Source organism: Halobacillus sp. AWM4_238 (assembly GCF_056158265.1).
The window spans coordinates 409715-467385 of sequence record NZ_JBSWSY010000002.1 but is presented as its reverse complement, the minus strand read 5'-3'; the positions used below and the strand labels follow the sequence as shown (position 1 = coordinate 467385).

The following is a 57671-nucleotide window of genomic DNA, read 5'->3' as shown; positions in this document are numbered from 1 at the left end:
CTTCGATCCCTTTTTTCTGTAATTTCTTTCTGAAGGTCGTGGCACCTAAAGCACTACTTCCTGCACCTGCATCACAAGCAAAGGATACTTTATCGATCTTTTCATCCTTTTTATTGCTGGTACCTACTTGCTTTCCTTGTTGTTTCATCGCTTTGGATTTTTCGATGGAATCAGACAGCTCATCTTCTTCCTCATCCTCGTTATTCTTCTCCATTTTTAAGATCAGCGATGTGATTAAGAAGGTCACAGCTGCTGCAGCCAAGACTCCGGCGATAATGCCAAGGAAGCTTCCTTTAGGCGTAAGCCCTAGATAAGCGAAGATCGAACCGGGACTTGGACCTGCGACAAGGCCTGCATCAAATAGACTGAACACAGCAATTCCAGACATTCCACCGGCAATCATCCCAATAATTGTAAGGGGTTTCATTAGTACGTAAGGGAAATACAGTTCATGAATACCACCGAAGAAATGGATAATGATTGCCCCTGGTGCTGTTCTTCGAGCTGTCTTTTTACCGAAGAAAGTAAACGCAAGCAGCAATCCAAGGCCTGGTCCAGGGTTGGACGCGACCGTAAAGTAAATGGACTTCCCTGTTTCAGCAGCCGCCTGCATACCAAGAGGGTAATAAATGCCCTGGTCGATGACGTTGTTTAAGAACAACACTTTTGCCGGTTCATTGATCAGTGAAAGTAAAGGAAGCAAACCAGTAGCCACCAAAGCCTCAATGGCAGAGGTTACGCCGTTATTCGCCGATTCAATCACTGGACCGATAAAGAGGAAAGATACGATCATTAATAAGAATCCTAAAATACCAAGGGAGAAGTTGTTCACAATCATTTCAAAACCGGCAGGAATTTTATTTTCAACCGCCCGGTCAAATTTCTTAATGATCAAGCCGCCAAGAGGACCGATCACCATCGCACCTAAAAACATCGGGATATCGGATCCGACAATTAAACCAATCGCCCCGATCGCCCCCATGACAGCTCCTCGTTGACCACCGACCATACGGCCGCCTGTCACAGCGAGAAGCAAAGGAAGCAAGTATTTAATGGCCGGACCGACGATTTCCGCTAGCTGCTCATTGGGGATCCATCCTGTTGGGATGAACAAAGCGGTCAACAGACCCCAGGCGATAAATGCGCCGATATTGGGCAGCACCATATTCGTCAAAAAGCCGCCAAAAGCTTGAACCCTGGCCCTTGTCGAAGGACGATTCATGTCTACTACATTGTTCTCAGACGTTGCCTTTGCTGGACTTGCCATTTAGATCATTCCTTTCGTATCGTTTTCATAAGAAATAGCAAGATTTCGTTACCTGTAATCCTTAAAAGACTACGTTTATTCAACCGTTTTCAATAAGTCCAGGATTTCCTGCTCACTGTTTGATTGTTCCAGCTTTTCTCTCACCTCATCTTCAATCAGCAGCGAAGATAAATCAGAGATCAAATCTAAGTGACCAGACGTATCTTCAGCAGCTAGAGTGAATAGAAGATTGACCTTTTTGTTTTCTGGAAATGGTACAGCTTCTTCTAATTTCAGAAGTGCTATTCCTGTTTTATTTACACCGCCTTCATTTTTAGCGTGAGGCATCGCGATTCCTGGAACAATGACGATATACGGTCCATTTTTGTGGACGTTTTGAATCATATCGTTCACGTATTGAGGAGTAATCGATCCATCGTCCAGTAAAGGAGCGGCAGATTTTTCGATGGCGTCCTCCCAATTATTCACAGAATTTAAGAAGTGGATATTTCCTTTCAGTTGTTCGCTTAGCATCATGCAGCACCCTTTCTATTCAGCGTTTAACGCTTGTTCATTTTTTAATTGATGATAATGTTTGAGGATCTTCGATAGGATCTTGGTTTCTTTCAGCCCTGTAAAATGAGTGATGGCCGCTTCGATTCCTTGATCCTTGATATAGTTTTGCAGAGTTACGGATTCCTCATCCCCGGAGTGGTCAAATGAAAGCGCAGCAGCGATTGAACACGTCAGATTATCGATGTGCATGTCCAATTCAAACAGAACTTTTGCAGGCTTGATTAATCGTTCTTCCGGTCCAAGCTTACGGATCGGTGACCTCCCCACTCGTGTAATATCATCTTTAATCTGAGGGTTTTTAAAACGAGCGATCGTTTTTTCAATAAACGCATCCATGTCTCGGGCGTCCATTTGATGAATATGAGTGAAATAACGGGCGGACTCCTCCAAGGTTTCTCTTAAGAACTCTTCAAGACTTGCATCCTGTAAAGCACGTTGAATGGTTGGATAGCCTTTTAAGTGAGCCATATAGGCGGTGGTGGCGTGCCCCATATTCACCATGTACAACTTTCGTTCAATCTGAGGTTTTAAAGATTCTACATAAGTGGCGTTTTGAATGGGAGGTAGATCACGATTCACGATCTCAGAGCGGTTGATGATCCATTCGTAATAGGGTTCTACGATGGCCACTTCCCCTTCACTCCTCCATTCGGAAAGAGAAAGACGATCGATGGCCGAGTTCGGAAATCCGACGTAAGACATCCATTCCTCCACTTCCTCTGCGGAAGATACTTTTTTCACTTCCTCTTCCAATAGGGAAGAAGCATAGATCGCATTTTCATTGGCCATGACATCGATGCTCGGTTTGTTAAGCTCTTTTCTCATTAAAAGCCCCTTCTTTAGAACAGGAGCCATCTTTGATAAATTGCCGACACCTACCGAAGTTGTAATGAAATCAGCGTCAACGATTTCGTCCATGACTTCTTTCTCCCTGCTTACGTGTAAGGCTCTCACAGGAGAAATGGTTTCTTGTGTATGATCATGATCCAATAGCTCCAACACATACTGCTCTCGTTCGTTTATGCCTTCAACCCGTTGCGGGTCTGCATCCACAAAGCAGATTTCATATCCTGTCTGGTTGAGTAAATATCCAATGAGACCTCTACCGATATTCCCCGCACCAAAATGCAGCGCTTTCATTGATGAACCTCCTTTAGATCAAGTTCTTTTATTGACTCTAGGCGACTCGAAACCATAAAAACTAGTATAATCGTACGATGAGAAACCGTCTACAGAAAAATAAGAAAATTGTATCCTTTTGTAGAATGTTCCCCCATCCCCACAACTTGATTGGGTACTCACTATTCCTTCACAGCCCCTTTGACATTCCTTTTCCGATCAAAGGGGCTTCAGGGAGAAGTTCTGGAATCTACTATTCTAAGTTCGCGTGGTATTCCCACAACGATTGCAGTTCGATGTTTTCTTTTTTCACAATCATCAAAGCAATGGTATCGCCCAGCAATAGAAGACTCTGTTCAAATAGACTCTTCATCGGCTGCTCCGATTGTACTTCTTCCGCTGTTTCAGGATTGGAGCTGATCGGGAGACGGACGAACACATCTGCGTATTGGCTCATCGGGCTGTTTGGATTGGCACCGATATGGGCGACCGTTGCATTCAGTTCTTTCGCTTTTTTTGCAATGATCAGAGGAAAAGCCGTTCCACCGCTTCCTGAACCAACGATCAGCAGGTCCTTATCCGTCAAGGCCGGTTCTGTGATCTGTCCAACCACGTACGTCTGTACTCCCAGGTGTGCTAACCTCTTGGCGATGGATTTTAAGGATAGTAGTACACGCCCTACACCGACGAAGAATACTTTTTCTGCTTTGTTGATTTGTTCGATCAAACGTTCAATCTCCTGGCTGTCTACGTTGTTCAATGTCGATGAGATCTCGTTTGTAATGAGCCCTGCTGCTTCCTTATAGTTAACCATTAATCCCAACCTCCTCCTGCAATCCTTCTTGAATCAGGGATTCCATCAATTTCTTGTTATCTTTCAAATCATTGCCTTTGTCAAACAAGCTCGTGCTTCCAGCTACCAGGATGTCCGCACCCGCTCGGACGAGTATCGGTATCGTATTTAAAGACACGCGGCCGTCCACTTCAATGTTCGTATCCAAATCTCTGGATCGGATCAGCTTTGCCAAGTCTTCTACTTTTTTCGCTGCATACGATACTTGCTGCTCTCCTTTATCTGTTGCAAATCCTGGATTGATCAACATCAGCAGGACCGTATCGCATTGAGGCAACACATAATCCAGTACGGATAATGGAGTGGCCGGATTCAATGCAATGCCAACTTTGGTGTCATGCTTTCTGATTAAGTTGATGTAACGGTCAATGTGCAAGCTGGTTTCCACATGGAAGGTGATTTGTTCAACCCCGATTCGCAGCATTTCTTGTATAAAAAATTCGTTAGTATTGGCCATAATATGAACATCGAATTTCATATCTGTGATTTTTCTTAATTGTTCAATCGTATTGATTCCCAAGGGCATGCTTGGACTGAATGATCCATCGATAATATCAATGTGTAACGTGTCCAAACCCGCTTCTTCTATTTCTCTGACACTTTTTTCAAGATTGCAGAGATCCGCACACATAATGGACGGTGCAATGGTAATATCTTTTTGCATGTTTGTGCCTCCTTATTTGTGTTTATGCGCCTTTGTCAAAATATTAAGGCATAAACAAGAAAATGTAAAGCGTTTTCTTGCATGTTTTTGCTTTTATTTGCACCTTAATGCTTGTTTGGAATTTGTTTGGCAAATAATCCATGATATACTGGAAGAAATACTAGAAGGAGTCTTTTGTGTATGCTTAAACAAGAACGACAACAAACGATTATCGATATTGTTAATGAAGAGCATAAAGTCATTGCGAGCGACTTGAGCAAGCGCCTGTCTGTGTCAGAAGATACGATCAGAAGAGATTTGAAAGAGTTGGACAGTCAAGGTGTCATCAAAAGGGTACATAGCGGGGCATTAAGAAAGGGACCGCCCGTACAAGATTTTTCAACGAGACAGGAAATATTCAATGAAACGAAAGCGAATCTGGCTAACAAAGCTCTCCCTTATATTGAGGATGACATGGTCCTGTTGATTGATGGAGGAACAACGAACTTACAATTGGTCCATCAGCTCCCATTATCTTTAAAAGGCACAGTCATCACCAACAGCCCGCCAATAGCCATGGCCCTCTCCAACCATAGGGATATCGAGGTCATCATGATCGGCGGAACCTTATTTAAACAGTCCATGGTGAATTTAGGAATCGACACCTATGAAGCATTAAATTCGATGCGGGCCGATCTCTATATTATGGGGATTTACAACATAGATCCTGAAATCGGCATCAGTATCCCCCGTTCGTCAGAAGCACTCATCAAACGGAAAATGGCTTCTATTTCCACCGAAGTGTTGAGCATGGTGACCAACGATAAATTAGATACGGTCTCCAATCATATCGTCTGCCCAACGGACCAATTAACCTATCTGATCACCGAAAATGTACATGCAGATATCAAACGTTTGTATGAAAAACAAGGCATTACAATTATTGATTAAGGTCTGATCCCTTTTTCCATGTAAATGAAGCAAAAAAAAAAGCCAGCCTGATTGGGCTGGCTTTTCGATCACAAATCTTTGATAATATGATCACAGATAGTAGAAAAAAAGATAGAGCTTAAAAAATCTCCCTATACATCGCGAATGATTCCGTGACTCGATCCAATTAACACTTCTTTTCCTTTCTGATTCCGATACACCGACTTCATTTCCACCTTTTTGTACCCTTCTGCCTGTTCTACATGATGAAGGACCACTTCACAGGTAATCGTATCTCCCGTAAAGACTGGACGAAGGAATTCACTGACCATGTCTCTTGCTATGTAATGAAGGTCACCACCGATCTTCGTCCCAATCGTCGCCGTCAACAGCCCCTGTACCATCAGGCGCCCATCTTCATCCGGCTCCACATGATGTCTTCCCTGATCCCCTGAGATCCTGCCGAATTCCAAAACTTCTTCATTAGTGAATGTTCGTTTCCAAGAGAACACATCTCCCGTTTCCATAAACCTTACCCCTTTCAAAAGTTTAGTCTGCTTGCCAATCAACGAATGATGGATCGAAGGTATCTACATCCTCCAAGATGGGAAAGTTTCACCTTGAGAAGAGCCACTTTTCAAAGTGACACCTTTGGCCATCGTCTGAGAGCCACTGAAAATGGTTGGCGAGGTAGAGATGGATCGCGCTTTCCCATTCGTTATTCGTTTCGAGAACGAGTTTTGCATATCCAAGACTCCGCGCAGACGCTTCCAGTTCCACCAGCATTTTTCCGCCGATCCCTTTTCTTCTGCACGTCTCTTTCACGGACATTCGTTCAATTCTACCCACATGGTCTTCTTCTTTGGTGATGGCCCCCGTTGCGACAAGCTCTCCATCAATGAAAGCGACCAGGAACACATTTCCTTTTTTATTATAGGTGCCCATCAGGTCATTCAGATCGGGATTGAGGGAATGATCGATGAAACCAAAACGCTCCAAAAATCCCGACAGTATAAGCTCTCTAGCCTCTTCTTCTACTCCTTTAGATAAGGGCAAAATCTTCAAAGCTACCATTCCATCGTCCCCATCTTATTTCAATTTTCTCCTCAGACCTTCCCTTCAAAACGTCTCCAGTTCCTTCAAGTAGATGGCGAGACGGTTCTCGATTTGGTCTTTTGTCCCAAATCGGATGATCTGTTCCTTCGTCAATGTTTGTTCCTTCAACAATTCAAAGTGCGTATGAGCCATGGTGATGAGTTTTAAGAACACTTCAATATGTAGATCCATGCCCTTCTGCTTGGACTCTTGGGTGTATCCTTCAATAAATCCTGCCGCATGGGCTTTCAAGAGGGGTACATGATGATGATAGTTTCCTTTTCCATATCTCCGGGTGTTGTGAACCGTATGGAAAAAGCTCTGATAATTGAACACATGATTGGCGGCAAGCGATGTTCCTGTATAAAGGAGGGGCACAGGGTCGATCATTTTCACGCCTTCCTTTGTGAAAATCAAATTTTCAGGGGAAGTATCCTGGTTGGTAAGGATCCTCTTTTCCCGTTCAACGGAACGATGAGGAATAAGTTCTTTTCCGGTGGCAGAAACCTTTTCTTTGTTGAATTCCTGCCCGCTCAAAAGCAGGTCCTGAAGTTCCTGTTCATATTCGTCTCTTTCTTCCTGGATACACGCATGCAGATCCATATCAAGTCCGCCTTTTAATATCCCGTCTTCTCCAACCTCCAAATATCCAATGCCTTCGTAGGACGGTTCGACCTCTTCAAGAGCTAGAAAGAATCCCCCCAATGCCCTTCCGTATTGCTTCGATTGATCCACCGTCTGTCCTGCAAGCCCTCGCGTTCTTCCCATATAAGACTCCATCGTATAGGTAAGACTTTCATCTACAACATAGCGGAAATGTGCAGGGCACATCCCTTTTTGTGCAGTATTTGCCGTCTCGTAAAACGCTTGGGTCGAGCCGTATTCAGCCAACAACTGTTGATCGTTGAAAGGGACTTCTTCATCATAAGCCACTTTTTTCGGTATGCGCAGAACAAGCTGCTCATCCTCAATCAAATAAGCAAAGTGCCAGGAGCCTTCACCTAATCGGTGGATCTGCTCGTCTCCTGACAATGGTCTCATCCCTTCGTTTTTCAGGGCACGATTGATTTGTTCAAGTTCTGTGACCGATTGTTTCGTCAAAAATTCCACGTCTCCATCTCCTCATTCATGACTAACTTTTAGATTTCCTTAGAGAAGTTCACCTGAGTTTCATTTTGTTCAACGAGGAAATCCACCTTAAGAATTGCTGTGCTGTCCATTCAACAAACACACTCTCCCCGAATCCTTTTCTTTCTAGCACTCTTCTTTATGCAAATAGATTCAGAAGAGGATAGCTACCTTCCATAGTTTAACATATATTTCAGAACTGTCTGAATAAAAGGATGAAGTACTCTATTCTTAGACATGTATACTCTAACCCATCTTAATTTCACATTTAATAGGATAAAAAAAGGCTATCTCAAATACAGAGATAGCCCGAGCCCTTTATATACCGAATAAATAATATAATACTTCACCATTCGGCAATGGTACGAGAAAGACGAAACGAAAAAGACAATAAAACCCTCCACAGATAAGAATTGAACTAGTGCTTGCCTTCATCCATTTAGTTCTTCTTGTTCCTTTTTCTTGGAGTACAAAAACCAATAAGGTTACTATGAGTAGACTTGTGAATAAAAAGCCAACAAGCCAAAGTCCGACAGCATACATCACCATCCCAGCAATCATCGTAGCCACTTTTTTTCGATCGATGTTTTCAAAAGGTCGGTCTTTAACGTCTGTCCAAAAACTTTTTATAAAATACCCGACGCAAAGAATCAAAGTGATAAAACTGATGGTTTTCGGAAAAACTCCGCTCATTTCCCCTAATTGATTCGCTTCATAGTAAGCGTACCCAAAAACAAAGATGAGAATAAACGATATGATGGTTTCCCTATTAAATCGCTTCATTTTTTCTCTCCTTCGTCTCTGTAGGATTTTCGATGTCTTTTCCTTTACGCAAATAAGTGTATAGTGGGGATAATAAAGATAGCACGCACATTACAATTAAGACTGCTGATATCGGCCGACTAAAGAACATCCCCCAAACATTACCCTCGGCACTACCTATTGTGATTGATTGTGCCAATCCCTCTTCAGCAATTGGACCTAGGATCAATCCAAGAACGATTGGAGCTGGATTAAATCCGAACTTCTTCAAAAAGTAAGCCAAAATCCCGAATCCCAGCATGAAAAACACGTCCATAAGATTGTTACGAATGGCATATGCCCCTATAATCGTTAAAAACAATATGCTCGGCGCTAAATAGAAGTTAGGTAAATTCAATACCTTTCCTATATACTTTGCACCAAAAATGCCAGAGAACAACATGACGACATTGGCGACAATAAAGGCAATCAAGAACGTATAGATTAGTGCACCGTGCTCCAAGAAAAGGTTGGGTCCTGGACGTATCCCCTGAATCATTAACGCACCGAGCATGATCGCCGCTGGAGGAGCTCCAGGTATCCCTAGTGCTAGTAACGGTACTAGAGATCCACCGACCTCTGAATTATTGGAAGACTCTGAAGCTACAACACCGTCAACATTACCTTTTCCGAACTCCTTTTTATTGTTGGAAAATCTGACAGCAGAGTCATAGGATAAAAGCGCCGCTACATTCCCTCCAGCTCCTGGAATGATTCCGGTAAAAAATCCGATGATGGAAGACCTCAACAAAAGAATCGGGCGCTTAAGTATGTAGCCGAAGATTGACCCTACACTTGAATCTTTCTTATTACTAGGACTGTGTTTTTTCTTCTGCATTTTCTTCTCAATCATTCCTATCACTTCAGGCAAACAGAAAAAAGCAATGAGGATAACGATCAATTCTAAACCTGCTTGCAGGGGGGCAAATCCAAATGTGTATCGTGATTCCCCTCCGACTGGTGCTAGCCCCACTGTACTAAGCATCAGACCTATTCCGCCCCCTATCAATCCCTTCAGTAAGGATCCACTGGATAAAGTAGCAATCATGGTCAATCCTAGGATAGCGATCCAAAAATATTCAGGTGGACCAAACCGTAAGGCCAAGCTGGCCAATGGACCTGTTAGGAATAATAGGGCTAACCCTCCAAGGACACCTCCAATTCCCGAACTAATCGCTGCAGTCTTTAAAGCTTTTTCAGCCATTCCTTTTTTCGTTAGCGGATATCCGTCAAAAGTGGTAGCGATTGCAGAGGGAGTTCCCGGTGTATTAATTAATATAGCTGATATACAACCACCATAGATTCCACCAATATACAAACCTCCCAATGTTATCAAAGCCGTTTCGGCTGACATGGTGAAGGTAAATGGGAGAAGTAACGCTAAAGCCATGGTCGTAGTTAAACCAGGAAGGGCACCTATGATGATGCCCCCTACGACTCCTGCGACCATAAACAGGATATTCATTGGATTAAGCAGTGCATTCATTATATCTGGAAGGAATTCAAACATGGACAGTCCCACCTCCCTTAAAATTATTCACTATACTTCTCTAAAATAGGCTTCATTTCATCGATCTTCTTATTAATATATTCTTGAGATTCTTCAGCTCCCAAGGCTTTCGGGATAAAACCTTCCTTTATCATCTCTTTCTTAACCTTTTCGTCTGTAGCAATTTCTAGAAAAGCCTTTTCCAAAGTTTCTATGATTTTTTCATCAGTTTCAGGCGGTACGGCAACACCTCTGTCAATAGATGCTGTCATATCATATCCTTCATCCTTAAACGTAGGTACATCTGGCATCTGTTCGAACTTATCTTCAGATCCAATAGCAAGGACTTTCATATCATCTTGGTATTTTACTAAATCGCTTGAATTTACCAATACAGCATCTGTGTTTCCACCCAAAAAGGCTTGAATGGAAGGTGCAGCTCCACTGAAAGTTACATATTCTGCTTCAAACCCTGCCAAGTCCTGCAATTGCATAAGTGTAATGTGATGCCCCGAATAGGTTCCAGATCCAGCTATAGTCATACTGCCTGGACTAGCTTTTGCTTTTTCGACAAAGTCGCTCAAGTTATTAATATCACTATCTTTCTTAACTGCCAGAGCAATTGGTGTTGCCTGGAAAATAGCAACAGGATTAATTTCCTCTGTTTCATAACCTGCATTGTCTCTCGCTAAAGGTTGTAAAATTATATGTGGAACATTGATGCCAGACATAAAATATCCGTCCGGACGTTTTCCTACCAGTTCCGTCCAGCCATTCGCCCCTCCGCCACCATCTTTATAAGTGATGACAACTTTCGTATCAAGAATTTCCTCTAACATGGGTTGCTGTCTCCTCGCCTCAATATCCGATTGTCCCCCAGGGTTGAATGGTATGCTGTAGGTAATTTGCTTGGATGGATATCTCTCTGATGCAGAACCTGATCCACTACAACCTGTAATTAAAATTAAGATCGCTAACATTACTACACTAATAATAGTTTTCCCTTTCATTGTCTCTCCCCCTCCTCATATTGATAACAATAGAACAAGGTTATACCACAAAACACCCCGTTATGTAATCGCTTTCATAAAAGGATCAAGTTTGGTTCAGTGGCTCAACCTCTTAGAATAGTTTCATTAAACCATTATTTGTCTGATGATTCAATATTATCTGACAACATTGTGTTATATCAATTTCTTATGGGATGCATAAAGAAAATATATAAATGTAATACGTGTTTGTGTAATCCCCGCTATTAATGGAAGGAAAAATTCTTGAGACGCCTGATTATTTGCAATATTTAAAAGTGTCTAAAAACTGGTTGATTTTTCTAAACCGAGATGGTTTAATTGGAGTTAGAATTGGTTGGGTCACCTAACCACCTACAATGAAATCCACCTATTACTTATACTTAAGGAGTTGAAGAGATGGGGAAAAGTTACAATTCTGGAGTAGCCACAAGTGAAAAAGAATCCACAAGTCAACATGTTCAAACTCACAAATTTTTAATCCACCACAAAGGAGATCACGTTGGTGTTGCGACCAACGAGATTCAAGAAGGTGAAAAAGTAATCGGTGTTTATATGGATGATGGGTCTACGATTGAAGTCGCTTCAAAAGGAAACATTCCTTTAGGTCACAAAATCGCACTTCAAGAGCTCCCTACTGGGGAGTCTGTTATTAAATATGGGGTTCCCATCGGAATTGCAACGACTGAGTGGACGGTCGGAGATTATGTTCATACACACAATATGAAAACGGCGAGGTGGTAAAAGATGACTCAACAATTATTTGGTTACAAGAGAGAAAATGGTAAGGTAGGAATCCGCAATCATGTCGTTCTTCTGCCTGTGGATGATATTTCAAATGCAGCATGTGAAGCAGTCGCAAATAATGTAAAAGGTACATTAGCTCTCCCTCATGCTTACGGTAGGCTGCAATATGGGGAGGATTTAGATTTACATTTCCGTACCATGATCGGTATTGGCTCTAACCCTAATGTGGCAGCGGTTGTAGTCATAGGAATTGAAGAAAACTGGTCTAAGAAAATTGCAGAGGGAATTGCAGAAACCGGAAAGCCTGTTTCTTTCTTCTCCATTGAAGGTAATGGTGATCTTGAAACAGTTAAAAATGCATCTTGGAAAGCGAAAGAATATGTGCAATGGGCATCTGAACTTCAAAGAGTTCCTGTGGAATTGAGTGACCTGACTGTCAGCATTAAGTGTGGCGAATCAGATACAACCACAGGCATGGGATCATGCCCAACAGTCTCCCAGGCTGTCGATCGTCTCGTCGATGCTGGAGCCACTGTATTCTTCGGTGAGACCTCTGAGTTAACTGGTGGAGAGCACCTAATTGCAGATCGTATGGCTACACCTGAATTGAAAGATAAGTTCATGGCCATCTACAATGACTATGTAGGTGAAATTGAATCCAAAGGTGTAGATTTGCTGGGATCACAACCTACTCAAGGAAACATTGCTGGAGGACTTTCTACTATTGAAGAGAAAGCTCTGGGGAACATTGCAAAAACAGGAACGAAAGAAGTGATCGGTGTTCTAGAACCAGCTGAAGTACCTGAGAACGGCTCAGGCCTCTACTTCATGGACACGTCATCAGCAGCTGCCGAGTGCATAACATTGATGGCCGCAGCAGGTGCAGTCGTTCATTTCTTCCCAACGGGGCAAGGAAACATTATTGGTAACCCGATCGAACCCGTCATTAAAGTAACAGCAAATCCATATACAGCTGGGACAATGAGTGAACATATAGACGTTGATGTAAAAGGCCTATTAACAAGGGAATTATCTCTGACAGATGCCGGTGATAACCTAATGGACTATTTATACCGCACTGTAAATGGACGTTTAACAAGTGCTGAGGCGCTGGGACACCGTGAATTTGTTATGACAAAGCTTTATCGAAGTGCATAATAAGAAGAGCAGCTTCTGATATCAGAGGCTGCTCTTTTTTTGTTTCTCTCTCCATTTAATACATAATATGGCGACTTTTTTAATTTCCCAAGTGAACTATGTATCAACATGATTATTAATAGAGGTATTTGTCAATTAAATATTCTCTTCTTCTCCATAATGAGTAAAATCATTACGAAGATCCTCAACTTCAAGATAATAAACGTTGTCAATTCTATTTTCATTATATTTATATATGTAATGACTAAAAAGAGGATGAAACCCTCTTTCGCGGTTTCATCCTTCTAATCTATATTTTGATCAGGTAGTAAACTGTAACTCCTTAGGAAATGGAACTTTTACTTCTTCACCGAGTTTATTGAGTTCATTAAGCACATCACCTGATATGGGGATACCCTTTCTTAGACGTTTTTTATATTCTTTCCTTCTCCTCTCTCCAGGATAACGTATTTCATCTATACCTGGAGATTTTGGTACCGCTTTCATTTCTTGTAATAGTTCATTAATTGATTTATGAAATGTTTCTACAGGCATAAATTTCTCTACATCCAGGAGGATAAAGAAATGTCCTACTTTCGCTGGCTCATCAACAGATTTATCATAGATGCTATTCACGTTCGGACCAAAAGCAGCACCTGAAAGAACTCCTGTCAACACCTCCACAGCAAGAGCTAAGGCCGACCCTTTTGCACCTCCCAAAGGCAATACCGCACCTCTCAGAGCCTCTGCAGGGTTTGTCGTGGCTTCCCCATTTTCGTTCACTGCCCATCCTTCAGGAATATCCTCACCATTTTTATTTGCTAGAATGATTTTCCCTCTCGCTACTATACTCGTAGATAAATCAATAACTACAGGAGTATCGTTCCCTGTTGGAAACCCGAAAGCAATTGGGTTCGTACCGAAAAACGCTGATTTTCCTCCCCATGGAGCAATTCCAGGAGGGGAATTTGTAAACGCCAAAGCTGAAAGACCTTCAGCACTCGCTTTTTGACAATAGTAGGAAGCTGTACCAAAGTGATTACTATTTTTTATACCAACAGCTGCTAAGCCGGATTCTTTAGCCATTTGAATCCCTTTGACAACTCCTTCATTACTGACTACATGACCGAGTCCGTTATCACCGTCCACTAATAAAACGGATGAACTGGTTTTTTCAAAAGTAATCGATGGATCTACATTGATGCGTCCGTCCTGAAGGCGCTTCGAATAAACAACGAGCCTACTGATTCCATGACTGTCGACCCCTTCCAAATTGGCACGGACAAGTGCTTCAGCTACTGTTCGTCCGTGCTCACTATTGACCCCAAGTTTTTCTAACACATTCAATGCATATTCTTTAAGAGCTTCAGAAGGAAATAAATACATCTTACCTCTCCTCTTCGGTTAATTTGCTCGTAATCGATTGTTCTACACTCTCTAAATGATTTTGCATACGCTCTTGTGCCAGTTGTACATTCTTTTGCTTCATCGCCTGAACAATATCTCGATGTTCTTCTACAGATTTCCGTGCGCGGCCAGTAATCTTATTAGATTTCATACGCGTTTCACGTAAAAGGTCTATCAAGTTGTGCATCACTCTAATCAATACTGTATTTTTAGAAAACGTTGCTAATTGAAGATGGAATTCATGATCCAGTGCTGCTAGTTGCTCAAATTCAGATTCTGCATTTACCATATGCTCAGCTTTTTTTACTACTTGATCAATTTGATCCAGTTGTTCATCGCTAGCATGGTCAATGGCCCATTCAACGGCACTCCGTTCTAGAATCTTCCTTATAGCAAACAAGTCCTTCACTTGATCTTCGGTCACAAAAAAGAAAGAAGTCATCTTCCTAATCTGGTTTTCTTCCGAAGCGACGAAGATTCCTGTTCCATGTTTGATTGTTATATATCCGTACGCTTCCAAAATCTTATAAGCCTCTCTAACTGTATTACGACTAACTTGAAGCAATGAGGCCATTTCACGTTCTCCAGGAATTTTATCTCCAGCTTGATATTCTTTATCTACAATTCTTTGTTTTATATGATCAGCTACTTGTTCTGAAACACCTTTTCTCTTTGCTTCAAATGCGCTCATGATGTAACACTCCTGTAAGATTTATGTTAGACAACACAGAGGGAAGGACTCCCTTTTAGGATTTTTGTCACTTCTTTCGCTACCAAAATGGATGTCCTGATCTGTGATTCATTGGTGATACCAGCAATATGAGGGGTTAGTACCGCATTGGGATAAGCCATAAGACGGTTTCCGGGATCCACGGGCTCTTTCTCCAGAACGTCTAAAAATGTCCCAGCAATCTGCTTCTCTTCAAGGGCAGTTGCCAAGGATTCCTCATCTACAATTCCACCACGTGATGTATTGATTAAGTAGGCGCTCTTCTTCATAAGTCTTAGAGCATCTTTACCAATGAGATATCTTGTAGAATCGTTTAAGGGCACATGGATGGAAACGAAATCTGATAACCTCAACAATTCTTCAATTGTTGGTTTAACAGTAACCCCGGTTTCAGCCACCACATGATCGTATTCTGTTATAAAAGGATCATAACCCACTACGTTCATACCAAAGGCTTGGGCACGTTTAGCTACCCGATGAGAAATCTCCCCAAGACCGATAAGGCCTAAAGTTTTCCCGTTTATCTCAAGCCCAGTATGGGTTCTTCGATCCCAGTTTCCTTTTTGTACGTCTTCACTAGCCTCGGTAAGTGATCGGTTTGAGTTGAGAATGGCACTTATCACATACTCTGCAACAGAAGTTGCGTTGGCATTCTTTGCGAAAACAACTTTGGCACCACTACTTTTAGCTGCAGGAATATCGATGTTATCAAGCCCTACACCCAATCGACCAATCACTTGAAGATTTTTACCAGCTGATAGAAGCTCTTCATCAACCTGTGTTTGATTTCTTACAATAAGTGCATCAAAATCAACAATAGTAGAAATTAGACGCTTGCGATCCGCCCATAAATTTTCTTGATATTCTACTTCAAAACCTTGAAGCTTAAGTTCCTCAATACCTTCATTCCATATAACCTCACTGATTAATACTTTCATGACTTTCCCCCTTCGTTTTAATGGTTTAGTGACCCAACCAATTAAATTTATTTAACCATCTTTTTACTGAATATTCAATAGTTTCAAAAAATAAAAACGTGTGGATATAGGTTAAATGATTAAATTAAACAATTATCAAATCCCTGTATAGCAGCCATAAGGAATCTGTATAATTGCTCACCTAAATCTATGATAAGTTTTATGTAAGCGTTTTATCAAAGTGATTCTATAGGAGGGTGTGTATATCATGGAACAGAGAAAACTAGATCAAATCCATCAAGCGACACCATCTACATGGTCAGAACCTGATTCTGAATCTAAAATTAAACCGTTCATCGGAGGTATTTTTTTTACTTTCTTCATAGCCTTATTGGGTTTGGGATTATCTGAAATAAGAGGATTTTCCTTAGTGGGACCCTTGGCTTGTTCGATTATCATAGCCATCACCTGCAGACAGATTTGGGAATATCCTGAAAATATTCGTATTGGTATTGAATTTTCTGCAAAGAAATTGTTACGCTTAGCTATTATTTTGTATGGTTTGAAGCTAAACATAGCAGTCATTTTGAGCGAAGGGATGCCTCTCCTACTACGAGACGTCATCACAATCATATTCGCCATCGGTTTGACACTTCTGATCGCCAAATGGCTGAAAGCGGATATGAGTGTGGCCATGCTCCTTGGAGTTGGAACCGGAGTTTGTGGGGCAGCAGCAATTGCAGCCGTGTCTCCCATTATTAAATCCAAAGAAGAAGACACAGCCATTGGAGTAGGAATTATTGCCCTGGCAGGTACCGTTTTCGCCATATTTTACACTTTAATTCGTCCCATTTTACCTGTGAGTATGGTCGATTATGGTATATGGTCAGGAATCAGCCTTCATGAAATTGCCCATGTTGCCCTAGCTGCCGCCCCTGCTGGGGAAGACGCGTTAGCAATCGCACTGTTAGCAAAGTTAGGTAGGGTTTTCTTACTTGTTCCTCTTTGTTTTATATTAATGTACTGGATGAAGAGAAAGAAATCGCAGTCCAATGAACCTACAAACATTCCTTTCCCTTGGTTCCTCGTAGGTTTTGTTATCATGAGTTTGGTCGGGAGTTACGTAGTAGGAGAATATATTTATATCAGCAATCAAGTCATGAATGGGATTAGTCATGCTACAACCTTTATCTTAACGATGGCAATGGTTGGACTTGGATTGAATGTAAGTTTTAAAGCTATTCGCAGTAAGGCAATGAAGCCTCTGGTTGCCATGCTGATCACTTCGATTCTTCTATCAATCATTACTTATATCACATTATGAATATTATAGAAGGTTTTTAACTGTGAAAAGAAGAAATAGTACGTAAGCAATCTGGTAAAGGATGGTAGTCCATGAACTTTTCACATTTAAGAATTTTCTATACAGCTGCTTTAAAGAAGAATTTTTCTGAAACAGCAAAAAGTCTGCATATGTCTCAGCCCAGCGTCAGCTTGCATATCCGGCAACTGGAAGAGTCTCTGGAGACAGAACTTTTCAAACGCACTACAAAACAGGTATATCTGACACCTGCTGGAGAGCTTTTACTCAAATCTGCAGAAAAGATCCTCAATCAGGTAAACGAAACGGAACGAAGCATCCAGCAATTATCAAGTACTGTGCATGGGAACTTAATTATTGGGGCTAGTTTAACAATAGGAGAACACATTTTGCCCTACATGTTCGGTGAATTTCAAGATAAATATCCAGAAATCAATTTAACTTTGAAAATTTACAATTCCCAACAAATTATTGAAAAACTTAACGATGGGGAATTACATCTCGGATTTATAGAGTCTATGATTTCATACCCTGAGTACATACAACACGCTTTCCTCGATGATGAACTTATTATTATTACGTCACCTGATTCCCATAAGGACATTTCATATATTACGATTGAAGATCTGTTTTCCCAACCATTCATATCAAGAGAGCGAGGTTCAGGCACACGCCAAGTCATGGAAGAATCTCTTCGCAAAAACCACCTGAACCCCTCTAGATTAAAAGTGGTAATGGAACTCGAAACGACAGAATCAATTAAGTCTGCTGTAGAGTCAGGGATGGGAGTATCCATTATTTCTAAAGCCACTGTCGAAAAAGAATTGAAATTAGGAACGCTTCGGCAACTTCATTTGCCTGAATTGAATTTAAAACGCTCTCTCTACTCCATCTATAAACAACACCAGTTTACTCTTGCAGCTGAGGCTTTTTTAGACCACGTTATTGCCTATACTCATGAGAATGTAGAGAGTTAAAACAAACCGCTTCCTATTTTTTGAGATGACCTATTAATCACAGAATTAGTATGAACCTGGTAGTGCATCCTTTTCTATCTTAGATTAAGGCAAGTCGTACTAGGTACCTTTTTGACTCATCCCACCACAAACGTTATACTAGAAAAACTCTTGAGGCTTCGGTACTCATTTGAAATAAGTGATCAGGAGTGAGCAAATGTCTGAATTTAAAGTGGGGCAGTCCATCCAGGAGAGATGCACAAGCTGTTACCATAATGTAGTTAAAGTGATTAAAGTCGTTCCAAAAGAATTTGAAATCAAAACGGCTTATGTGGTCTGGACACAATGTCCAGAATGTGGAACCAACGATCATCAATTAAAGCAGGAAAATTAAAGACAGGCTGTTCTTTCTACAGCTCAGTCAGCATCATACAGCAAGCAAAAAGGACTTCCCACATGCGGGAAGTCCTTTTAATTTTTTGGTAGAAAAACCCTTATCAACCAAAGTAAGCGATGTCAAAAAAACATTCTTGGACGAATATAAGATAGGCTATTGTTCCTTATGAAGATTCTTGATAGGATTATCCTTATTCCATCAGAGAAGAACAATAACATCTCAAGAAAGGAACCATTCTATGAATCAGAAAACCTCATTCTCTACGTATGCTGTCATCGGAACGATGCTCTTCGGACTTTTCTTCGGTGCCGGCAATTTAATCTTCCCTATTCAACTCGGTCAAATGGCAGGAACATCGTTTTGGCCCGCTTTGATCGGATTTCTCGTTACCGCCATAGCGCTGCCTTTAATGGGAATCCTTGCAATCGTGCTTTCCGGCAGTCAGGGCTTGAACGATCTGGCGGGCCGTGTCCACCCTTTGTTCGGCCTCACATTTGCCATTTTGCTTTATCTGACGATCGGGCCGTTCTTTGCGATTCCAAGAACAGCGACCGTCCCGTTCGTGGTCGGCTTTGAACCGTTCATCCAGCCGGATCAGAGCAGCTTGTGGCTGGCTGTCTTCAGTTTCGTGTTCTTCGCGCTTGTCTATTATTTTTCACTGAACTCAGCGAAGATCATGGATATCATCGGGAAATATTTGACGCCGTCGTTCTTGCTGTTCTTATCTATCCTCATCCTTACGGCGATCATAAAACCGATGGGAGGTTTCGGAGAGCCAGTCGGCGATTATGCTTCCACTCCATTTATGAAAGGATTCACCGAAGGGTATAACACGATGGATGCCCTTGGCGGACTGGCGCTCGGGATTGTCGTCATCTATGCGATCAAAAATATGGGCATCACAGATACGAAATCGATCGCCAAAACGACATGGAAATCCGGCCTTTTTGCCATGGTGCTGATGATGCTCATTTATGGACTCATCGCTTACATGGGGGCTTCGAGCGTGTCTGTCGTTGGAAACCTTGAAAATGGCGGGCTCACTTTTGCTGCTGTTGCCGATCATTATTTCGGTCCGTACGGGGCAGTCCTACTTGCCATCATCATCGTTCTCGCCTGCTTGAAAACAAGCATCGGACTAATCATCGCCTGTAGTGAATTTTTCCACAGGATATATCCGAAGATCAGCTACAAAGCCTATGTGCTGCTTCTCTCGTTGATGTCATTCGTGATTGCAAACTTCGGTCTGACGAACATCATTCAATATGCAATTCCTGTGTTGATGTTCTTATATCCAATGGCTATTGTCCTGATCTTGCTGGGTCTTAGCTCCAAACTGTTTCACCACAAACGCACCGTTTATGCCGGAGCGATGACGCTGACCTTCTTCGTCAGTACCATCGATGGGTATAACGCGCTTCTTGGAACAATTCCAATGGTGGAGAATGCTTGGATGACCTCGATCAGCAGCTTTTACCATTCCTATCTTCCTTTATACAGCATTGGACTCGGCTGGATTCTCCCTGCTGCAATCGGTGCTGTCATCGGGTACTTGATGAAAGAAGGAAAGCGGAAGGAATCAACTGTTCTCACTCGTGAAGCTGAACATCTATCCCATTCCTAACACAAAAGACCAAGCCCGAGGGCTTGGTCTTTTTTATTTATGGACCTACTTTTTCTTGCGGCGATACAAATCAAGCGTTTTATATCCTTGTGATAATACCTCAACCATCTGACTCTTCCGCTTGTCTCTTGTTGCTTGCTGTTTCGCAGAAAAGATGTGACGTGCCCAATCCCTTTTATACCCCGGCGTCAAGTTAAGGAAAAACTCCTGTTCACTTGGATGATCATTCAGTAACTCCTCAACATCCTTCACTTGGTCTTCATAGTCCGCGACACACTGACTCGCCGGAGCTGTTTTCGGTGCTTTTTTCTTCTCCCGCTTCATGCCGACGACCGTGAACACATCGTCCATGCTGACCATTCGGGAAAACTTGATGTCACTGCCTTCGACGTACCCATCCTCCCCGATTTTCAATGTTGGGAACATATCATCTCTGTGTATGTACGTGTCATAGCGCTTGTTTCCTTTTTTCGGATAGGCAAAGAAAACATACCCCTTCTCCGCAAGCACCTCACCTTTGTTCAGAAGCATTTGCACATGTTCGTTCATGCTATCCAAATCTTCCACAAAAATAAAAATGGCATCGTGATTTTCTCCCAGTGTCACCGGCTGATCATCAAATAAATGATAATCCTCCGGTTGATGAAGGACAACCATATTCTTATACTTGTTCAACTTCAACTTTTCTTTGATCGTGCTCATTAGAAATTCCTCCCCTTATAAATATGATAGTAAAATAGTTTAATGCAATTCCTTATTCTCATTGTAAGCGTTTTGTCTTGGCATTCATAAAACGAAGTTCATTTCCATCGGGATCTACTAGACTCAACATGCGGATCCCTTCCACCATTTCAAATGGAGGATTCACTTCAAGCTTTTCTTTTGGCAAAGTCTCATAGAAACGATCCACATCATCAACGAGGAAGTGAACCAAACCACCTGGCTGGCAATCTCCTTCATGCCCGGTTAAATAGAGCACATAATCTTCCTTTGAAATCTGCATGAACACAGGATAACCAGGCTCAAAACGGTGCTCCCAATCCATTCGAAACCCAAGAGCCTCCATATAAAAGTCCCGGCTCTTTTGCTCATTTGAGATTTTCAACGTCGGGATGACCTTCTGCATTCGCCTTCTCCCCCTTTTAAAAAAGACTCTATCTTTCTATTATAAAGAATTTCCCTTGAAAAAATAGACAGCTACTGCCGAAAAGCAAATCTATTGTTAGGTAAATCCAAAGCAAGAGTGAATGACAGCTATCTGATCAGGCGATTTGCTGCGTTACTCGAATGAGGGATAAGGAGTCCTGGTACCATGACTTCTAGTTTCTTGCGCGCAGTTTTGTCTTCCTGCGCGCGTTCCTCTCTTCTTGCGCGCGATTCCCCTCTCCCTGCGCGCGAGAACATTTTTTCTAGAGAAAGAACTAGAAACACATCCAACCACTTAGTACAGCCTCTACACATCATCCCCTCCTCACATGAATACGATAGGTACAAGGACAGATGTTTCACTTCGCAAAGGAGGAACCGTATGATTCAGGTATCCGGGATGCCATTTCGCCCCAGTGAATCGTGGGAGGCCGGTCCGCTTGAAACGAAAATCATGGAAGCTTTACAAAAAACACCGAACCATTACTCGTATGCTTCGGAAAAAGAGCTATCATTTGAAGTCAATAGCAGGAAGAACATCATCATCAGCGCAAAAGAAATGGACGAAGGAGAATCGGCCTTCGCCACTTTCCGTACGTCCCGGTGCAATCCTGATTACTGGCAGCTGACGACAGCCGGCGGGTTTTTGTTGAAACGTCAGGCATTTCCGGGTGATGCCATCCGTGATATTTTCAAAAATAGTGACAAGTATAAATTCGAATGTGCGACCGCTTGTGTCATCAATTTTTACCACGGCCTCCTGAAAACGATGGGGGCTTCTTCCTTTAATGCGCTCTTTCCAAACCTTTACTTATACAGCTGGCACACCGACGATGACCTTGGCCTGCATTCGAATTTTGTCAATCATTATGTTCCAGGGGATGTCGTGTATTTCAACAACCCAGATGTTGAACCGACCACGCCCTGGTTCCGGGGGGTCAATGCGATCGCCATGGGTGATGATGAGTTTTTCGGCCATGGATTCAGCATCCGGACAGAAGAAAAGATGATCGAAGGATTGAATAGTAAACGAAAGGCTGACAGCCAGCAGTCCTCCTATTTAACGAGCTTGGTTACACGTCCAACTTTCCAACCATTAGCCAGATTCTCATCCGGTAGAAAGATCCATAAAACGACGCCATTCATCGTTCACCACAACAAGACGTCCGTATCATTCAGGCATTACCTGTATGAGCTGAGCTACAAGCCGAAGTATTAAAAAAATCCCTGTTTTGTGTACTCGTGACATGCACCCATTTTAAAGGTTGACGGGCTCAACTTTTTGTTAGGCGAGTACAATATAGTGACAAATAAACAAAACGAAAGGGATGTTTTCACATGGAAAATGCAAATGCTCCGTACACGATGGGTGCGAACGTAAACGCGCCATATATGGGTGCAAATATGCCTCACAAGCCGATGGCTCCGATGTACTATTGCCCACCTCGTAAAAACAATTTTGTTTTGATCGTAGTGTTGTTCATTCTATTGATCATTGTCGGCTGCAGCATTAAGTGGTAAACCACCTCGAATCCCACCTATTTTTTTAATTTCAATGGTTTGGGATAGGGACCCAGCTCCGTTCTTTAGCAATCTGTGAACCTAAAAAAAGGACGATGGTTTAATAGAAACCATCGTCCTTTTCTTATTTCATATACTTATATTCCATCAAACTGTTCAAAATATAAATCTCCTGCAGCAATTCTTCTCCTACGTTCGTCTCCAGTACCTTCTTCCGCTCCAGCTCTTTATCTACCAACCGCTTCACAGACAAAACATCCGTTCCATCCCGCAGTACTTCCTCTTTGGAGTTGAACTGTTTGTGAGCGACGAGCTGCATGCCGAATGAATTGTACAATAAGGTGTAGCCGGCAATTCCTGTCGTCTTTTGATAAGCTTTCGAAAAGCCTCCATCAATGACGACCATCTTGCCGCCCGCTTTGATCGGGTTTTCCCCCTCGATCTCTTTTACAGGCGTATGACCGTTGATGATGTGACCCTGGTCTGGGTTGAGGTCGAATTCAGCAAGGATTTTACGACAGACCTCTTCATCCTCTCGCAAATAATAGTAAGGGTTTTTTCTCTCTTTGTGTGTCGCTTTATCACGGATGAAATAGCGCTCAAACGTCGTCATTTCTCTTTTACCGAATAAGGATGAATATTGCCCCGTCCATAAGTACCAAACCATATCGGTTGCCAGATCATCCGTCTCTCCCGGGTGCGCAAACGAATGGCGTAAATAATGTTCGAAAATATCGAGCAGTTCCCGGCCCGCATACGTCTTGTTTTCAATCGTCATTTTTTCCATATGGCCTTCTTGATCGACAGGGATACACCCATGGATCAATAAGTTGCCGTTGTACTTTAAGTACAAGCTGCCCTTTTTCATGAGGAACTTCATATGTCTCGCAAGCTTTTCCGAATGCTGGATGGAAAACAACAGCTTTTCGATCACCTGCTTTTCTTCCTCAAGAAGACGATTCGGGTCTTTTGGATCGATCGTTGAAAAGCACGGATCTTCAAGAGGATGCGTTTTCCCATGAATGGTGATTTCCTCACGTTCATAATCCACGTTTTCAAGCAATAACCGCTCAGACATCTCGAAATACGGACGCCTCTTAATAATTGAACTCTCCAGCTTGAACTGAATCATTGCGATGGCCTGATGCATCTTCGTGATTTGCAGGATTTCATGCTCCGAGGGTGGTTGACCCGCATGGATCTTAGGCCGGAACGCCGGGTGATCGTCATAATACTTTTCGGCAAGGTTAAGTAACGGCCTCAAGTTGATGCCATACGCATCTTCGATGATTTCCAAATTGTTGTAGCGGGCACAGATGCGGATGATGTTGGCAAGACAAACTTTCGATCCGGCAAACGCCCCGATCCAAAGCACGTCATGATTGCCCCACTGGATATCGACCGATGGATAATGGATAAGTGTTTCCATAATTTTGTCAGGCTCAGGGCCACGGTCATAAATATCTCCGACGACGTGCAGATGATCGACGACCAATTTCTGAGTGGCGTAGGCCAGTCCGCTGATCAACTTATCCGCCTGACCAAGTGAAATGATCTGCTGGACGATTTTCTCATAATACGATTCTTTATTCGTAATATCATCCGTTTTGTAGAGCAGTTCTTCAATGACATAGACGAACTGTGAAGGCAGTGCTTTACGCAATTTGGATCGCGTATATTTGGAGGATGCATAAGAAATGAGTTTCAGCATCCGGTCGATCGTATGCGTGTACCACTTCTCAAGCTCTTCTTTATGATCGAACCCACTCTTGATCAGCTGGATTTTTTCCTCCGGGTAATACACGAGTGTCGCGAATTCATTCAATTCCTGTTCAGACAGCACGTCTTCAAAAAGGTCCTTAATTTTCTCTTTGACTCTTCCTGACCCATTTCTCAAGACATGTTGAAACGCTTGGTACTCTCCGTGAAGGTCACTGACGAAATGCTCGGTTCCTTTTGGCAGGTTGAGGATGGCCTTCAGATTGATAATTTCCGTGACGACTTTTTCTTCACTGTCGTATTTTTGAGCAAGTAAGTCTAAGTACTTCGTATTCAAGGTTATGTATCCCCTTTCAAAATTCCCCGTAAGATCAATTTCAGAAACGTTCAAACCTCTATGACTCATCGTCCCAAGTGCAGGCGTGCTTATTCCTTATCATTATTTCAGAGGTTTCTTTTTAAGACAACACTCTTCGATAAAAAAGAAGGATTTCCCTTATTTAATGGAAAATCCCTTTTTTAAAATTCAATGCAACTCATGCATTCGATTTCATTTCTACAGGCTTTTCTCTTGAACGATTTTGCTGAACAGCCGGGGTGTGCCGTTTCCAAATGAGCTTCTGAAAAACAAGGCCGATGGTTCCAACAGCCACTAAGATGAACCCTATCATTCTGAAAGCTGTAGAGACACCAACCTGATGAATGAGCACGCCTCCTAAAATCGGTCCAATGATGAACAATAAGCTTAACGTGGAATCGACGATGCCAGACACCCTTCCGATCGCTTCCTTTGGAGGCTCGGTCTGAATGAGGTATTGCACAGCCGCAAAGGACAGCCCATTTCCTATTCCACCAAGGAAAGCAAGTCCGATGACTACGAACAGAAATGTGGATGAATGCAGAAAGCCAAATCCACCGGTCATGACACCGATGAATAGGCTTCCTGTACCAAAAAACCACCCGTATTTCTGTATGCCCTTCCACCGGCTCAAGGCGAGGACAATGAGAAGAGAACCAATCCCGATCGCTGAAATAACCCAACCGGTAAGTTCTGCTCTCTCAGGAAACACCTCACTGAACAGGGTGACAAACTGAGCATCAATCATCTGAATCGTCAAAGTCGTCACGATTCCGAATAAAAGACTTGCCGTAAGAATGCGACTCCTCAGCACAAAGGTCCAGCCTTCTTTCCATGAAGTCCAAAACCCGGGAGCGTCTCCTAAGGTCGTACCTTGACCTGCTTTACCCTCTTCTCTTTCAGGACGAATGAATAAAAGAATCGCTCCAGAAATAAAGAAAGAAGCACTATTTAAGCCAATGGAAATCGATGGCGAAGAAGCTGCGGTCAAAGAACCGCCGATGAGAGGCCCGACGACTTTGACCAGTTGAAACAAACTCCCGTTGATTGTCACGGCACGCATGATGTTTTCTTCATCAACAATCCGCCTCACCAGTCCTTGTTGTGCAGGTAGGCTAATGGCTCCTACAGTATTCCTGAGGAAGATAAAGAGGAGCGCAAGCCATGGAAAAGGCGTGAAAACAAGAGCCAGCGTCAACGCACCCCGAAGCCAATCTGAATGAATAAGAATGCTAAGTTTATCGTTGCGATCCGCAAAGACCCCTGCGAATTGGCCGAGCAAGATACTAGGGATCGCATACATGACAGGAATCAAAGCAATCATCATAGGATCCGCCTGCCACGTGTACCGAAATAAAATGAGCACGGCAACAAAGTCCAGCCAATTGCCGAAATTGGATAAACCGTTAGCGGAAAAGAACAGGACAAAATTTCTGTTTTTCCAAAGTTTCATTACAAATTCCTCCCCGTTATCTTTCAAAGAAAGCATAACGGAGAAATATCAGAGGAATATCAGAGGATGCATTTCTTAATTCAAATGGAAGTCCAGCCTATGGCCAATTTGAAGTGACAGCTCATGGAAGTGGTATTCGCGGGCGAAATCATGCCACATGTTTTCGTAGACCTCAAGCCGTTCACTTTCCTTCCTGAATTCCCTAATAAAGAAGAGGATGACGTTCAAACTGATCATTAGACCGGGCACATATTGAGCCTCTTTGAAGAGTTTGATCCCTTCTTGAAAGGAACGGTCCGCTTCAGCCTCCTCACCATCCAAAAAGCGTTGGATCGCTTTCATAATCATAAAGGTCGCCTGTTCCCTGGAATAAGGATACATTTCGAGCGTTTGACTCACTGAAGTCATTTTTTCTTCAATTTCCTGCTTGTCGTTCCTCAAAAAAACCACATAAAGTTCCGTCATTAAAATCAATGGATACATGCTTTCCAACCCTTGTTCTTCCACTTCTTTTTTCGATCGGATGAGATGATTCTCTGCTTCATCCAGTCTCTTTGTGAAGATCAACAGGCTTAAAAGGTTCAACAGCCTTATTTCCTTCTTGTGATATTCAGGCATGTGTTTAAATGTTAGGGCCTTCTTGAAGTATTGAAAACTTTTTTCTCGGTCCGGCTGAATATATGAATAGATATGTAACAGGTAATAACAGCGCTCCCAAAACGGAAGACCGTCCTCAAGGAACCACCAAAAATCTCCTTTCATGAAATGAAGATAGCACTGACTTTCAGCGTCGAGTTCAAACCCGAACACATCCTGGTTTTCTTCCAGCAGCTTCAATGCTTTTCCCTGCCCGTAGAGGTGATATTTATGAAAAAGCACTTTCGCACTGGTGGCGACATCCTCATCTTGAACGAGAGGGCTCTGGTCCACTTCCTCATCCACTTTCAATATGTATCCCTGGCCTCTCACTGTGGCAATGCTCATGATGGAGGAAAGTGGCCGGATTTTTTTCCGAAGACGGTAAATATGGTCGTCTACTGTCCGGTCCGTAGGGTTTTCCATAGACCAGACAGCATCAAGCAGGCTATCCCTTGAGAACACTTGAAATGGACGGTTCCATAAAAATTGCAACAACTGGTATTCCTTTGGAAGCAAAGACACTTCTTCTGTGGAAAATCTCACTTTCAACTCATGGTCAATCCATTTTACTTTTCCCATCTTACCCACCTTCACAATGTGCATTGCTCTTCAACGAAAAAAACCTGTTTAAAAAGGCCCTCGCTCATTAGGAGAATCTTCTGGAATAGGTTGGCCGATATCCCACATTTCCACCACACGCTGATCTTGAAAGCGGAAAATATGGACAACAGCTGCCCCAACGTCCTGTGGATTCTGTTTAATATGAGAATGAACCACAACTGTATCCTTTTCTTCAAGCGCATGATGAACTTCAAAGGTTTTATGAGGGTTCTTTATAGCGTCCTCCTCCATGGCAGCTCTTAGGCTATCCCCATCCCCGCTGAAGTGAGGATTGTGATGGATAAAGTTTGAGCTGATATACGTTTGATACGCTTCCTTGATCTTTCCATCCACCACTTGTTGTAAAAGAGATATCGCTCGTTCTTTATTTGTCGTATTGTGCTGACTTGCACTCATTTGTAAACACCCTTCCATGTTTTTAGTATTTGAATAACTTTTAAGTACTTATGAACCTGCTTCTATCCACTTCAATTATTTCAAAGGGTCTGAAAACACGCAAGATTTAAATTTTTCAACATGTTTTCTATTGTTGCACCTTTTTTTGAACCTCCTTTTGTTGATCACCCGGTCGTTGATCGGATCAGGTCCTGCATGACCGAGGACCTCTTATCATTAGAATGACCTTGCAGGAAGATTTATACGATAGATGTGCAGTTAAAAAAAGCGTAACCCTTAGGGGTTACGCTTTCTTCTTGGCTATCGTCTGATTTAAACAGGATAGGTAAGCACTGTTATTCAACCTTATGAAAGGATGTTCACAACGGTTCTTCCTCTTACTTTTCCTTTTAGAATATCGGATAAAGTTTCAGGAAGTTCACGCAGAGAAACTTCCTTTTCAATTTCCTCGATCCCGTCCGGTTTCAAATCATCCGCCATCCGGTTCCATAGGGTTTCTCTCAAATCTTTAGGACAGTAAACGGAATCGATGCCCAGCAGATTCACACCTCGTAGAATGAAAGGAAATACAGTTGTCGGCACTTCTATTCCCGCCGTTAGTCCACTAACAGCAACGGAACCGCCATATTTTGTGTTGCTTAGAACAGACGCTAGTGTTTTTCCTCCAACAGGATCGACCACACCTGCCCACTTCTGCTTGCCCATCGGGCGGATTTTTTCCGGTGTCACTTCTTCACGGGAGATGATTTCTTCTGCACCTAATTTACGAAGATAATCATGTTCCGACTCTTTTCCTGTACTAGCCGTCACATGGAAGCCTCGTTTCGCCAGCATTGAAACGGCCATACTGCCGACTCCACCAGTAGCTCCTGTCACCAAAATGGTTCCGTCATCCGGGGTTACGCCGCTTTCTTCCAACCGATGGACAGAAAGCGCGGCTGTAAACCCTGCTGTACCAAAAGCCATCGCTTCTTTCAATGTCAAATTCTCGGGTAGGGGTACGATCCAATCACCTGGTACGCGGGCGTATTCACTGTATCCTCCGTAGTGGGAAACACCTAGTTCATAGCTGGTGACGACGACTTCATCCCCTTTCTGATAGCGATCATCCTCAGACGATACGACAGTTCCGGCAAGATCGATGCCGGGTACGAAAGGATAAGACTGAACGATTTTTCCGTTCGGAGTGCTCGCCAACCCATCTTTATAGTTGACGCTGGAGTAGTGCACTTGAATCGTCACATCCCCTTCAGGTAAATCATCTAAAGTCAACGATTCCACATTCACTGAAAAATCCTCTTCCGTTTTGTTCACGACGAGAGCGTTGAATTCTTTTGTCATCCGTTCATTTCCCCTTCCTGATTCATCACTTATAAGATTATGAGTCTATCATAAAGCATTTTATACTGGCCGGTCAATTTATTTTGACCAGTCAGTATAAAATATTCGTATCTCTCCTTCTTATCTTGTATAATGAAACAGAGTATCTATTGGAGGTTATCTTACACTATGGCAACAAAAGCAGAACAAAGGCGCAAGCAGATATTAAAAGCTGCTTTCCAAGCAGCCACTGAAAAAGGATATGAATCCGTGACCTTACAGGACATCGCGGATTACGCTGATGTAAGCAAAGGGGTTACGAACTACTACTTTAAAAATAAATCCGATGTGTTCACGCAACTGTTTGAGTGGATCACCACGCGCATCTATGAAAAAGAAGCCGCATCCATCCGTGAACAGGAAACAGCCATTCAAAAGCTGGAAGCCTACATCGGCCGCGTTTTCATCAGTCCGGAAGAAAATAAGAGCTTCTACCGTGTGTACCTGGACTTTTTATCCCAAGTGAAAAATAACGATGCGTACAAGGAAATCAACCAAAGGTTTTACGAAAACTGCTGGTCTATTGGTAGAGAAATCATCCACCAAGGCCTCGAAGAAGGAATCTTCGAAGTCGAAGACGTGGAGCAGGCGGCCATCAGCATCCGCTGTATGATCGACGGAAGCTTGATTCAATGGCTGATGAGAGATGACGATCATCTGCATGACTATTACAAGAAAGCCTGTTATGACTCCATCCTGCATATCCTTCATTACAAGAGCTAATGCGACCGGTTCCGGTCGCTATGCGCGTTTGTAAACGCCTTGGCTGAACTTCCGGAAGAATCCCATCCAGGAAGAGAAGTCATTATAGAAGAGAAAAGATGGCTGAAGCAGCTGATGGCATTGCGACGACTAAAGAAGCCGTCAAACGTCTGCTACGTTCGAAGTAAGGGATGTAAAAACAGGGCAGAGATCGTGCGCACACGAGTTCTGCCCTGTGGTCTACCCTTTTTTAATTATACAATGACTATCATGGCTTGCTTCGGAATCGGTACACCATTCATTAAATATTAGAATATTTATACTCTCTTATGATTCAAAAGATTCCGATACCTTAATCAGGTCTTCTTTGGTAATACTAGTCTCTCCATGTTCAGAAAAAGACTTCATAATATAATGAATGCCTCCCTGTTCCCATCTCAACGTTTTGTTCCCTGAATCATTCTCAAAATATTTGCCAGTTCTCTCCTCTATTTGTACTTCTTCATATTCTTCTTCTAAGCTCGAAGATACTGTACCTTCGCCAAAAGTAAGCAGACTAATGTGTTCCTTTCCTTCTCCATAGAAGTCAAACGTTAACTTTTCAACCGGTCCCTGAACTTTAGGAGGAATACTGATGTCCTTTTGTACTACGTTAAAAGGGAGCTGTGTTGGAAGTTGTGGCTGAAAAGACAATTCCTCCATCTTATCCTTCCGTTCACCTTGGTTAAAATCTTGTATTTCATTGACCGAGCTGCACCCGATCAACACAACGGATAAAGTCAGCAGGAGCATGAACAGTTTCTTCATATTCTCTTCCTTTCTGTCAGAATCGTATGATGTAGGATGAAATAAAACCATAAACTTGTAAGGTCGGTTTATTCACCTAACTTAGCTTAAAGACTCGCTCGTTTTTCCTCCTCTAGTGTCTTCCAATCGTTTCATTACCTTTGATTTAATTTGCTTGCAATATCCCACAACAAACCTGTAATGACTCCTATGAATATGGCAAATCCATACAAATAAGTCATATCTTGAGCTGACAACATAATGATACACGTATGGACGACAAAACCTGCCATACCTCCCCCGAATGCAGCTATTAAGGTTAAGCCTTCTTTTTTGTTTGTTCCAGTTTTGGTCACTCTGCTTCCCTCCTTCTCGTAGTCCCGAACTGAGAAAGGCTTCTACTTTTTCCTACGATTGCATATCGGTTTCGTTTCAAAAAACCTTACATTCTCTATTATAATGAGTGGCAACGGATGGAAGATTAACATGAAAAAGGAAAAGATGTATACAAAGAAAAGCCGGCGCTACTGTTAAGCCCCGGCTTCATGTAATCAGCTTTCCGTTTTTCTCAAGAATCCTCATGTTTTCCTTGCGTAAAGTACGCGGGAGCGGATTTGATATGCAAATCCCGTTGAGGAAAAGGAATTTCGATCCCATGTTCATTTAACTGTTCATAGATCGAGAAGTTAAGCTCACTTTTCATGCGGATGACTTCTTTTGGATCGGAAATCCACACAAATAGTTCAAAGTCCAACGATGAATCACCGAACCCTTTGAAATTAACAAAAGGTGCGGGTGAATCCAGAACAATCGCATTCTCTTGTTTAGATAAAGAAGCGACAAGCAGAAGCACATCCTTCACCTGCTGTACATCGCTCCCATAAGCAACCCCGATGGGGATTGTTAAGCGCAGTCTGGGATCTGTAAAGGAACGGTTCACCACTTTTTCCTCTAGAAAATAAGAATTCGGAATGATGATGTGTTCATTCTCAAGCGTGCGGACGATCGTCGCTCTCATGCTGATTTTTTGAACATCCCCGATGACATCATCAATGAGCACTCGATCTCCGACTTTAATCGGACGTTCAAATAAAAGAATTAAACCCGATATAAAATTGGAGGCGATGTTTTGCATACCAAACCCGATTCCCACTCCTAACACACCTGCAAAGACAGTCAGGGCACTCAAATCGATGCCGACCGTTGTCAGACTCACTAAAACCGCGATCACCATGATCAAATAGTGAACAACACGCTCCATGGTGAACTGGATGCCTTTATCCAAATGGTGACGTTCAAAGAAAAAGGGCAAAAGATGTTCGTTCAGGATTTTTGAGAGTCTGTAGGCAAAGGTGATGATCAAGATCGCAATAATGATGAGAAACAGCGTTATATCTACTTGACCGATGGAGAAGAGCGGATACAACAGCCAGTCGGAATCAGAAAAATAGAAGATCACGAATAAAAGCAAACCATTGAACACAACCCAATTGATCAAAGATAGGGCTGCTTTCTGTACGTTTCCTTTTTCGTTGAAAACACGATGGATCAATACGTTGGAGATCCATCGAAGCAGGAAAAGAAACACTAAAAAGCCCAAAACTATAAAAGTATCTTGCCAGGGCCACTCATTCAGCAGATTAATCGACATAAGAACTCACTCCATACAAGTCTATGATCCTTTTCTTCTTTCTATAGTATATTAAACAAAAGACCGGAAACTCCTCCCTCCTACCATGCAGGTAAGCATGGACCCTATTCGCGTGTACCCATTCCCCTCCCCATCAGGAATTCCCATCTATGAACCTCTTTTCATTTTTTACCTCATGAACCAATGAAGGGTTTTCTATTTTCTTCCTTTACAAGAAAAGTATATAATACTACACAGGCTATCCCAACTAATCGCACTCTTCCTCGCACATCAGAAAGCTACCGAGAACAGGAGCTTAGATGCTCAATGCTCTCACGTACGAGGAAAATCTCTTCCATACACAGGTGATTTCAATGATATTAAAAGAACTGATTTCCAACTTAGCCCTATTGATCGCATCGTTATTCGTTTATACTCAATCCACCAATGCCGCTCCTCTGAGCCGATCCTCTACGTTTAAAAACAAATTCGTCTCTGGAATTCTTGCAGGGGTGCTGAGCAATGTGTTGATGCAGTACAGCATGCAATTTGGCAGCACCATCGTTGATTTACGCCATATTCCGGTCATCCTGGTCGGTTATTACGGAGGAACCATACCTGCAGTGACATCCATGATCCTCGTCATCATGGGACGTTTCTTTATCGGGTTCAATGTTTCATCCATCCTTGCCGTATTACTGATTGTTGCCATCACACTCTTTACTTTAGTGATCACTAGACTGGACATGACGAAGCGCGTAAAAATCTTTCTTACGTTAACCGCATCCAACGTCATTTTCACATTGTTGATCGTCTATCTATTACAAAGCCCTGCGACCCTTACAATCCTGGTCCCTGCTTTTTGGATCATCTCTTACACCGCCGGATTCGTTTCTTTTTATGTCGTTGAATACGTCCGCAGAAGTCAAAATCTCTTGAACAAATACAAATCAGAAGCAGCGACCGATGGATTGACCGGGTTGAACAATGTTCGTAAATTCGACCAGGCTTTCAATGAAATCGCAGCTCAATCCGTTCATAAAGAAGAAAAGCTGTCCCTTTTGTACATCGATATTGACCATTTTAAAAAAGTGAACGACACGTACGGCCATAAAGAAGGCGATCAGGTGTTGATCGAACTCAGCCGCATCCTTAAAAATACAGTACGATCGTTTGATATTGTCAGCCGAAATGGTGGAGAAGAGTTTACGGTCATTCTATTGGATTGTCCTACAGATCGAGCGCATGAAATCAGTAAAAGAATCAGAGAAAAAGTGGAAACCCACCCTTTCCTCTTAACCACAGGTCAAATCATCCAAATTACCGTTTCCATCGGACTCGCCTGTTACAACGAAACGACCAGTGAGCCGAAACTATTGATCCAAGAAGCGGATCACGCGTTGTATGATGCCAAACAAACCGGCAGGAATAAGGTCTGCATCTCCCCCGGCCTCGAATGGGCGAGCCGACAAGCGTAACTACTCTTAGTTGCGCTTTTTTATGTACACTCCATGCTTTCATGTTTCAGTTTAAGGGAATGGATTGCCACCGAAACGACATCAAATAAAATTCACACGGTTACATATATATAGGAGAGGCAGAGATCTGGTGTGAAAGGGTGAGGTTGATGGAAAAAAAGAAACGGCCGAACATACTCGTCTTAATGGTCGACCAAGAGAGATATCCTTCGGTTTATGAAACAAAGGAAATGAAAGAATGGCGAAAAAAGAACTTAGTAACACAGAACGCATTACGCAAGAACGGCATGGAGTTTTTGAGTCATTATGCTGGCAGTACGGCTTGTTCTCCCAGTCGAGCAACGCTCTACACCGGGCAGTACCCGTCCCTTCACGGGGTGACCCAGACCACAGGAGTGGCAAAAGGACCGTTCGATCCGGATGTTTTTTGGCTCGATGCGAATACAGTACCGACCATCGGAGACTATTTTCGTGAAGCAGGCTACCAAACCTATTGGAAAGGAAAGTGGCATGCCTCTGATGAAGACATTTTGGTACCAGGGACAAAAGACGCCTTTCCAAGCTATGACCCGAACACTGGAGTCCCAAGTGAGGAAAAGGAGAAAATCTATCAGGAGGCGGACCGCCTCGATCGCTTCGGATTTTCCGGATGGATCGGACCTGAACCTCACGGAACGGATCCACGCAATTCAGGATCCTCAGCAGCTATAGGAACGAGTGGCCGTGATGAGGTCTATGCTTCTGAAACCATCGAACTAATCCAGTCTTTGGAGAAACAATCCTGTGATTCGCCGTGGTTCATCATGTGTTCCTTCGTCAACCCTCATGATATCGCTTTGTATGGCGTTCTGACTGCTCTATCACCTGCTTATCAATTCAACATCGATCCGACACTGCCTCCAATCCCACCGGCACCAACGCAGCAAGAATCACTCTCAACGAAACCAGATGCACAAGAAAGTTACCGCGTGACGTATCCGCAAGCTTTACAGCCGATCATTGACCAGCCCTTCTACCGACAGCTCTACTACAGCTTACAAAAGCAGGCAGATGAAGACATGCATAAAGTTTTCAGAGCCCTTCAGACTTCTACCTTCTATGAAGACACGATCGTCCTTTTCACTTCCGATCACGGCGAATTGCTTGGTGCGCACGGAGGACTTCACCAAAAATGGTATAACATCTACGAAGAATCCATTCACGTTCCGCTCATCATCCATAGCCCGACGCTTTTCTCCCAACCTGAACAGACAGATATGCTAACAAGCCATGTCGATCTCCTGCCGACCATGCTCGGGCTTGCCGGGATTGATGCAGGTGATATACAAAAACGATTAAAAAAAACACATACAGAGGCCCACCCATTGGTCGGAAGGAATCTGACCCCTCTGCTTCACGGAAGGAAACACTTTTTCAGAGCCAACGAACCGCTCTATTTTATGACCGATGATGATATCACCAAAGGATTGAACCAGACGTCCGCTTCAGGTCTCCCTTACGAATCCGTCGTACAGCCAAATCATATCGAAGCGGTCTTTACAAAAATAAAAACAGGAAAAGATCATCAAGAAGAAACATGGAAATTCGCCCGCTATTACGATAACCCCCAATTTTGGAGTGACCCCGGCTGTAGTGATACGGTACAGAAACAAGGAAAGAGTCTGGAGGTGGATGAGTCGATCCAATGTTCCTGCTGTGTAACGAAAACCAAGACAGAACCTGTGCCTTCTCAGTACGAACTTTATAATCTGACGACAGACCCTCTGGAAGAAAAGAACCTTGCCTCCCCTACCTATGCGACACCGGAATCAAGAATCATCGAACAGTTATTGCTCAACACCTTGGAACAACAATGCAACCAAAAGAGGTTGGAACCTTCGAGTGGTGAAGTTCCGGGCATGCCTTCATGCAATGGCCAGGAAAACTAGCGAAAATCTATAAAAAAAGGATGAATCTTGACCAGGTTCATCCTTTTTTTATAGATTTTTGATGTAGAACACTCTTATATACAAGACTCCTAAACATGTAAAAAAAAGTAGAGGAAATAACCACCCCACACCTACGCATCCCTCCAGCAATCCACCGACTAATCTTCGGAATCTGCCTTTCTTGTTCTTACCGTCATCTTGCAGTCCGGTCACTTTTTCACCTGCTCTAAGTCCCTGCATCACGTACTCAAGAATGAATAGAAACGACTCTATGATTCATCCCCCATCTTCCTGATGACGATCCTATCAAACGTTGAAGCCTAACGATCCAAGAAAAATGTATCACCCTCTCTACCACATAAAAAAGACCAAATCTCTCTAGAGTAATTTGGTCTTTGCATTCTTAGGCGTTTACAAAATCAACTGCATCTTAAGGTCACGGCCTTTTTGCTCCATCTTTGAAAAGCCAATTTTTTCGTAAACACGTATGGCTGCTTTATTTTCAACATCCACTTCCAAGCGTATTTCTTCTATGTTTTGTTCGTAGTGCTGTACGCCAAATGCTATCCCCTGCTTGACGAATGCATCGCCTAACCCTTTGCCTATTAAATCAGGTCGTAAAGCAAGCCCAATCCAGATCACACGGTCATCCTTCGTAAACTCGAACAACCCAGCAACATCATCCTCCAGAAGAGCGGCATACCCCTCACAACCCCCAGGACCACGTAACTCTCCCTTCAGATCGAAAGACTCAAAATAAGGCGTCATCATTACTTTTTCTATGAAACCATCATAATTCCATGAATGGATTTGTTTCACATCATCCAACTGGATCGGTCTGAACTTGAATTCCAACAGACTCCCTCCTTCTAAACTCCCCCTGCTTTCACACCCGACTTTTCCCTGTAGTCAGTGGATGACTCCTCAAAAAGATTTCATCCTCTTTCAGGAGACAACGCTTCATCTAATTTCCCATTATCAATAAGGGTAATCTTGATAATCTCTCCGTTGTCATTGGTATTTATTCTACCAGAAACTTTTGTCGTATTGGTCTCCCCATCTTTGCTGTACTGTACTTCTACTTCATACATGTACGCATGATTTTCAGGACTGCCTACTTGCTCGACCTTTATATTCTTCGGCTCCATTTGATATCCGGAAAAGAAAGCGCTCCGGGTTCGATCAAGAGCGTATCCATTCGAGAAGGCTCTGAAGTCTTCTTCCGGTACCAAAGGCTTATAATTTTCTTCTAGATACCTTTCCATTCTCCTTGCCCCTTCCTCGAACTTTTCTTTGCTTCCGTCCTGTGGTTCATCAGCATAAAACAACGCATACGCTTCAGACAATTCTTCATCAGGACCCGTGAACTCGAGTTCCAAATATGTTCGGATGTTCTTCTTATGTTCCTCACCATCAGACACCTCGTCAGAATTTTCCTGTGCTTCTTCAACCATCCCTTGGTCTGTCTTCTCTTCTTCATTGTTCTCTGATGTGGATGCATCGGAACAGCCAGCCGCTAAACTTACGGCCAACGTTACGGTTGTGATTTTCACTCTCATGCCCATCATAATCATACCTCCTGTATGGTTGTCTTCTACCTTCTACGAATACTGGAAAGATTTGGTTTCACTGTCATTCCCTTGCTTTACTCAAATAAAACATGCAAAAGACGCAATCCTATTAGAAGGATTGCGTCTTTCTCGTGTCATTCAATAACGATCTGAATCGCTTTCCTAACGGTAAACACTAGCACATGTTCCAGCTACAGGCTCATAATAACAATGATTCTTATATCGCCCTGTCAGCTGCTGACCAAACCAAGTCGGTGGGCACGTTGCATTTGGATTGAAATACCATAACGCATACTTAGCCGGGTGCTCCCGCCAGAATTTCAGATTCTTTTCTGCCAGCCTTTTCTCTGTAGACCTCGCCCGGTTATAGAAAAGGTTGCCCTTCTGGACCGCTTCAAACGAATAATTCCCACCTTGCACTTGATAGATCACTTGTGGAATGGTCCTTACATCCGTGAAGTCGAGACAGTCCGCCGACGCGCGGTTCACGATGACATTGCCGACATACAGCATCCCCTGCTTCCCTTCACCTACCGCCTCTGCCCGCATCATCCGGGCCATCAAAGCCACATCTGAATCTGTATATTTCACTCTTGGCATTTTCCTCACCCCAACATATTGTATGAATGAAGTGGGTGAAGATGTCATGATTTATGCATAATCCCTATTGGACTCCCCCGCTTAAGCAATGGACCGATAAAATAGAACCAATCAATAAAGGTTCCCTGGCTCGCGATAGCCAAGGAACCTTTACTCCGATTCATTTAAGGAGTTGGAATTTCTCCTCCTGCTGCTTCATACCTGGCATAAAATTCTTGCAGAAATTGATTCGTCACATCGGCATCATGAATGAACAACATGTTCTCATCATTGATCTCGTTTCCGTTTGTGCTCCAGTTCGTTGAGCCGACAATCGCAGTCGGATCACTCGTCGGATGGGTGGCATCGATCAACATTGTTTTGGCATGCATCTTACGGTCTTCAGCATCTTCATAGACAGGAGCCGCATGATTCCAACGGACATTCGGGTTGTTCGTTGAAGACTGACTTGCTGTGCGACCCGTCATTTCAATCGACGCCGACCACCATTGATTCCAGAAACTCTGATCAAAGACGCCGCGCACATCAAAACCGGTTAAGCTTCCTTCCAAGTCGTTATAAGAACCTTCCCACTTGTACTTCAATTCATCGACAAGTGCTTGATCACTCCAAGCAAAGATAGAAAAGTAACTGCTGTAATCCGCTTCATTTTTCACAAAAGAGGTCATTTGCCCAATCGCATCATCACCGGCGGAGAAATACACATCCACTTCTTTCCCACCGACGTTCACCGTATGAAGCGTGTTGTCCACTTTTCGACCATGGTAATTGGAAGCGGCAGGATCCGGGTCCATGCCCTGACTTCCCCACATCTCATCAAACTCGGTCTTGAATACGTCAGAGAGGGCTGCCGAATTCAATTCAACGACATGCTGTGTATTCCCTTCAAGAACATCATTCTGCATGTTTTCCTCTGATCCATAAAGACCTGTGACGGTGAAATTCCAGCTTCCTGTAAACACCCATTCCCCGTCGATGACAGCGAACTTGTTATGCATTTGCTCACCAGGAGAATAATAGCTGCCTGCGCTTTTCTCCTCCGCATCCGCAAGCTTGTATCCTGTTTCTGTTCCATTTCCTACTTCTACGGTCACTTGCTCCATCCCGCTCGTTGAAGCCGGTAGTCCGTACTGCTGACGGAGGGTTTGATCTTCAACAGCAAACATGATTGAATCAGAAAACACAGACGTATCATCGCTTGTTCCGATGACATTGTCTTGTCCACGGACCAATTTCTCTACATACAAACGCATCGTTTGATAGCGCTCGGCATAGTGTGGATCGCTTCCATCTTTCGCATCTGCGATCACTCGGACATCCACCCCTTCAGCAGCTTTCGCCATCAAGGCATCAATGATTCCTGGCAGATTGATTTCATAGGTTGCAAGATCGATGGACGTCGTCGCCTCATTGATGCGGTGAATCAATCGATCTTCTAAATTTACATTGTAGTTGGCTTCGTTCCCAGAAGATGCGTAGTCATCGTACGCACACTTGTTAAAATAGACGTTTATACTGCCGGCAGCATCACTGACATTATTTAGATGTTCGCCCGTACTGGAACATCCTGTCGCCTGTGTCGTCGTGTTGGTAGAAGGAGTCCCTAGTCCTTCTGTATATGTATCCGTCGCTGTACGCCAATTGGAAGCATCTGTTCCTGAAACCGAGGGGTCGATGCGCTCCATGGTCGCTTTCGTATCATTATCACCCGCATACCAGGCGTCGACTGAATCGATGATCTGCGTCCCATCACTCAACTCAAGCACTTCTCCTGAATTGCTCATCGCCCCTGAATAAATCAAGTCAGCATTGACAGAAGATACAGTCGAATCGTTGGTCCGCTCAAGTAAATAATATCCGCCGGCCGGAATTGACCCAGTTAATGTAATCTGTGGAGAACCATCCGTTGCATTCAAGGTCCATCCCTCAAGCGAAATGGCTGCCCCTGTCGGATTGTGCAGTTCGATCCATTCATCGTTATAACTGACATCCGTCCCCATCCAGGCGACTTCATTAATGACAACATCATTCGTTCCTGCCGCTTCGGTCACCTGCGATACAGGAATACCCGTCCACCCTAATACAAAAATAAGTACAGCTATAAAACCCGGTTTCCATTTCTTCACGTTTCCATCCTCCATTCACTTTTTTCTCACAATTCTCAACGTACCATAAATGGAGAGTGTAAATTCTGAATTTACGAATCATTTACACGAAACGCATCCAAGGACCTGAATGTTTGAGGAATGAATGAAACTCAAGACATAGAATCTTTCCTCCTTTTTACTTTTTTCATGGAGAGGATAGAAAAAAAGGGTATCCCACTTTTTTTCACAATTAACGTTTCATGTAGATATTTATATAAAAAAACAGAACTTCCGCAAAGTTGGAAGTTCTGTTTGGCTTTATAGAGCTTTCAGCTAAATTGAAAGTTATTCATCCCATTTCAAAAGTTCAGCAATAACGTCAGAGCTACCGGGAAGCAATAATAATGATACCGACATTACTATTAACCCAATACCAATGACAAATAGAAAAATTACTATTTTAACGGAACGAGGCACATCCTTTTTAAGTGCTCCAATTAGAATGAGTACAATCCCGATAACGAGTAAGAATAAATAATAAAATCCCATCAAGACACTCCTCATCATTTTTTCTATGAAACAAAAGTCCTGACTGTCCTTGCTCCCCTAGCAAGCTTACACACAATCACAATTCAAACGTTGCCAAAAGATTGTTCCTCGTTTAGATTTTCTTCCGGCAGACGACTTTCTGAAGATCCTTTCTTGACACGCTTCAGCGTAGCTACGATGAGAAAACTGACGATCACCAATAAGAGCCAGGAACTCACTTTACCTAGATGAACAAGACTCCAGGCGTCTCTCTGATTCGGGTATTCCCAGGCGCCGAAATAAGTGGCAATATTTTCAGCAATCCATATGAAAAAGCCGATCAGCACAAATGAAAGCGCGAGGGGCATCCGGTAATGGCTGCCATTCACCTCATACCGGACCCAGGCCTTCCAAAAAACCACAATCACCAGTCCTGATAACCACCAGCGAATATCGATCCAATAATGATGGGTGAAAAAGTTTAAATAGATGGCAGCCGCAAGGGGCACAACAAACCACGAGGATGGCCACTGCACCAATTCCACCCTCAGCCTTCTCCACGCCTGGCAAAGGTAACTCGCAACACTCGCATACATGAAGCCGCTGTATAGCGGGACTCCAAAAACCTTTGAGTAGGCTACTTCAGGATAAGACCACGAACCCATATGGACCTTGAAAAGTTCAAGTGCAAGCCCGATCACGTGAAACAAGGAAATTACCTTGAGTTCATCGCGTGTTTCAAGACCAGAGCGAACCATCCACCATTGCATCAACAGGCAGATGAGGAGCAGCCAGTCATACCTCGCGAAGAACGGCAGCGGTACCAACTGAGTGACCGCGAGCGAAGCGAAGATGACAACAGGAAACAAACAGGACCATGCCTGCTCCCAACCGAAGTGTAAGAGTTGTTTCAGCGCTCTCATATCCTCCCCGCCCCTCCTATTCTTCGTCTTCCTGATATTCCAAAATGTCCCCAGGCTGACAGTCCAGTGCCTTACAGATCGCTTCTAACGTTGAAAAACGGACAGCCTTCGCCTTGCCATTTTTCAAAATAGAGAGGTTCGCCATCGTGATGCCGACCTTCTCGGAAAGCTCCGTCACACTCATCTTCCTTTTCGCAAGCATCACATCAATGTTGATTATTATCGCCATGATTATTCACCTCAGACCGTTAAATCATTTTCAGATTTGATGATGATCGCTTCTCGTAAAAGCCGCTGCAGGACAGCAGCAAAAACGGCAATCACCGTAGAAGCGAAAACGATGACCATCCCGATAACAATCAGACCAGGCGCGTCATCAATCTCAGCGACCGTATAGATCACCGGCATGAGTACAACGTAAAGAACACTGATCGTGATGGCGCAGTACTTAATAACCCTCAGAGCTTTGACCGATAAGTCTGAGAAGGCGTAGTTGTTGTCGATATAGGTCAATAGCTTGAACGCTTGATACAGAGCAAAATAAAAAGGGACAGCAGTCAAATACATATAAACAAAGACGGCCGGTTCGATCATTGGAAAATCGGACAGCAGAACCCCTGCATACTCAGCAAACTCAGGAACAAAAAAGATACACAAGGCAAGGACCGGCAGGCCGATCAAGACGACCGCCAGTTTCAAAAACAGCGTAGACCCACGTTTCATAAAAACCACCTCACTTCATAATCTCCTTTCACTATACCTCCTCATTTATTGTTTATCAATAAATATATATTAAAAAGGAATATATTTTTATTGAAATTGAGTTGTAGTGTTGCGAATCATCCATAAAACAAAAAAACACAGACCTCTTAAAATCAAGAGGTCCGTGCTTTTCATTTCCCATATTAACCTTTTACCGCTAATCCTTGTTCATAGGCCACAACCGCCTCTTCAAAAACAGCCAGCCCTTGATCAATCTCTTCTTTTGATACAATCAGTGGAGGAATCATCCGAATGACTTCCTGGTGCTTCCCGCAAAGGTAGAACAGCACCCCTTTTTCAAGAGACAAGTCCAGGATACGCATCATCCCTTCTCCATCAGGCTGTCCGGTCACAGGATCCACGATCTCGATTCCAATCATAAGTCCAACGCCCCGGATGTCACCAATCACCGCATGTTGCTCCCTGATTTCCTTCAAACGAGCCACAGCATAAGCTCCGAGCGTTCTTGCATTTTGAAGCAGCTGCTCTTCTTCAATGACATCCAGAGTGGCAAGAGCTGCTGAACAGGCGAGTGGATTCCCTCCGAAAGTCGTTCCATGTGTCCCCATCGGCCACTGGCTCATCAATTCTTTGGAAGCGACGGTGGCACTAAGCGGCATGCCTGAAGCGATGCCCTTCGCAATTGCCATGATATCCGGGGTCACGTCGAACGTTTGAGCCGCAAACCAATCTCCTGTCCGTCCGAATCCCGTCTGTACTTCATCAAAAATCAAAAGAATCCCATGCCGGTCGCAAATTTCGCGCACTTTTTGAAGCCATTCTTTCGGGGGAATAATATAGCCGCCTTCGCCAAGGACCGGTTCAACGATGATACAGGCCACCTCTTCCGGTGTCACTTGATGGTCGAACAACAGGGCAATGTCTTTTTCAAGCTGATCAACACAATACTCGGCTGGGTCTTCTCCATCTGGACAGCCCTTGGGATCAGCATAAGGCACCTGATACGTCAGGCCATTCGGCTGTAAAAATTTACGATATTTGCTTTTTGACGTACTGACTCCTAGTGATCCGATGGAACGACCGTGGAAACACCCGGTAAAAGAAACCACGTAAGGTCGCTTCGTTACATATTTTGCTAACTTCAAAGCCCCTTCAATGGCTTCTGTTCCACTGTTGGCAAAGAAGAAACAATCCAGGTTACCAGGCAGAATCCCTTGCAGCCGATCCGCTACACGTAAAATTGAATCATACATGATCACACCGGACGGACCATGCATGAGTTGATCCACCCCTTCCTTGATCGCTTTTACGACCTTCGGGTGACGGTGCCCTGTATTCGCTACAGCGATTCCTGACGTGAAGTCTAAATACTTCTTCCCATCCGCTCCATAGTAATAGCACCCTTCCTCTTTAACGATGGGTAGATTCGGATGATCTTTCGCCATGCTGGGTGCAAGCAAATCTGGCAAACGCGCGTACAATTCTTCAAAGGATGGTTTCATTTTTCATTCCCCCTAAAAAAATAGACGTTGTGCACCTCTGGTGAATAAGAAAGCCATGAAACGCTGGAGGTGACACGCCTTTTATTTTCAACTGGTTTTAAAATAGGAAGTGGGCAATGACGACAATGATCGGCAATGTAATGACGGTTCTTTGCAGGAAAATCACAGCCAATTCCAAAACAGAAATCGGTATTTTCGATTTGACAAGAAGCACACCTATTTCGGACATGTAAATCAACTGAGTGAGGGACACAGCGGCAATAACGAAACGTGTCAATTCACTTTCAATACCAGAACCAATGACTGCCGGTAAGAACATGTCAGCGAAACCCACCAGCATCGCAGGTGCTGCTTGTGCCGCTTCAGGAATCTGCATCCATTGAAGAAGAGGTACAATCGGCATGGACACATACGTAAAAAAGGGGGTGAATTCCGCAATGATCAAGGCCACGGTTCCGAGCGCCATAACCAATGGAATCAGCGCGAAATAAATATCCGTCACGGTTTGAACCCCTTGTTTCCCTACTTCCTTCAAACTCTTTACTTGGGAGGCTTTGTGGAGCGCTTTATCGACTCCCCATTGAAAATCAGAGACCCCTTCAGGTGTATCTTCTGAGATTTGCATGCCTGTCCCTTCGTAATAAGTATCTGCCTTTCTGGATAAAGGGGGGATGCGGGGACAAATAAACGCAGCGACCAAACCGGCGACGACAACTGTCAAATAGAAAGGCACGAAATACTCTTCCAATCCGATAAAACTGATAACGACCAAACTGAACGCAATGGAGTTAATGGAAAAGTTGGTAGCAATGATCGATGCTTCTCGTTTCGTATAGTACCCTTCCTCGTATTGCTGCGTAGTAATAAGGACACCGACCGTCCCTGCCCCCATCCAGGAAGCAAGCGCATCGATGGAAGAACGCCCCGGCAGCTTGAACACCGGTCTCATCACACGGCGGAGCATCGTACCGATAAAGTCCATCAAACCAAACTGCATGAGTAACGGCATTAAAACACCGGCAAAAAGGAACCAGGCAGCAAGAACAGGAACAAGAGCATAGAGCATTGTTCCTCCTGTCACATCTGAGGTGATAACAGCCGGTCCAATTCCAAAAAGAGTCATAAGGGCAAACACAGCCCCGATGATTCTAGTGCTCAGCCAGAAAGGATGAATATAAAAGAGCTGTTTCAGAAATGGGCTGTTCATGATTATGGCGGGCTGAAAGATCTTCGCAAAAATCGGAACAACCGCAGAAATGAAGAGAATGCCTGTCATCAACCCGGGAAGAACCGGCTCTAAGTATGCCTGAATCGTTTCTGCAAGCACACCGACACCAATCGTAATCTTTCCTCCGTATGGAATAGGAAATAAGAATAAAAACACACCCAATAATGAAGGAATAATCAACCATAGAAAATTCCTTTTGGTTCGATAGCTGTCAGGTTTTGGATCTGAATGGATCTTTTCATAATCGTCCGTCTGTTTCACTTCCATCAATTCCACTCCTTAATAATGTAATAAAAAAGGCAAAGGATCCCTCTCATCCCTTACCAAGTTTATTGCAAGAATCATGCCAATTCTTCATTTTATTCTGTGTTTTCTTAATTTTCTTACTACTGTTGGTTGGCTGATCCCTAAAGCTTCGGCTATTTTCGTCGTCGTTCTGAATTTTTCTTTTGCTTGTTGCAGCCTCTCTTTTTCCACTCGATCCAGAGTTTTGGACAAGGGTTCATCAAAATTATTCATTTCTGAATAGGTATCGACTTTTTTTTGATACCCATCAGGTAAATCAACCGGGTGGATGACCGGTTTTGGAGAGGTGACCACCAGACGTTCCATTAGATTCATGAGTTCTCTCACATTGCCACGCCAATCGTATGTATTTAAAAGGTGCAACACTTCTCTGCTTAACACTCGCTTTCGATTGTAACGATTCGTGAACTCATCTAAAAAGGAGTGAATAAGCGGCGTGATGTCATCTCTGCGTTCTCTCAAAGGGGGAATCGTAATCGGGACAACATTCAAGCGAAAATAAAGGTCTTCACGAAATTCCTTGTGATTCACAGCTTGATCCAGCTCTTTATTCGTTGCGCTGACCAATCGGAAGTCCGAATAAATTTCCTTACGCCCACCGACAGGATAGAAAGATTTTGACTGAATCAGCTTGAGAACTTTCACTTGATTCTGCAAGGAAAGCTCACCGATTTCATCCAAGAACAAGGTTCCATTATGGGCCATTTCGGCGAAACCTTTTTTCCCGCCTTTGGTAGCTCCTGTAAACGACCCTCCTTCATATCCGAACAGTTCGGCTTCAAACAAGCTGTCAGGAATCGCCCCGCAATTAACTTCAATGAAAGGGCCGTCATTCCGACTACTTCTTTCGTGAATTCTTCTTGCGAGCTCTGTTTTCCCTACACCTGATTCTCCGAGAAGAAGGACATTTGCATCGACTCCTGCTACTTGGTTCGCTGTAGCCAGCACTTTGCGCATCTTTTCGCTCTTGCCGATAAACGCCTCTTCTTTCTCTTGTTTCAAACGGTTCAGCTCATCACGGACACGCTCCATCTCGACCGTCATTTCTTCCATGCCAGCTTTGATTTCCATCAGTTCAGTCACATCATGAGAATAACTGACGACCCGAATGAGTTCTCCCTCATCATTGAAGACAGGCAAACCCGTAACGAGCAGCTTTTTTCCATCCCCGACGGTTTGAACGAACGTCACCCTTTCCTGTGCTTCCATCACCATAGGTGTAGCAAGAGGCGTAAATAACCCCTCCTTCTCCAAATCATATACGGACCTCCCGAGCAGCTCTTCCGCACGGACGTCATACACTTTTCCTGTCGCTTCACTCACTTTGACAATCGTTCCATCTGTATTGGTTACAAGGATATCTTCTTGAAGTGAATGCAAAAGTGTTTTATATTCTGACCACTCAGCCATAGAATCCCCCTCTCTATTCATAAATGAATAGTCTTGATTCCTATCATAAAAACACCGGTTAACAACGAATTTTTATTCATTTCTGAATAGTTACACTCTTAGTATAGCACACCCTTCACGTCTGATTTGCATGAGCTGATTTTTTCATATCTCGTGCCCTGAAAAAAACAGGACCCATTGCTCCCCTTATACTTCTCCACGATTCTCCCCGCGTAAGCAAAATGGATGACCTTTTCAGTGACGAGGGAATTTCTCTATGCACTCCTTTTCTGTTCTTCCATTTGTGTCCTGCCAATGATGGAAAGTTTAAACATAAACTCAAACGAAAGATCAGGACCCTGCCACCTCCCAGGAATTTTAAGTCATCAAAGAAAGCCGCCTTTCAAAAGGAGGGCGGCTCGCTTTGCTCTATGCATAAACGACAAGATATTTCAGGGGTTCTTCCCGAATTTTGTCTCTAAAAAAACAGCCGGGATGCGTTTAGCCTATAAACCCCAAAGGGAATATGTATGATGAAGCCAAAGGTTATGATAAAATGAAGAATATACCAGTGATTCAGACAAAAGCAGCACCAATGGTCAGAACAGACCATCAGAGGAGATAGAAACATGCCAACCACCATCATGGGTTTGGAAAACAAAATTCAGTTAGTAAGAGAAAAGATGTATCAGGCCTATTTTGATTCTGTAGAGTATGGAGAATTGGTGAAGATTTCCCAAGAACTAGATCAACTATTAAATGAATTAGATACACAAATGCCTTCGTAAAGAGACCATCCTGGATGGCTCTTTTTTATGTTCATTTACAATATCAGACTCTCCTCAATCATTATTAGAAAAAAGTATTCCATTCCATTTTCTATCCTTTTTCTAGAAAATAAGGGAAATATAACTCTATATGCGCTAATAAATACTATATAAATATATAAAAAGGATTTTCACACTAAAAAATCGAAGTTATAACATGGAGAGCCTTTGATCAATTAAGTTCATAGGGGGATAAAACATGGCACAAAGAACCGAGGCATTTGATCAACTGTCCTTAGGTGTGATGATCATTGATTTAAACTATCGAATTACTCAAATCAATAATGAAGGCGCATGTCTATTGCAAGTAGAAAGAAACAATGTCATAGGTAAAAGTGTATATGATCTCTTCCCTAATGCCCCTGAAGAAGTCCGTTTCGTGGAACGGACCATCAAAACTTCCGAGGAGTTCACAATTGATGCCATCCCTTATCAATGGGGCCATTATCATATGTATTTATCGATTCGCACACGCGTACTAGAAGAGAATGGGAACCTTTACGGTGCAATGGTCGAATACAATGATGTGACCAGTTATTATGAGAAAGAACAGCAAATGAAGAAATGGATGGAAGACATGTCGGTGAACGTGATCCCGTTATCTGATGGGGTTGCTCTTCTTTCTCTGCATCCTATTATGGATCAGATTGAATTCCAATACATCCTTGATCAAGCGTTACATAACATTACCCACATGAAAGCCTGTCGGGTGATCATCGACTGCTCAACGCTCAGCACGGTAGACATCGTGTTCTTCGAGAAATTATCCAAGCTCATTCAATCCCTTTCCCTTATGGGTATCATGGTGACGCTTTCGGGGATGAAGCCCTCCCTATCCCAAAGATGGGTGACTTCAAACCTTCCGACGCTCAAAGTGAAATTTTACACAAATTTACAAGGAGCTTTAAAAGAGGTGTACAAAATACAATAAAAAGGAGAAGCCGTTCTTCTTGTTCCGTTTCTCAAATCCTCTGTTTGTACCCTCTTTATCCTGACAAAAGTTCCATGGATTTTCTGGTGGGTTTAAGGTTGTCTTCTCCTGACTTCTTAGAAATGATCACTCGTATAAAAAGGAACCCGTGCGAATGGCATTCTTGCATCTCTATTATTGTTGTATCAATGGAACACCTTAATTTCAGTTGGATGGCTCACCCCTTTTGTAATTACACTGTAGTCAAGGCCTCGTTTGATATAAAAAAACTATCTCCCGTAAACACCCTTTCTTTCATCCAGCTACTAACGGTCGCATCAGTATTAAACATTGAACTACCCTTCCGTCGTTTACTAGGTGACGGGGGATGAACCACCTCTCAAAAAATTAAACGGTAGACCCATTCATCGATCGGTTCCAATATAGAATCTCTCTTAGATCCGCATGTGAAAAGAAGAAAAAACGGATGCCCAGTAAAAAATTCCTGAACTCATCGCTCAGGAATTTTTTGCGTCTTTATAAACATTGGATTTGGTATTAGAGCCTAAAGCGTCTCATCATGGACCACTCGGCCATAGGCTCTTTCTTATGACCCGTAGGCCATGGCAAGTTCTCCACCTCCGATCATCCACTCATAAAGGACACGGGAGCCTTCCACACATTTTTCTTCAGGAAGTAAAAAACTCCATACAGACGGATGGCTGTCCATGATCAAGGCTTCTTCCAGACCTGTAGGTATTCCATATTCCATGTAGGAAAGACGCTTTCTTTTTTCTTCCCTGCTCGCAAACACCACGTGCACAGCGGCCAATCCAGACATCGTATCCGCTTCCTCAATCTCAAGTGACACGTCTGAATCGTTCAGCAAAGATACATTCATCTCCAAATCTTCTTCTTTCATAACCACGAGCTTTTCTTTTCGCTCCTGTGCATATGCCAGCCCAACCAAGACCGAGTCATCAATTCGAGGGGAGAACTCCTCTTTGGTTCCATCCATGCTCAAACGAATGCTGGAAAGGTTGTTCTGAACCGTCATCCCTGCGATGGATGAAAAGGTTCCATCCTCTGAACGACGATGAATCACCGTCCCTTCCTCTTTAGAAAAACTGGAGCGGACGACGAGCGGGACGTTGTATTGCTGGGCATGAGCCACGGCGCGAGGGTGGATGACACCTGCTCCCATCTCGGCCATCGTCCGCACCCATTCATAATCCATCGACCGAAACTTTATTGCCCCACGGATGATACGGGGATCGGCATTATACACGCCATCAACATCTGTGAAAATATCGCACCGTTCGGCTTTCAGTGCGGCAGCAAGGGCTGCAGCTGTCGTATCGGATCCGCCCCGTCCAAGTGTACAAATGTCACCATTCGCTGCACATCCTTGAAATCCGGCAACAACGACGATGCTGCCTTTCTCCAGCGCATCCTTTATGTTATCCGTGTGAACGGCTGCTATTTTTGCATTGCCGTAAACGCATTCGGTTTCTATTCCTGCCTGCTGTCCGGTCATGGCGATCGCCTCCGCGCCTTTGCTTTGAAGAGCGAGGGCCATGAGCGCACACGACACTTGTTCGCCGGTAGATAATAACAAGTCTTTTTCTCTCCCACAGGAGCTGGAGGAAACTTCTTGGTAGAGGTCGATCAGCTGGTTGGTCTGGTCGCCCATAGCGGATACCACGACAACGACTTGGTTCCCTTCTGCCTTTTCTGAGATGGCGCGTTCTGCCACTTTCTTCATACGTTCTGGTGATTTCACAGAACTTCCACCGAATTTTTGTACAATAATGGCCATCCTTCATCCCTCTTCTCGTTCAGTTATGTGACAGGCTGCTCTTTAAAGAGAGCGAGAGCGTTCGTTACTTTTCCAAATTCCGATGCATGAGGACGATCATCTCCATCCCCATACCCATAATCGACCATCCGGTTACGGTTCAGACATAGCTTCGTCATTTCCGGTTTGAAGAAGTCGAACAGCTCAAATCTTTCTTTCAGTTCCGGGAATCTGTCCTGATAATCGTGAATCGAATCCGCAAGCAGGTTCCAGAAAGTTTCTTCTGACAACAGCTCGTGTTTTTCTAAAAGATGACTCAAATAACGAAGATGGCAGATGAACAAACCCGTGAAGATAAACTGTGTCAATCCTTCTGGTGGCTCTGTGCGGAGCACCGCTTTCATTTCTTCTGTGACGTGCTGGAGCTCAGGAAACGGCTGATCGGTCACATTTACGTCATCGACAAAATCCTTGACGGCGAGACGATGCGGTTCATGATCCTTCAGGACGAGAATCGTATTTTGTCCGTGTGGGGAAAAGACGGTGCCATATTTGTACATGTAGTGAAGCAGCGGGTCCATGACGACTTGATAAAACTTCTTCATCCATTCTTCAGCATTCAGGGATGAAGCTTCGATGAGCGATCCAATAAATGGCGCCCCCTTTTCATCTTCATGGTGAAGGGCTGCGAGTGTAATCGCCTGCTCCCCTTCTTCCAAGTACGTATAAATGCTCTCGCGCCAAATCGTTCCAAGCATCTCAAGGTATTGATACGGAACATCTTTGACAGAAGCAAAATGTTTCTGATCGACGTTGATACTTGCGTTTTCCCCAGGCAAAATGACACGGCACTCTTTTTTTAGAAACTCATCTTGTTCATAGAGGCCTTTGATCCATTCGGTCACTTTCGGTGCAATCACCGTCCGTTCGGAAGGCAGCCCGCGATAGACGAGGGTGTTCAATATACTCATCGGCAGCTTCACATGATGTTTCTCTTTCGAACTTCTGTTTACAAACGTACGAATCGATTGTTGAGGAAGGTACACATCGTCCCCGTCTCCGACAGCGATGATCTCCTTTTTCGCGATTTCTTCCGGGAAGTTTTGAATCAGCTGATTCTTCCACTGCCATTCATGGACAGGGAAAAAGTAATAATCTTCGGGCTGACGTCCGTGTTTTTCCACCTCTTTGAAGAAACGCTTTCTTTCCTGTTCACTCAACTCTTCCTCCAGCAGCTTTTCATAGCTCAGACCTTGTACAGACTGGAAGGTTGCCCGGTTTTTATGCACCGCGATCCAGGAAAGGTTCACTTCCTGCTGCTTTTCTGGAGCAAATCGTAAGTAGTCATCATAACCGAAGCCGATCCTTCCCTTGTTGTAGGTGATCCACGGATGCCCTTGCATATACCCTTCAAGCTCGGCATAATCGACAGACGTCAGGTCCTCTGATGTCCCTGCTGTCTTTTCCATCAAATGCACGTCGGCAATTAACGTGGCGTTCATTTCTTTGATCAAATGACCGAGCGTCTCTGCAGACATGCCGATGATTTCCTGCAAATCGATCAGCAGTTCAATCGCATCGTCTGCATCCTTTTCGACCCCCTGCTCTTTTTTTCGGATCTCATCCGAAGAAACATCAAAACTGTCGAACAAACGCTTTTCCGCTACAAACCGGTAGGATTTTTCGTTAGAAACCGGCAGTTCAAACGCTCTTGTTTTTCCATCTTCTCGCAGTACGTTTGGCTGAATCATATCTTCGTACATATATTCGGCAAACATTTTCGCCATCAATTGTTGATTGACTGCTTTCCAATTCTCTGCGTTCAATGGTTCATGAATATCTTGAAATAACACGTGGATCCCCTCTTTCTTATGATGAATAGTTCGTGGCCAAAGCCTTTTTCGTTCCGAACGTTTGAAAGACATGCTTATCCTGGATTGGAAAGACCTCTTTCCCTGCCAGCCGGTTGATGATCACGGCATTGCGGTGGGCACCAAGTCCAAGGTCAGGTGCTCCCACGCCGTGGGTGTGAAGTTCACCATTTTGAATGAAAATATGCCCCTCCGTGTTTAAATCGGTCGCCAAATCATAGCCTTTGTTCACAGAAAGCCTTCCGTGATCATCCCAAATGATGCTGTCCTTGATTCTTGAGAAAAAGGCAGGCACACGAGGTTGATACCCTGTCCCTAAAATGATCACATCTGCTTCCATCTCCATCGGCTCTTCGGTAACCTTTTGGTATCCCCTCAGGCTCAAACGGGTCCCTTTCTCCTCGATGGCTGTCACTTCCGTCATCGCCTGCAGATGGATCGAAGGATCCGTACCACCAACCGTCCGCTCATAAAGATGATCATAAATGGCAGCAATCGTATCTGCACTGATTCCTTTGTACAGAAGGTCCTGCTTATGTAACAGCTGGTCTTTCTTCCATTGAGGCAGCTCATAAAAGAAATCGATATAATCCGGTGAAAAATATTCAAGCCCTAGCTTGGAATACTCCATCGGAAAGAACCCTTGCGACCTTGTGTACCACTGAAGCGATCCTCCAGTTTCCTCCTGGTGTTTGGCTACATCAAGGAACACTTCCGCCGCGCTCTGCCCAGAACCGATGACGGCCACGTTTTTGGATAAATCGCAGGTGGTTTTTCTCGCTAAATAGTCCGATGTATGAAAAACCGTTTCTCCAAGCGCATCTTGAAGAGTATCCGGTACCCGGGGTTCTGTTCCAATGCCCATGACGATGTTTTCAGCGGTGTATGTGTGCTCCGCGCCTGTGGTGGAATCGTAAACTTGGACGTGATAGCCTGTTTTCTCACCAAGATCCACGGTCGTTACACGGATGACTTCCTGACCAAAACGCAGGCTGTCCAACCGGTCACAGACCCAGCGGCAATAATGATTGTATTCCTTCCTCGGAATATGAAACTTCTCTAAAAAATAAAAGTGATACAGACGGTTATGTTCCTGCAGGTAATTCAAGAAGCTGTGCTTATTGGTCACATCAGCCATACTCACAAGATCTGCGAAAAATGGAACCTGAAGCGTCGTTCCTTCCATCAAGAGGTTGGGGTGCCACTCGAACTCCTCTTCTTTTTCTAAGAATAGGGCTGACACCTCATCCACAGAATCCAGGAGGGCGGCCATTCCTAAATTGAACGGTCCGAGCCCAATGCCGATCACATCAAATATCTGCTTTTCTGTATTCATCGTTCCACCTCGATTCAAATTCTTTTCGTTCGCAATACATGAGCTGGGCTTTTTTATCCGGCAGCTGAATGGGAGCAATCGGAGTGAACCCGCATTTTTCGAAAATATGGATCATCTTGGCATTCCGTATGTCCGGTTCCGCCACGACTTTCGTGGTCGCTTCATGCTCCAGCTGAAAACGAACCATCGCTCTCAAAAGTGGCAGAGCAAAGCCTGAACCGAGAAACTCCTTTTCCCCAATCAACAGATGAATGCCCTGGTCGTAAGGTTTGGATGGGTACGCATCTTCCATGACATCCCCTTTGACCCAGTAGGCTTCCCAATAGCTCATCACGCCCCCGTCGATCATGCCGAGGTAAAGGGTTTGATGGGTATCCATGAGCGCCTTTTGAAAATGTTTTTCAAAGCGTTCGAATGGAAGATTCAGCTGCCAAAAAGGGTGCACATGTGCTTCATTCATCCACTTATGAACCAACTCCACATCTTCGATCCTGGCTTTGCGAAACGAAAGTGTTCGTTGGATCGTTTCATCATACACTTCAAAATCAACGCTCATTGGTCACTCCCACCTTTACAGCGAGTGGATTATCAACGGCGGTATAAACCGACTGCGCTTCCATCGGACCGACCAGTTCATCCATATCATACAAACGGGTCAGCAAATTGGCTTTACAAGGCAGCTTGCTTTCCTCTAATAAACTTTGAATCAACGAGGAAGCTGGATGACTCATGAGACGTGTGCGGAGAAGGCCGATCAATTTCTCTTCCTGAATCAATCCACTCACCCCAAACCCGTTGATCAATCCATATAAATGATTGAAAAAGAAGTAATAACGGAGACGTTCGTCGGCTACATCATCCTCACAGATGGTATCGCTCTTGCTGTTCAACGAAGGAAGCAGTTCTTTGAGATGGGCCGCTTTACTCCGGCTGAAGTAATAGCCCTGGTTATCTCTATAGTAAAACTGAGACGGGTAGCCTTGATCCAAGCGGACGACAGAATTCTGCTGATGCGCTTCAAGAGCAATTCCGTACGTGTGATGCAGCCAAAGGACAGGATCCAGGCTGATGGACATATACTTGTCGAACCAATCGAGACTGACCTCTTCTACTGTCCTCCCTTCCCTTTCTGCAAGGCCCTGGATGATGCTTGAAAGTCTATTTTGACCTCCATACGCATGATCCTGGACGAGACCTGCGATGAGACTCACCTGCTGGTCATCCTCATAAAAAGGATTCTCCCGTAATGAAACTTCAAATCCTGACGTTTCTTTCATTAAAGAAAGGTTGATCGACGCAGGGTCTTTCATGATGTGGAAATCCGGGTGATGCTGACTCAATTGTTTCCCAAGCTCTGTATCAAGCAAACGTGACACTTCCACACCTCTGGCCAGCTCTTTCGGCAGATTCGCCCTCAAAGAGTTCGTGATTTTTACTGGAACAGAGAATTTGTACATGAACCGGGAAGATTCACTATACAAGGTTCTAAAAGAAGAAGTCGCCGTGAACAACCCGCCTGCCGGGCCAAGATCAGTGACATCCCCAGAAGCGAGGTGTGTCCGTACTTCCGGATCTTTTAACAGAATAGGAACTTGTAACGGGTGCATCGGAATCAACCGCCGTCCTTTGTTCCATTCGCTTATGAGTGCTTCCGCTCCGTCCATGTTTTGGATGTCTTCAAAGATCGAGAGCGACGCAGGACGATTCAGGCTCGAATCTTCTTCAACAAGCTCAGGAGTTACACTGAAATAATGGAGTTGGAACTTGCCGCCATATTCAGGAGAATAGGCTCTGTCCTCCCGATCGGTCAGTCCTTGTTTGCTTTTCGGTGTCGGATGAAGCAAATGTCCGAACAGCAGCGATTGTTCCGCTTCGATAAATGTGAAATCAGCTTCTGAAAGCTTGTGACGATCTTCAAATCGTGCAGCTACATATTCTTTCATACTCTTACAGCTAAGCAGCACACGCAGGACAAGTTCATCTTCTGAAAACTCCTGTCCGTTTCCAATCAACCATTCTTTTACGAGCAGGGTCGCCATCGTGACATAGTCAAGGGTATGGGTTTCTCCGGCGCCTTGTGCCTGATAGGTCATCGGAAATTCAAACACGTGCCTTCCTGTTAAAGACCAGTAGTTCACAGGGGCATGAATGATTAAATTCTGTCTAGTCAAAGGGATGCGTAACTTATGGCTGCTCCCCTCTCGATTTACCCGTTCGTAATTTCCGGTTTCTCTTATATAACAATTGAGAAAGCTTTGCATCGTTGCCATTTCCGCGATTTCTTTTGCTTTTTTCAATGAGGTGTCCCCCCTAAGATCTGTTTCGCTGTTTCTTCTATTTGATGGATTACGAAGCTGACATCTTCCTCCGTGGTCCGCGGATTCAAAATCGTAAACTTCAAATACGTCTCTCCGCGGACCGATGTTTTTGCAAGGACGGCTGTCCCTTCGTGAAAAAGTTTTTGCTGAATTTTTCGGTTCACATCACTTCTGTCACCCTCCGCCCGGAATTGAAAGACGACCGTTGATAATTCAGGAGTCGGATTCTCGACATGGAAAGCAGGGCGTTTGGAAAGTTCGCCTGCAGCAAAGCGAGCGACCTCCATCGTCCTGTCCACCATCCTTCCTAACAACTTGGTGCCAAGGACTTTCAAGGTGAGGAGAACTTTCAAAGCATCGAATCGGCGCGTCGTCTGGATGCTTTTATTGACAAGATTCAAAATCCCTTCCTCCTCATCCTCAACCGGGTTCAAGTAATCGGCATGAAGCGATAATAGAGGCAGGTGCTTTTTGTCTTTCACCAAAAACATCCCGCAGCTGATCGGCTGAAACAGCCATTTGTGGAAATCCAGGGTGACAGAATCCGCACGGCTGATTCCGGCAAGCTTCTCCCCATGTGTCTCACTGAGCAGAAGCCCTGCCCCATAAGCAGCATCCACATGCAGCCATACCCCTCTCTCTTCACAAACATCGGCAAGCTCTTCCAGGGGATCGATACTTCCGAAGTCCGTTGTGCCGGAAGTCGTAACGACCGCATAAGGAAACAACCCTTCTTGCTCTAACTTTTCAATCGTCTGTTTGACTTTCTCCGGATCCATCCGGTGATCGTTGTTGACGGGAACAGAAACGACCGCCTGTTCACCAAGACCGAGCTGCACAAGAGATTTTTTCACCGAAAAGTGAGCTTCTTCTGAACAAACCACCCTCATCTTTTGAAACGGTGACGGCAGCCCGTCTTGTTGGACCACATGGTTCCATTTCGACAAACAAAACGAGTCACGGGCGAGCAGCATGCCCATATAGTTGGACTGTGTCCCTCCACTTGTGAACACCCCATCTCCCTGATCGGAGTATCCGATCATTCCGGACAAGTACCGGGTCAACGCTTCTTCCACATAAGTAGCCGCAGGGCTTTGATCCCAGGAATCCATCGACTGGTTCAACGAAGCGATGACAAGTTCTGCAAGCACCCCCGGCAGTACAGGAGGGCAGTGCAGATGAGCCATGCTCCTCTCGTGGGAAATATGAAGGCTGTCTTTGATGATCGGGCCCTCGATTTCCCCGAGCACTTCGTGCAGCGACTGAGCCTCTTCCGGGACGTCCATGACCGGACGGAGCTGCTGCTTGATCTCCTGCACTGTCTTTCCTCCATAGGGGTGTTCCAAGTCTTTATACACACCAGCAAGTGTTTCAGCTACAAGCTCCACTTGATGCTGAAAATGTCCTGCTCCTTCTTCTCCTTGTTGAAGAAAAAACGAATCAAAAATTCCTGTTTCATTCTTGGTTGTCACCATCGCGTTACTCCGCTACGGCCGTGGCAACGGCTTCATGGAAAATGGACACGACTGTTTCGATCTCATCTTCTGTGATGATCAGCGGAGGCAGGAACCGGACAACTGCTCCGTGACGACCGCCACATTCAAGGATCAGCCCACGGTCGAAGCAAGCTTTTTGAATGCGGTTGGTCAAGTCAGGGTCAGCAGGCAAACTTCCGCCTCGGCCCAATTTTCCATTTGGATCGACAATTTCTACACCAATCATCAGCCCTCGGCCCCGGACATCACCGAGCTGTGGATAGTCTTTTTGAATATCTTCCAACGCATCAGTCAGTTTCGATCCCATCTCCTTCGCATGCTCGGAAAGACGCTGCTCTTTAACGTAACGAAGTGTTG

At 43.9% G+C, this 57671-nt stretch carries 56 protein-coding genes (2 of these 56 running past the window's edge); 14 read left to right on the top strand and 42 right to left on the bottom strand.

The annotated features are described in order from the left end of the window. From ACXACN_RS02445 to ACXACN_RS02425, 5 genes are all read right to left on the bottom strand, one after another. Positions 1–1267 carry the 5' portion of a PTS mannitol transporter subunit IIBC gene (locus ACXACN_RS02445; RefSeq protein ID WP_474962035.1) on the bottom strand. Its footprint begins 182 nt before the window's first position, so the window shows 1267 of its 1449 coding nt (coding positions 1–1267); the start codon lies at positions 1265–1267; the stop codon falls past the left edge of the window. 75 nt (positions 1268–1342) lie between these two features. Beyond that, the gene (locus tag ACXACN_RS02440) at positions 1343–1780 is read right to left on the bottom strand and encodes a PTS sugar transporter subunit IIA (protein ID WP_474962034.1); all 438 of its coding nucleotides are present in this window, start codon (positions 1778–1780) and stop codon (positions 1343–1345) included. A 15-nt stretch (positions 1781–1795) separates the two neighbouring features. Next, complete coding sequence (locus ACXACN_RS02435) at positions 1796–2962, bottom strand: mannitol-1-phosphate 5-dehydrogenase (protein ID WP_474962033.1); 1167 nt, start codon at positions 2960–2962, stop codon at positions 1796–1798. 232 nt (positions 2963–3194) lie between these two features. Beyond that, positions 3195–3755: a 6-phospho-3-hexuloisomerase gene (hxlB, locus tag ACXACN_RS02430; RefSeq protein WP_474962031.1), complete on the bottom strand. Its 561-nt coding sequence runs from the start codon at positions 3753–3755 to the stop codon at positions 3195–3197. Beyond that, positions 3748–4458, bottom strand: a complete 711-nt coding sequence (locus ACXACN_RS02425) for a ribulose-phosphate 3-epimerase (RefSeq protein WP_474962030.1) — start codon at positions 4456–4458, stop codon at positions 3748–3750. The genes hxlB and ACXACN_RS02425 overlap by 8 nt, the downstream gene beginning before the upstream one ends. Positions 4459–4638: 180 nt before the next feature. Between ACXACN_RS02425 and ACXACN_RS02420 the strand changes: the two genes are divergently transcribed. Further along, positions 4639–5388 carry a DeoR/GlpR family DNA-binding transcription regulator gene (locus ACXACN_RS02420; protein WP_474962028.1) on the top strand — a complete coding sequence of 250 codons (750 nt, stop codon included), beginning with the start codon at positions 4639–4641 and terminating at the stop codon, positions 5386–5388. A 131-nt stretch (positions 5389–5519) separates the two neighbouring features. Here ACXACN_RS02420 and ACXACN_RS02415 read toward each other — a convergent pair whose 3' ends face one another. The 6 genes from ACXACN_RS02415 to ACXACN_RS02390 form a co-directional block, all read right to left on the bottom strand. Next, positions 5520–5894 carry an FAS1-like dehydratase domain-containing protein gene (locus ACXACN_RS02415; RefSeq protein ID WP_474962027.1) on the bottom strand — a complete coding sequence of 125 codons (375 nt, stop codon included), beginning with the start codon at positions 5892–5894 and terminating at the stop codon, positions 5520–5522. A gap of 88 nt (positions 5895–5982) precedes the next feature. After that, positions 5983–6441: a GNAT family N-acetyltransferase gene (locus ACXACN_RS02410; protein ID WP_474962026.1), complete on the bottom strand. Its 459-nt coding sequence runs from the start codon at positions 6439–6441 to the stop codon at positions 5983–5985. Positions 6442–6486: 45 nt separating this feature from the next. After that, the gene (locus tag ACXACN_RS02405) at positions 6487–7572 is read right to left on the bottom strand and encodes a hypothetical protein (protein ID WP_474962024.1); all 1086 of its coding nucleotides are present in this window, start codon (positions 7570–7572) and stop codon (positions 6487–6489) included. Between the two features lie 336 nt (positions 7573–7908). Further along, positions 7909–8373, bottom strand: a complete 465-nt coding sequence (locus ACXACN_RS02400) for a tripartite tricarboxylate transporter TctB family protein (RefSeq protein ID WP_474962023.1) — start codon at positions 8371–8373, stop codon at positions 7909–7911. Further along, positions 8360–9901 (bottom strand): tripartite tricarboxylate transporter permease, encoded by a 1542-nt coding sequence (locus tag ACXACN_RS02395; RefSeq protein ID WP_474962022.1) that lies wholly within the window; start codon positions 9899–9901, stop codon positions 8360–8362. Before ACXACN_RS02395 ends, ACXACN_RS02400 begins: the two co-directional genes overlap by 14 nt. A 23-nt stretch (positions 9902–9924) precedes the next feature. After that, positions 9925–10890: a tripartite tricarboxylate transporter substrate binding protein gene (locus ACXACN_RS02390; RefSeq protein WP_474962020.1), complete on the bottom strand. Its 966-nt coding sequence runs from the start codon at positions 10888–10890 to the stop codon at positions 9925–9927. A 417-nt stretch (positions 10891–11307) separates the two neighbouring features. On the opposite strand from ACXACN_RS02390, the gene ACXACN_RS02385 reads away from it, so the two are divergent. Beyond that, the gene (locus ACXACN_RS02385; protein ID WP_474962019.1) at positions 11308–11652 is read left to right on the top strand and encodes a UxaA family hydrolase; all 345 of its coding nucleotides are present in this window, start codon (positions 11308–11310) and stop codon (positions 11650–11652) included. Between the two features lie 3 nt (positions 11653–11655). Then, positions 11656–12813, top strand: coding sequence for a UxaA family hydrolase (locus ACXACN_RS02380; RefSeq protein ID WP_474962018.1), 1158 nt, complete (start codon positions 11656–11658; stop codon positions 12811–12813). A 300-nt stretch (positions 12814–13113) separates the two neighbouring features. Here ACXACN_RS02380 and ACXACN_RS02375 read toward each other — a convergent pair whose 3' ends face one another. Genes ACXACN_RS02375 through ACXACN_RS02365 form a run of 3 tightly spaced genes read right to left on the bottom strand, consistent with a single transcriptional unit; the run spans position 13114 to position 15867 of the window. Further along, a complete protein-coding gene (locus ACXACN_RS02375; protein ID WP_474962016.1) occupies positions 13114–14178 on the bottom strand; it encodes an Ldh family oxidoreductase in 1065 nt (354 codons plus the stop codon). A 1-nt stretch (position 14179) separates the two neighbouring features. Further along, positions 14180–14890, bottom strand: a complete 711-nt coding sequence (locus tag ACXACN_RS02370) for a FadR/GntR family transcriptional regulator (RefSeq protein WP_474962015.1) — start codon at positions 14888–14890, stop codon at positions 14180–14182. 26 nt (positions 14891–14916) lie between these two features. Next, positions 14917–15867 (bottom strand): hydroxyacid dehydrogenase, encoded by a 951-nt coding sequence (locus tag ACXACN_RS02365; protein ID WP_474962013.1) that lies wholly within the window; start codon positions 15865–15867, stop codon positions 14917–14919. A 247-nt stretch (positions 15868–16114) separates the two neighbouring features. Here ACXACN_RS02365 and ACXACN_RS02360 point away from each other — a divergent pair, with 247 nt between their 5' ends. The 4 genes from ACXACN_RS02360 (at position 16115) to brnQ (ending at position 20144) form a co-directional block, all read left to right on the top strand. After that, positions 16115–17170, top strand: a complete 1056-nt coding sequence (locus ACXACN_RS02360) for a YeiH family protein (protein ID WP_474962011.1) — start codon at positions 16115–16117, stop codon at positions 17168–17170. Between the two features lie 71 nt (positions 17171–17241). After that, complete coding sequence (locus ACXACN_RS02355; RefSeq protein ID WP_474962010.1) at positions 17242–18144, top strand: selenium metabolism-associated LysR family transcriptional regulator; 903 nt, start codon at positions 17242–17244, stop codon at positions 18142–18144. Between the two features lie 196 nt (positions 18145–18340). Next, positions 18341–18517 (top strand): hypothetical protein, encoded by a 177-nt coding sequence (locus ACXACN_RS02350; RefSeq protein ID WP_474962008.1) that lies wholly within the window; start codon positions 18341–18343, stop codon positions 18515–18517. Between the two features lie 241 nt (positions 18518–18758). Then, the gene (brnQ, locus tag ACXACN_RS02345; RefSeq protein WP_474962006.1) at positions 18759–20144 is read left to right on the top strand and encodes a branched-chain amino acid transport system II carrier protein; all 1386 of its coding nucleotides are present in this window, start codon (positions 18759–18761) and stop codon (positions 20142–20144) included. Between the two features lie 45 nt (positions 20145–20189). Here the strand turns inward: brnQ and ACXACN_RS02340 are convergent, their stop codons facing one another. Continuing rightward, the gene (locus ACXACN_RS02340) at positions 20190–20846 is read right to left on the bottom strand and encodes a YdeI/OmpD-associated family protein (protein WP_474962005.1); all 657 of its coding nucleotides are present in this window, start codon (positions 20844–20846) and stop codon (positions 20190–20192) included. Between the two features lie 58 nt (positions 20847–20904). Beyond that, positions 20905–21270: a glyoxalase superfamily protein gene (locus tag ACXACN_RS02335; RefSeq protein ID WP_474962004.1), complete on the bottom strand. Its 366-nt coding sequence runs from the start codon at positions 21268–21270 to the stop codon at positions 20905–20907. Positions 21271–21672: 402 nt separating this feature from the next. Between ACXACN_RS02335 and ACXACN_RS02330 the strand changes: the two genes are divergently transcribed. Continuing rightward, positions 21673–22509 carry a protein-glutamine gamma-glutamyltransferase gene (locus ACXACN_RS02330; RefSeq protein WP_474962002.1) on the top strand — a complete coding sequence of 279 codons (837 nt, stop codon included), beginning with the start codon at positions 21673–21675 and terminating at the stop codon, positions 22507–22509. A 119-nt stretch (positions 22510–22628) separates the two neighbouring features. Further along, entirely contained in the window at positions 22629–22811 is a 183-nt protein-coding gene (locus ACXACN_RS02325) for a YjcZ family sporulation protein (RefSeq protein ID WP_474962000.1), read from the top strand. Between the two features lie 124 nt (positions 22812–22935). Here the strand turns inward: ACXACN_RS02325 and ACXACN_RS02320 are convergent, their stop codons facing one another. From ACXACN_RS02320 to ACXACN_RS02300, 5 genes are all read right to left on the bottom strand, one after another. Then, positions 22936–24867: a fructose-1,6-bisphosphatase gene (locus ACXACN_RS02320; RefSeq protein ID WP_474961998.1), complete on the bottom strand. Its 1932-nt coding sequence runs from the start codon at positions 24865–24867 to the stop codon at positions 22936–22938. A 199-nt stretch (positions 24868–25066) separates the two neighbouring features. Beyond that, positions 25067–26341: an MFS transporter gene (locus ACXACN_RS02315; RefSeq protein ID WP_474961996.1), complete on the bottom strand. Its 1275-nt coding sequence runs from the start codon at positions 26339–26341 to the stop codon at positions 25067–25069. Positions 26342–26416: 75 nt separating this feature from the next. Then, positions 26417–27559, bottom strand: a complete 1143-nt coding sequence (locus ACXACN_RS02310) for a winged helix-turn-helix domain-containing protein (RefSeq protein WP_474961994.1) — start codon at positions 27557–27559, stop codon at positions 26417–26419. 48 nt (positions 27560–27607) lie between these two features. Next, entirely contained in the window at positions 27608–27997 is a 390-nt protein-coding gene (locus ACXACN_RS02305) for a nuclear transport factor 2 family protein (RefSeq protein ID WP_474961993.1), read from the bottom strand. 345 nt (positions 27998–28342) lie between these two features. After that, positions 28343–29338, bottom strand: a complete 996-nt coding sequence (locus ACXACN_RS02300) for an NADPH:quinone oxidoreductase family protein (protein WP_474961992.1) — start codon at positions 29336–29338, stop codon at positions 28343–28345. A gap of 168 nt (positions 29339–29506) precedes the next feature. Here ACXACN_RS02300 and ACXACN_RS02295 point away from each other — a divergent pair, with 168 nt between their 5' ends. Then, complete coding sequence (locus ACXACN_RS02295) at positions 29507–30100, top strand: TetR/AcrR family transcriptional regulator (RefSeq protein ID WP_474961990.1); 594 nt, start codon at positions 29507–29509, stop codon at positions 30098–30100. A gap of 306 nt (positions 30101–30406) precedes the next feature. Here the strand turns inward: ACXACN_RS02295 and ACXACN_RS02290 are convergent, their stop codons facing one another. The 3 genes from ACXACN_RS02290 to ACXACN_RS02280 form a co-directional block, all read right to left on the bottom strand. Continuing rightward, entirely contained in the window at positions 30407–30886 is a 480-nt protein-coding gene (locus ACXACN_RS02290) for a DUF4367 domain-containing protein (protein ID WP_474961989.1), read from the bottom strand. Positions 30887–31020: 134 nt separating this feature from the next. Beyond that, positions 31021–31221: a hypothetical protein gene (locus ACXACN_RS02285; protein ID WP_474961988.1), complete on the bottom strand. Its 201-nt coding sequence runs from the start codon at positions 31219–31221 to the stop codon at positions 31021–31023. 212 nt (positions 31222–31433) lie between these two features. Next, a complete protein-coding gene (locus ACXACN_RS02280; protein ID WP_474961986.1) occupies positions 31434–32516 on the bottom strand; it encodes a mechanosensitive ion channel family protein in 1083 nt (360 codons plus the stop codon). 353 nt (positions 32517–32869) lie between these two features. Here ACXACN_RS02280 and ACXACN_RS02275 point away from each other — a divergent pair, with 353 nt between their 5' ends. Further along, on the top strand, positions 32870–33973 hold the full coding sequence (locus ACXACN_RS02275; RefSeq protein WP_474961985.1) for a GGDEF domain-containing protein: 1104 nt from the start codon (positions 32870–32872) through the stop codon (positions 33971–33973). Positions 33974–34122: 149 nt separating this feature from the next. Next, positions 34123–35901, top strand: coding sequence for a sulfatase family protein (locus ACXACN_RS02270; RefSeq protein ID WP_474961984.1), 1779 nt, complete (start codon positions 34123–34125; stop codon positions 35899–35901). A gap of 411 nt (positions 35902–36312) precedes the next feature. Here ACXACN_RS02270 and ACXACN_RS02265 read toward each other — a convergent pair whose 3' ends face one another. The 11 genes from ACXACN_RS02265 to ACXACN_RS02215 form a co-directional block, all read right to left on the bottom strand. Next, entirely contained in the window at positions 36313–36756 is a 444-nt protein-coding gene (locus ACXACN_RS02265) for a GNAT family N-acetyltransferase (RefSeq protein WP_474961982.1), read from the bottom strand. An 80-nt stretch (positions 36757–36836) separates the two neighbouring features. After that, positions 36837–37469 carry a hypothetical protein gene (locus tag ACXACN_RS02260; RefSeq protein ID WP_474961980.1) on the bottom strand — a complete coding sequence of 211 codons (633 nt, stop codon included), beginning with the start codon at positions 37467–37469 and terminating at the stop codon, positions 36837–36839. A gap of 165 nt (positions 37470–37634) precedes the next feature. After that, positions 37635–38072 carry a cell wall hydrolase gene (locus ACXACN_RS02255; protein WP_474961979.1) on the bottom strand — a complete coding sequence of 146 codons (438 nt, stop codon included), beginning with the start codon at positions 38070–38072 and terminating at the stop codon, positions 37635–37637. Between the two features lie 164 nt (positions 38073–38236). Further along, positions 38237–40198 (bottom strand): phospholipase D-like domain-containing protein, encoded by a 1962-nt coding sequence (locus ACXACN_RS02250; RefSeq protein WP_474961977.1) that lies wholly within the window; start codon positions 40196–40198, stop codon positions 38237–38239. Between the two features lie 306 nt (positions 40199–40504). Continuing rightward, positions 40505–40708 (bottom strand): hypothetical protein, encoded by a 204-nt coding sequence (locus ACXACN_RS02245; protein ID WP_474961976.1) that lies wholly within the window; start codon positions 40706–40708, stop codon positions 40505–40507. An 83-nt stretch (positions 40709–40791) separates the two neighbouring features. Continuing rightward, positions 40792–41610, bottom strand: coding sequence for a DUF817 domain-containing protein (locus ACXACN_RS02240; protein WP_474961975.1), 819 nt, complete (start codon positions 41608–41610; stop codon positions 40792–40794). Positions 41611–41626: 16 nt separating this feature from the next. Then, positions 41627–41839: a helix-turn-helix domain-containing protein gene (locus ACXACN_RS02235; protein ID WP_226588511.1), complete on the bottom strand. Its 213-nt coding sequence runs from the start codon at positions 41837–41839 to the stop codon at positions 41627–41629. An 11-nt stretch (positions 41840–41850) separates the two neighbouring features. Further along, on the bottom strand, positions 41851–42333 hold the full coding sequence (locus ACXACN_RS02230) for a DUF2975 domain-containing protein (protein ID WP_474961973.1): 483 nt from the start codon (positions 42331–42333) through the stop codon (positions 41851–41853). A gap of 182 nt (positions 42334–42515) precedes the next feature. Then, positions 42516–43835 carry an aspartate aminotransferase family protein gene (locus ACXACN_RS02225; RefSeq protein ID WP_474961972.1) on the bottom strand — a complete coding sequence of 440 codons (1320 nt, stop codon included), beginning with the start codon at positions 43833–43835 and terminating at the stop codon, positions 42516–42518. 97 nt (positions 43836–43932) lie between these two features. After that, entirely contained in the window at positions 43933–45330 is a 1398-nt protein-coding gene (locus tag ACXACN_RS02220) for a YjiH family protein (RefSeq protein WP_474961970.1), read from the bottom strand. A gap of 87 nt (positions 45331–45417) precedes the next feature. Then, the gene (locus ACXACN_RS02215) at positions 45418–46779 is read right to left on the bottom strand and encodes a sigma-54 interaction domain-containing protein (RefSeq protein ID WP_474961969.1); all 1362 of its coding nucleotides are present in this window, start codon (positions 46777–46779) and stop codon (positions 45418–45420) included. Between the two features lie 608 nt (positions 46780–47387). Between ACXACN_RS02215 and ACXACN_RS02210 the strand changes: the two genes are divergently transcribed. Then, positions 47388–47546, top strand: coding sequence for an aspartyl-phosphate phosphatase Spo0E family protein (locus ACXACN_RS02210; RefSeq protein ID WP_474961967.1), 159 nt, complete (start codon positions 47388–47390; stop codon positions 47544–47546). Positions 47547–47784: 238 nt separating this feature from the next. Then, a complete protein-coding gene (locus tag ACXACN_RS02205; protein WP_474961965.1) occupies positions 47785–48516 on the top strand; it encodes an STAS domain-containing protein in 732 nt (243 codons plus the stop codon). 586 nt (positions 48517–49102) lie between these two features. Here the strand turns inward: ACXACN_RS02205 and ACXACN_RS02200 are convergent. The 7 genes in view from ACXACN_RS02200 to ACXACN_RS02170 are tightly spaced (at most 23 nt apart) and all read right to left on the bottom strand, a layout consistent with a single transcriptional unit that may run on beyond the window. Then, positions 49103–50314, bottom strand: a complete 1212-nt coding sequence (locus ACXACN_RS02200; RefSeq protein WP_474961964.1) for an aspartate kinase — start codon at positions 50312–50314, stop codon at positions 49103–49105. Positions 50315–50337: 23 nt separating this feature from the next. Beyond that, positions 50338–52146, bottom strand: coding sequence for an IucA/IucC family protein (locus ACXACN_RS02195; protein WP_474961962.1), 1809 nt, complete (start codon positions 52144–52146; stop codon positions 50338–50340). A 16-nt stretch (positions 52147–52162) separates the two neighbouring features. Then, on the bottom strand, positions 52163–53500 hold the full coding sequence (locus ACXACN_RS02190) for a lysine N(6)-hydroxylase/L-ornithine N(5)-oxygenase family protein (protein WP_474961960.1): 1338 nt from the start codon (positions 53498–53500) through the stop codon (positions 52163–52165). Then, positions 53475–54056 (bottom strand): GNAT family N-acetyltransferase, encoded by a 582-nt coding sequence (locus ACXACN_RS02185; RefSeq protein ID WP_474961959.1) that lies wholly within the window; start codon positions 54054–54056, stop codon positions 53475–53477. The genes ACXACN_RS02190 and ACXACN_RS02185 overlap by 26 nt, the downstream gene beginning before the upstream one ends. Beyond that, positions 54046–55797, bottom strand: a complete 1752-nt coding sequence (locus ACXACN_RS02180) for an IucA/IucC family protein (RefSeq protein ID WP_474961957.1) — start codon at positions 55795–55797, stop codon at positions 54046–54048. The genes ACXACN_RS02185 and ACXACN_RS02180 overlap by 11 nt, the downstream gene beginning before the upstream one ends. Further along, entirely contained in the window at positions 55794–57293 is a 1500-nt protein-coding gene (locus tag ACXACN_RS02175) for a pyridoxal phosphate-dependent decarboxylase family protein (protein ID WP_474961955.1), read from the bottom strand. Before ACXACN_RS02175 ends, ACXACN_RS02180 begins: the two co-directional genes overlap by 4 nt. Before the next feature lie 4 nt (positions 57294–57297). Continuing rightward, a protein-coding gene (locus tag ACXACN_RS02170) for a diaminobutyrate--2-oxoglutarate transaminase (RefSeq protein WP_474961953.1) crosses the window boundary here: on the bottom strand, positions 57298–57671 show its end. Its footprint extends 1009 nt past the window's final position; the window shows 374 of its 1383 coding nt (coding positions 1010–1383); its start codon lies off the right edge, out of view; the stop codon is at positions 57298–57300.

What these genes read in the sequence shown, in the direction of transcription:
- ACXACN_RS02440 (WP_474962034.1), bottom strand. Translation starts at nt 1,780, where the DNA reads ATGCTAAGCGAACAACTGAAAGGAAATATCCACTTCTTAAATTCTGTG.
- ACXACN_RS02435 (WP_474962033.1), bottom strand. Translation starts at nt 2,962, where the DNA reads ATGAAAGCGCTGCATTTTGGTGCGGGGAATATCGGTAGAGGTCTCATT.
- hxlB (WP_474962031.1), bottom strand. Translation starts at nt 3,755, where the DNA reads ATGGTTAACTATAAGGAAGCAGCAGGGCTCATTACAAACGAGATCTCA.
- ACXACN_RS02425 (WP_474962030.1), bottom strand. Translation starts at nt 4,458, where the DNA reads ATGCAAAAAGATATTACCATTGCACCGTCCATTATGTGTGCGGATCTC.
- ACXACN_RS02420 (WP_474962028.1), top strand. Translation starts at nt 4,639, where the DNA reads ATGCTTAAACAAGAACGACAACAAACGATTATCGATATTGTTAATGAA.
- ACXACN_RS02415 (WP_474962027.1), bottom strand. Translation starts at nt 5,894, where the DNA reads ATGGAAACGGGAGATGTGTTCTCTTGGAAACGAACATTCACTAATGAA.
- ACXACN_RS02410 (WP_474962026.1), bottom strand. Translation starts at nt 6,441, where the DNA reads ATGGTAGCTTTGAAGATTTTGCCCTTATCTAAAGGAGTAGAAGAAGAG.
- ACXACN_RS02400 (WP_474962023.1), bottom strand. Translation starts at nt 8,373, where the DNA reads ATGAAGCGATTTAATAGGGAAACCATCATATCGTTTATTCTCATCTTT.
- ACXACN_RS02395 (WP_474962022.1), bottom strand. Translation starts at nt 9,901, where the DNA reads ATGTTTGAATTCCTTCCAGATATAATGAATGCACTGCTTAATCCAATG.
- ACXACN_RS02390 (WP_474962020.1), bottom strand. Translation starts at nt 10,890, where the DNA reads ATGAAAGGGAAAACTATTATTAGTGTAGTAATGTTAGCGATCTTAATT.
- ACXACN_RS02385 (WP_474962019.1), top strand. Translation starts at nt 11,308, where the DNA reads ATGGGGAAAAGTTACAATTCTGGAGTAGCCACAAGTGAAAAAGAATCC.
- ACXACN_RS02380 (WP_474962018.1), top strand. Translation starts at nt 11,656, where the DNA reads ATGACTCAACAATTATTTGGTTACAAGAGAGAAAATGGTAAGGTAGGA.
- ACXACN_RS02375 (WP_474962016.1), bottom strand. Translation starts at nt 14,178, where the DNA reads ATGTATTTATTTCCTTCTGAAGCTCTTAAAGAATATGCATTGAATGTG.
- ACXACN_RS02370 (WP_474962015.1), bottom strand. Translation starts at nt 14,890, where the DNA reads ATGAGCGCATTTGAAGCAAAGAGAAAAGGTGTTTCAGAACAAGTAGCT.
- ACXACN_RS02365 (WP_474962013.1), bottom strand. Translation starts at nt 15,867, where the DNA reads ATGAAAGTATTAATCAGTGAGGTTATATGGAATGAAGGTATTGAGGAA.
- ACXACN_RS02360 (WP_474962011.1), top strand. Translation starts at nt 16,115, where the DNA reads ATGGAACAGAGAAAACTAGATCAAATCCATCAAGCGACACCATCTACA.
- ACXACN_RS02355 (WP_474962010.1), top strand. Translation starts at nt 17,242, where the DNA reads ATGAACTTTTCACATTTAAGAATTTTCTATACAGCTGCTTTAAAGAAG.
- ACXACN_RS02350 (WP_474962008.1), top strand. Translation starts at nt 18,341, where the DNA reads ATGTCTGAATTTAAAGTGGGGCAGTCCATCCAGGAGAGATGCACAAGC.
- brnQ (WP_474962006.1), top strand. Translation starts at nt 18,759, where the DNA reads ATGAATCAGAAAACCTCATTCTCTACGTATGCTGTCATCGGAACGATG.
- ACXACN_RS02340 (WP_474962005.1), bottom strand. Translation starts at nt 20,846, where the DNA reads ATGAGCACGATCAAAGAAAAGTTGAAGTTGAACAAGTATAAGAATATG.
- ACXACN_RS02335 (WP_474962004.1), bottom strand. Translation starts at nt 21,270, where the DNA reads ATGCAGAAGGTCATCCCGACGTTGAAAATCTCAAATGAGCAAAAGAGC.
- ACXACN_RS02330 (WP_474962002.1), top strand. Translation starts at nt 21,673, where the DNA reads ATGATTCAGGTATCCGGGATGCCATTTCGCCCCAGTGAATCGTGGGAG.
- ACXACN_RS02325 (WP_474962000.1), top strand. Translation starts at nt 22,629, where the DNA reads ATGGAAAATGCAAATGCTCCGTACACGATGGGTGCGAACGTAAACGCG.
- ACXACN_RS02315 (WP_474961996.1), bottom strand. Translation starts at nt 26,341, where the DNA reads ATGAAACTTTGGAAAAACAGAAATTTTGTCCTGTTCTTTTCCGCTAAC.
- ACXACN_RS02310 (WP_474961994.1), bottom strand. Translation starts at nt 27,559, where the DNA reads ATGGGAAAAGTAAAATGGATTGACCATGAGTTGAAAGTGAGATTTTCC.
- ACXACN_RS02305 (WP_474961993.1), bottom strand. Translation starts at nt 27,997, where the DNA reads ATGAGTGCAAGTCAGCACAATACGACAAATAAAGAACGAGCGATATCT.
- ACXACN_RS02300 (WP_474961992.1), bottom strand. Translation starts at nt 29,338, where the DNA reads ATGACAAAAGAATTCAACGCTCTCGTCGTGAACAAAACGGAAGAGGAT.
- ACXACN_RS02295 (WP_474961990.1), top strand. Translation starts at nt 29,507, where the DNA reads ATGGCAACAAAAGCAGAACAAAGGCGCAAGCAGATATTAAAAGCTGCT.
- ACXACN_RS02290 (WP_474961989.1), bottom strand. Translation starts at nt 30,886, where the DNA reads ATGAAGAAACTGTTCATGCTCCTGCTGACTTTATCCGTTGTGTTGATC.
- ACXACN_RS02280 (WP_474961986.1), bottom strand. Translation starts at nt 32,516, where the DNA reads ATGTCGATTAATCTGCTGAATGAGTGGCCCTGGCAAGATACTTTTATA.
- ACXACN_RS02275 (WP_474961985.1), top strand. Translation starts at nt 32,870, where the DNA reads ATGATATTAAAAGAACTGATTTCCAACTTAGCCCTATTGATCGCATCG.
- ACXACN_RS02270 (WP_474961984.1), top strand. Translation starts at nt 34,123, where the DNA reads ATGGAAAAAAAGAAACGGCCGAACATACTCGTCTTAATGGTCGACCAA.
- ACXACN_RS02260 (WP_474961980.1), bottom strand. Translation starts at nt 37,469, where the DNA reads ATGATGGGCATGAGAGTGAAAATCACAACCGTAACGTTGGCCGTAAGT.
- ACXACN_RS02255 (WP_474961979.1), bottom strand. Translation starts at nt 38,072, where the DNA reads ATGCCAAGAGTGAAATATACAGATTCAGATGTGGCTTTGATGGCCCGG.
- ACXACN_RS02245 (WP_474961976.1), bottom strand. Translation starts at nt 40,708, where the DNA reads ATGGGATTTTATTATTTATTCTTACTCGTTATCGGGATTGTACTCATT.
- ACXACN_RS02240 (WP_474961975.1), bottom strand. Translation starts at nt 41,610, where the DNA reads ATGAGAGCGCTGAAACAACTCTTACACTTCGGTTGGGAGCAGGCATGG.
- ACXACN_RS02235 (WP_226588511.1), bottom strand. Translation starts at nt 41,839, where the DNA reads ATGGCGATAATAATCAACATTGATGTGATGCTTGCGAAAAGGAAGATG.
- ACXACN_RS02230 (WP_474961973.1), bottom strand. Translation starts at nt 42,333, where the DNA reads ATGAAACGTGGGTCTACGCTGTTTTTGAAACTGGCGGTCGTCTTGATC.
- ACXACN_RS02225 (WP_474961972.1), bottom strand. Translation starts at nt 43,835, where the DNA reads ATGAAACCATCCTTTGAAGAATTGTACGCGCGTTTGCCAGATTTGCTT.
- ACXACN_RS02220 (WP_474961970.1), bottom strand. Translation starts at nt 45,330, where the DNA reads ATGGAAGTGAAACAGACGGACGATTATGAAAAGATCCATTCAGATCCA.
- ACXACN_RS02215 (WP_474961969.1), bottom strand. Translation starts at nt 46,779, where the DNA reads ATGGCTGAGTGGTCAGAATATAAAACACTTTTGCATTCACTTCAAGAA.
- ACXACN_RS02210 (WP_474961967.1), top strand. Translation starts at nt 47,388, where the DNA reads ATGCCAACCACCATCATGGGTTTGGAAAACAAAATTCAGTTAGTAAGA.
- ACXACN_RS02205 (WP_474961965.1), top strand. Translation starts at nt 47,785, where the DNA reads ATGGCACAAAGAACCGAGGCATTTGATCAACTGTCCTTAGGTGTGATG.
- ACXACN_RS02200 (WP_474961964.1), bottom strand. Translation starts at nt 50,314, where the DNA reads ATGGCCATTATTGTACAAAAATTCGGTGGAAGTTCTGTGAAATCACCA.
- ACXACN_RS02190 (WP_474961960.1), bottom strand. Translation starts at nt 53,500, where the DNA reads ATGAATACAGAAAAGCAGATATTTGATGTGATCGGCATTGGGCTCGGA.
- ACXACN_RS02185 (WP_474961959.1), bottom strand. Translation starts at nt 54,056, where the DNA reads ATGAGCGTTGATTTTGAAGTGTATGATGAAACGATCCAACGAACACTT.
- ACXACN_RS02175 (WP_474961955.1), bottom strand. Translation starts at nt 57,293, where the DNA reads ATGGTGACAACCAAGAATGAAACAGGAATTTTTGATTCGTTTTTTCTT.